This window comes from Serratia sp. HRI, assembly GCF_010119335.3.
In the GTDB taxonomy this organism is placed as follows: Bacteria; Pseudomonadota; Gammaproteobacteria; order Enterobacterales; family Enterobacteriaceae; genus Serratia; species Serratia nevei.
On sequence record NZ_CP083690.1, the window covers coordinates 682,833 to 739,630 of the forward strand.

Consider the following 56,798-nt stretch of genomic DNA (forward strand, 5'->3'; position numbering starts at 1 on the left):
GCGATCGGCCAGGCTGCCAATTACCTCCGCCATGAGCCGTTGAGTGCGGGTATCCATAACGCAGGTTCTCCAGATAGCGATGCCGATTTATCGATAGGTCAGACTCACTATAGAATATCGTCGCCCGGCGCCAGTAGCCGTTTCATATAATAAAAAATACCAACGCTATAACGAAAACAGCTATTCCCTTTAAAATAAGCCTTTTTATTGCACCGAACAGGAAAACTACGCGAATAGCATAATCGCCTCGGCACGTAAACCTGTCATTTCTACCGTTAGACAGCCAGGACACCGCCAATTACTTTCCAGACAGGCACCCAGTGCCGCCGTAAATCCAAAGAGATAATAAGCATTTGCGAATTTCGCATGGCATACAGTGACGGGGATTTTCTATGGCAGAAAGTAATGCGGCAATTCAATCGGCTGCGATTATCGGCGCGGGAACGATGGGCAGAGGCATCGCTTATCTTTTCGCGCAAAAAGGCATTCGCACGGTGCTTTATAATCGCAACGGCAATACCCTCAATCAGGCTCGCGACTATATCGAGCTAGACCTGAACAAGAAAGTCGAACAGGGTAAGATCGCGCTGCAGGATAAAGGCGCGGTGTTGGCCAATCTGGTGTTCACCTCGGTATTTGAGACCATTGCCGACAGCGAGCTGGTGATAGAAACCATCGCCGAGCAAGAGCAAACCAAACTTGAGGTGCTGGCGGCCATAGCCGCGGCAGTCAAGCCCGACACGCTGATCGCCACCAATACCTCCTCACTGTCGCTGAATAAGCTGGCAACCGCGGTGACGCACAGCGAGCGGTTTATCGGTTTGCACTTTTTTAACCCCGCGCCGCTGATGAAACTGATTGAAATCATCCCGGCCTACTTTACCGCACACGCCACCACGGAGCGTTGCCGTCAACTGGTGACCGCGTTGGGGAAACGCGATGTTGTCTGCCAGGCCACGCCGGGGTTTATCGTCAACCGCATGGCCCGCCCCTACTACCTGGAAGGGTTCCGCCTATTGGAAGAACACGTGGCGCGCGCGCCGCAGATCGACCGTGCCCTCAAGGCCGGCGGGCACTTTCGTATGGGGCCGCTCGAGCTGACCGATTTTATCGGCCAGGACATCAACTATCAGGTCAGTCGGCAAATCTGGCAGGACATGCAATACGACGCGCGCTATACCCCCGGCCACCTGCAGCGTTCGCTGGTCGATGCCGGTCTATTGGGAAAAAAGAACGGCCGCTCCTATTTTGCCGTCGAAGAAAACGCCCCGCCGGTGATGGCCGCCACCGATGCAGACATTGAGACGCTGCACGTTTACGGCGAACACCCTTTTTTTACCCTGTTACAACAACGTGCCGCGCTTCAGTGGCCACAGCTGCGCGTGGAACAACGGCCGGCATTACCGGGCCTGGGGCCGGCCGTCCGGATCAATGACGCTTTCACCGTCAGCATCACCGATGGCCGCACGGCAAACCAGCTGGCCGAGCAGACGGCGGCGGATGCCTTTGTGGTCGATGTCGCCCTGAATTACGCCGACACGGCGTATCTGGTGGCAGCGCACAGCCGCCACGCCTCTGCAGCCAATAAAGCGCTGTTCTTACGCCTGCTGCACACGGCAATCCCGCAGGTTGAATTTATCAAGGATTCCCCGGCGCTGATCGTCGCCCGCGTCCTCAGCAGCCTAATCAACGAGTCGGTGATCATGGTGGAAAGCGGCGTCTGCAGCCGGGAAGACATCGATGTCGCCGCCGTCGCCGGCGTTAACTACGCCGACGGCATTTTCGGCTGGCTAGATAGCCTGGGGGAGAAAAACGTCAGGACGACGCTGAGCAACCTGGCGCAGCTGCTGCACGCAGCACGCTATGCGCCGCATTACACCCTTCTGCACGCCGCGCAACCGGCGCTGACGACCACGCCTTAAGGATTAATGATGAGCATTCAAGATGACGGCGTTTATCTGATCGACGGCACGCGCACGGCGATCGGCGCCTATGGTGGCAGCCTGGCGCATACCCGCCCCGACGACATGGCGGCAACGATCATTCGCAGTCTGCTGCAGCGCCATCCGGCGGCGGAAGCGAGCCTGGACGAAGTGGTTCTGGGCTGCGCCAACCAGGCCGGCGAGGACAACCGCAATGTCGCCCGCATGGCGGCGCTGCTTGCCGGACTGGATCCGTCGGTGCCGGCCATCACCCTCAACCGCCTTTGCGCCTCCGGGTTGGATGCCGTGATCTACGCCGCGGCAAAAATCCGCAGCGGCCTTAGCGAACTGATTCTGGCCGGCGGCGTGGAAAGCATGAGCCGCGCGCCCTATGTGCTGAGCAAGAGCGAAACGCCATTCGATAAGGGGGTAAAGCTGTACGACACCACGCTGGGATGGCGCTTTGTTAATCCGCGGCTGGCGGAGCGCTACGGCAGCGATCCGCTCGGCATCACGGCGGAAAACGTGGCTCAACGGCAGCATATCTCACGCGAGGAACAGGATCTGTTCGCGCTGGCCTCGCAGCAGAAGGCTCGCCGGGCGATCGACAGCGGCCGGCTGGCGCGGGAAATCACGCCCGTAGACGTGCCGGCGGATCGTAAAACGACCCGCACATTCGCGCAGGACGAGTTTCCCCGGCTCAGCACGCTGCAACAGTTGCAGACGCTGAAACCGGCGTTCTCCGCCGGCGGTACAGTCACGGCAGGCAACGCTTCCGGCATCAACGACGGCGCCGCCGTGCTGCTGCTGGCTTCCGGGCGCTACGTGAAGCGTCAGGGGTGGCAACCTCTGGCGGAGATCGGCGACAGCGCGGCCGCCGGGGTTGAACCTGCGCTGATGGGGCTGGGGCCGATCGCCTCCACCGAGCGGTTACTGCAGCGCGGCGGGTTCACCTTAAACGACTTCGACATCATCGAGATTAACGAAGCGTTCGCCTCACAGGTCCTGGCGGCGCTGAAACACTGGCGTATCGACGCCAACGACGCGCGGGTTAACCCGAACGGCGGCGCCATCGCGCTCGGTCATCCGTTGGGGATGTCCGGTGCGCGCCTGGTGCTGTCGGCGGCGCTGGAATTACGCGACCGACAGGCGAGCAACGCATTGGTGACGATGTGCGTCGGCGTCGGCCAGGGTCTGTCACTAAACCTTAAAGCCGTTTAACACAAGGAATATGCTATGAGCGTACTGAACATTCTTGAAGAAAAGCTGGCGGAAACCAAAAAACAGGGGCGTTTTCGCGAGTTCCTCAACCTTGAACGCGGCGTACAGGACAAACCCTGGGCCACCAGCCACGGACAGCAAGGTGAGCGCCGTCTCAACGTCTGGTGCTCGAACGACTATCTGGCGATGAGCCACCACCCCAAAGTGCTGCTGGCCACCACCGAAGCGGTTAACCGGGTCGGGTTGGGCACCTGCGGCGCCCGCAGCATTTCCGGCACCTCGGTCTACCACAGCGAACTGGAAACGCTGCTGGCCAGCGCTTACGGCAAAGAATCGGCTCTGCTGTTCACTACCGGTTTCGGCGCCAACGACGCCACCTTGTCCACCCTGTGTGACGCCATTCCCGATCTGATCGTATTCTCCGACGAGCTGAATCACGCCTCGATGATTTACGGTATCCGCTACAGCAAGGCGGAGAAAAAGATCTTCCGCCACAACGATGTGGCACACCTCGCCGAGCTGCTGCAGGCCGCCGATCCGGCGCGGCCAAAGCTGATCGCCTTCGAGTCGCTGTATTCCATGGACGGTGACTTCGCTCCCTTGGCACAGATCGTGGCGCTGGCGGAACAGTATCAGGCGCTGACCTATCTCGACGAGATCCACTCCGCCGGCGTCTATGGCGAACGGGGGCTGGGTTACGCCGAACAGCTGGGCCTGCTGGATAAAATCACCATTATTCAGGGCGGTTTCGGCAAGTCTTACGGTGCGGCGGGCGGCTATATCGCCGCACCCCGCTCGGTGGTGGAGGCGGTGCGCAGCTGGGCCCCAGCATTCGTCTTCAGCACCTCGTCACCGGCGCCGGTGGTGGCCGCCGCGCTGGCCAGTTTTAAATACAACCTCGAGCATGACACCCAGCGCAAGCACCTGCTGGCGATCGTCGATCATCTGAAAACCGGCCTGCGCGCCGCCGGCATTCCGCTGGTGTCGGCCGACAGCCATATCCTGCCGCTGCGGGTCGGCGATCCGCACCGCAACAAACACATCAGCAAAGTACTGCTCGATGAGCATGATATTTACGTGCAGCCGGTCAATGCGCCGACGGTGCCCGCAGGCAGCGAGCGGCTGCGGGTAACGCCAACCTCGGCGCACTCCCATGCCGACGTGGAGACGTTCCTGGCGGCGCTGGGACGGGTCTGGGCGGTGAACGATCTGCGGAGGGCAGGATGAAGTTAGCGGATTATAACGGCCATCTGGTCACGCTCTGTCTAATGGCAACCGGTACGTTCGCCATCGGCACCGACGCCTTTATCGTGGCCGGCGTGCTCAGTGACATTTCCGATACCTTTGCCGTCAGCCCCGCGCAAGCGGGGCAGTTGATATCGGTATTCGCGCTGGCTTATATGCTGTTCGCGCCACTGACCGCCTGGCTGCTCGGCAACGTCAACCGCAAGCATATCCTGCAGTTGGCGCTGGTACTGTTCATCGCCGGCAATCTGGCCTGCGCCTGGGCCACCAGCTACCTGCAGATCTCGTTCGGCAGAGTGCTGGCCGCATTGGGAGCGGCCTGTTACACGCCGCAGGCCGCCGCCGCCGCCGTGGGGCTGGTGGCGGAAAAACGCCGCGGCCTGGCCATTTCCATCGTCTATGGGGGCATGACGTTGGCTATTGCGCTCGGTATTCCATTCGGTACCTTTCTCGCCAAACTGATCGGCTGGCGTGAGATATTCCTGTTCATCGCCCTGTTGGGGGCAATTGCGCTGCTGGGCCTGTCGCTGGCGCTGCGCGCCATTGCGCCACCGGGCAAGCATTCGCTGAAAGAGCGGCTCGCCCCGCTGCGGCAAAAGGCGGTGCTGACTACGCTGCTGATCACCTTTTTTGCCGTTTGCTCGGAACACATCGTCTATAGCTACGTCAGCGTCTTGCTGAAAAACACCCAGTTCGGCCCGCAGGCGATTCTGCCCCTCGCGCTGCTGGTGTTCGGTATTGGCGCGGTGATCGGCAATTTTGCCTCCGGTGCGTTAACCGATGCCCTCGGCAGCAAGTTTGTGCTGCTGTTTTCCGTGGCGCTCCAGACGCTGTCCCTGTTTCTGCTGGCCTTTTATGTCACTTCCCCCTGGTGGGTACTGGCCATCTTCCTGGTCTGGGGCATTACCGGCTGGATGTATCTGGTGCCGATCCAACATCACCTGTTGTCGCTGTCGAAACGCTTTGGCGCGCTGACCGTGTCGCTCAACAGCTCGGTGCTGTACGCCGGCATCGCGGCGGGCGGCATGCTGGGCGGCCTGACGCTCTACGCGCTGCCGGCCCATTACCTGCCGCTGTTTTCGCTGCCGCTCGGCGCCATCGCCCTGCTGCTGACGCTGCTGTTTTTCCGGGGAGAGACCAACAATGAATGAAGCCCTTCCGGTGCTTTATGAGCGCCATGGCGAGCAGGTTGCGATCATCACCCTCAATCGGCCGGAAAAAAAGAACGCCATCAACCTGCAGATGGCCGAGCTGATCCGCACCTACCTGCGGCAGGCAGATAACGATGACTCGGTGCACGCGATCGTCCTGGCCGGTCAACCGGCGGTATTTTCCGCCGGCATGGATATCAACGCCTTTCATCAGGGTGAACTGCCCATCGTCACGCCGGAGGGGTTTGGCGGGCTGATCCATGCGCAGATCGCCAAGGTGATCATCGCCGCCGTTGATGGCATCGCTTACGGAGGTGGCTTTGAGCTCGCTCTGGCCTGCGATCTGATCGTCGCCGGCCAGGGCGCACGCTTCAGCTTCCCCGAAACCGGGCTCGGATTGGTCGCCGCACAAGGCGGGTGCGCGCGCTTGCCGGCGCGAGTTTCTCCCTATGTCGCGCTCGACTGGCTGCTGACCGGCAGAATCGTCGATGCGCAGGAGGCGTTATCACACGGCGCCATTTCCCGTATCAGCGAGGGGACGGCCCGGGAAGAAGCACTGCGCATCGCCGAACAGATCGCCGGAAAAGATCTTGCCGCCAGCCAAACGGTTAAGGCCATCGTGCGCCAGGGGCTGGCACGGCAGGAAGCCCCCTCATTCGCTTTTCAACAAGGCCCGGTCGAGCGCCTGCGTCAGGCTGCCGCCCGCCGATAATACCCCTGCCGGTTCGCCTGAACCGGCATTTCCGCTTTTCCGCCACAGCTCATTTTACGCAGCCCGCCTCTCGGCGCTGGGCTACACTGCCGGTAGCCCTAATGCGCTGATAAGGAAAAACAATGCGCCCTTTGCCTCTGCTGACCCCCAGGCTGATCCTGCGCCCGTTCACGGCCGACGATCTGCCCCACTTTACCGCCTACCGCAGCCACCCCGACGTGGCGCGCTATCAAAGCTGGAGCGACTACGGCGCCGCCGATGCGCAGGCCTTTTTCGAACGGCAGCGGCGGCTCGAGTTCAACCGTGAAGACAGCTGGTTTCAACTGGCGGTCGAGCGCCGCGAAGACGGCGCGTTGCTCGGCGATGTCGCGGTGCATTTTTTCGATGCGGGGCGCCAGGCTGAACTGGGCGTGACCTGCGCGCCCAGCCATCAGCGGCAAGGGATGGCGCACGAGGCGCTGAACGCCGTCATCGCCCTGCTGTTCGGGCCGCTGGCGAAGCACCGCATTACCGCGGTGGTGGACGCCCGTAATCTTGGCGCCGCCGCGCTGTTCGGCAAGCTGGGTTTTCGGCGCGAGGCCCATTGGCGGCAAAACGTGTTTTTTAAAGGCGCGTGGGGCGACGAATTCGGTTTCGCTCTGCTGCAAAGCGAATGGCGGGAGAATGCAAAGCATGGCGCTGCTGAATAAATACCTTGGGCAATACCAGTTCTCGGAGCGGCATGCCATCACCATCGCCGCACCGCCGGCCCGGATACTGGCGGCCGTGGCCGCTTACGATCCCAAGCACGATCGCTTTTTCCGCAGCATGATAGCGCTGCGCGAATTGCCCGCACGGCTGATACCGCGCGATAAACCCAACCCACCGCCGTTTGGCCTGCATAACTTTTGCCTGCTTGAGCGGGATGAAACGGCGCTGGTCTATGGCCTGATCGGCCGCTTTTGGCAGGCCGAATACGGTCTGGAGGACGTCGCCGACGGGCCGGGGTTTCTGGCCTTCGCTCAGCCCGGCGTAGCCAAACTGGCGTTGGGTTACGTCGTGACCCCTTTGCCGAGCGGCCACTGCCGCCTGGTAACGGAAACGCGCATCTTCTGCCCCGACGACGCCAGCCGACGGCGGTTCACCCCCTACTGGTATACTATTCGCCTGGTCAGCGGGCTGATACGCCGCCGTATGTTGCGCGACATCAGGACCGCCAGCGAGGCCACTGCGCATAATCATTCATAGTATGAATACATTTAGGAGCATTCTCAGGGTATGCCTCAAGCAATAAGGTTATTTATTAACCATTAAAAGATGCATTGAGAAGCCATTAGCCCCGCCCCCCATGCGGGGCTTTTTTCATCTAGTCACCGTTCAAACCGGGAAATACCTGCATAAACAGGAAGGTGCAAGGCTTGCGCTGATGCTGATTGATCTGTGGCACCAGCCGGGTGAAATGCTCGGTCTGACAATGCACATCCAGGGCGGCACGATCCGGCCAGCTTTCGATAAAAATAAAATGCCCGGGGTCCTGCTGGTCGATGCACAGTTCATAACTGATGCACAGCGGTTCTTGACGGGTTTTCTCCACCAGCTCGCGATACCATGGCATAACGGTTTCAATATGTTCCGGGTGGATAAAGTCTTCAGCGATGACCTTCAGCATGTTGCGCTCCTGCATTCTGTTTTGCCGTGCCTCACCTTAGCGTCCTCACTCCCGAGATGAAAGCACCCTGCTCCAGGCCTATCGCCGGGTTGCCAATTCGGTGATAGCGCACACAGATCTCGATCAAAGCGCTTGAACCTACCCTGACCCTGTGTGAACTTCCGGTTAACAAAAAAGCAACACACCATTTACCATGGTGATGTCTGCACCAACCTGCCGACCCGATACGCGGCGTTTTTTTGCCCTCAAAGGCCTGACCATTAGTCCTTTAGACCTTTAAGGATCGCGAAGAGAAACCGTGGTTACCGTCGTGTTGAGGGCAACGGCATCAGGACGGTCCTGTGACCGACGCTTGTCATTCTCAGAAGAGAGGTTAACGCCAGTGAATCACACCACCTATGCCGCTCCTGCGCTCAACGTCGCCATTGGCAAAACCTGGCGCAGGCTGGTGCCATTGATGTTCGCCATGTACTTTGTCGCCTTTATCGACAGGGTTAACGTCGGCTTTGCCAAGGACGCGATGGCTATCGATATCGCGCTGTCCCAATCCGCCTTTGCGCTCGGCGCGGGGATATTTTTTGCCGCCTATGCGCTGTTCGGCATCCCGGCCAACCTGCTGATGAACCGCTGGGGCGCCAAACGCTGGCTCAGCGCCACCACTGCGCTGTGGGGGGCGCTGTCGGCCTGCACCGGGCTGGTGACCAACGAACAACTGTTTATCGTCCTGCGGTTTCTGCTGGGGATCGCCGAGGCCGGGTTTTACCCCGGCATCCTGCTGCTCGCGTCGATCTATTTTCCCAATAAGGTGCGCGCCTCGGTCATTGGCATTTTCGTGCTCGGCGTGCCGGCGGCCCTGACGCTCGGCTCCCCGCTGTCGGGGGCATTGCTGGAGATGCACGGCGTGCTGGGTAAGCCCGGCTGGTTCTGGATGTTCGTGCTGGAAGGGTTGCCGGCCGTCGCCCTCGGCGTCTTCGCCTTTTTCTATCTCGACGATAGCCCGCAGCAGGCCCGCTTTCTGACTGAGGAAGAACGCACGGCGCTGGTCGCACAGTTGGCCGCCGAACAGCAGCAGACCGAAACCAGCAGCGTCAAAGCAGCGTTGAGAAACGGCAAAGTTTGGCATCTGGCGTTGATCTACGGCACCCTGCAGATCGGCGTGTACGGCCTGATGTTTTTCCTGCCTTCGCAGGTCGCCTCGCTGATGGGCACCCATCTCGGCTTCAAGGCCTCGCTGGTGGCCGCCATTCCCTGGGCGTTATCTGCGCTGGGCGTCTATTTCCTGCCGCGCTTTGCCGACAGAAACACCGCCAGAAGACTACCGATCGCCGTTGCCTGCATGGTCGCGGCGGCGCTGGGGCTGGTGGTTTCTTCCTATGCCGGTCCTTTGCTCGCTATCGTCGCACTGAGCTGTTGTGCAGTCAGTTTCCTGGCGGTACAGCCGATTTTCTGGACGTTTCCCGCTCAGGTGCTCACCGGCCCGGCACTGGCGGCCGGCATCGGCTTTTGCACCACGCTCGGCGCGGCGTTCAGCTTTTTAGCCCCGCTTATCCGCACCGAGGCGGAACAGCGTTTTCACAGCCCGCACGCCGGGCCGCTGGTGCTGGCCGCCTTTGCACTGCTGTGCGCCGCGCTGTTGTGGGCGCTCAAAAACCGGCGCACCGACGTGAGCAAGCAAGATGCAAAGATTGCCGGATAGCGGCGCGTTATTTAGCCATTATTGAACCTGCGGATGGGACACTGGCATTCAGCCCCCTCGCCCACAGGTGTTAAATGGATGAATTGACGCATATTATCGCCAAATACACCCCGGAGCCGGAGATGTTGCTGCTGCTGATTTTCCTGTTTGCGCTGGGTAAATCCGTGATCTTCGTTTCCTCCGTCCTGCCGCCCGCCTCGGTCACGCTGCTGATGGGCATCGTTGCGGGCAAGCACGCGCTGCCCGTCAGCGCCGTTTGGGCGGCCATCACCCTCGGGGCCGCGCTGGGATCGATCTTGTCGTTCCACTGCGGCGCACTGCTATGCCGCCGCGATCTTGGCAGCCGGCTACCGGCGCGTTTTCATGCGCCGCTGCACAAAGCCCAGCGCGCCCTGCAAAAGCGCGGGTTGCCATTGCTGTTCGCCTCGCGTTTTCTGGCGGTAATGCGCTATACCGTACCGCTGGTGGCCGGCATGCTGAAGCTGCCGCTGGGGCGCGTCTATGCCACCGCCGCACTCTCGGCCGCCGCCTGGGCGCTGATCTTGATGTCGGCTGCGCATTTATTCCCCGCATCTTGACCTGAAAGATTCTTGGGCAAATGATCGGCTCATGCGCCGACGTTGCGCCAGCGCACAGCCTCTCTTGCCGTATAAACTGCCGTGCAACACCGCAGTTTGCGCCAGATCACCTTTCTGAACATCAGTCGAAAAATGCGAATTTTTTTGCAAAAAGCGCGCTTAAAACGGCGCAATGAGGAAACAAGCAGAGAAAAACCTCGGCGTAACACGCTGATTTGGTTGGTGGGTCGTACAGGGTTCGAACCTGTGACCCATTGATTAAGCGTCAACGGCTCTGCCGACTGAGCTAACGACCCAACGAGATAAACTGTCCTCCTCGTCAGTGCTGCCGTCAAACGCTTCCACTCATTACTTTTTCTCATGCGAGCTTTGCAACCCTTTGTTTAATCAAAGAGATAAGCCGCATAAGGTCTGTTAATCCCACCTTTTGAAGAGTAATCTTCCGCTCCCTGAACGTCCGATTTGCCTCCTCCGTGTAAAGATTGATCGACTTTTATCCCGCGTATAAATGTTGTAAACATGTTGCACAAAGGTGGCGTTATTGCACTACCTTACTAAAGCCGGGCCAACCGGATAAATGTATAAAAAAGAGCCACTTCAGAGCTCGCGACTTCACTAATGACAGGTAAAACAGGACATCATCAGATGGTAGATCACTCTAAAATAGCAACTGACGCGACGCCCGCTTCAGAAGATCATCTACGGCGAAACCTCACTAACCGACATATTCAACTGATCGCCATCGGCGGCGCCATCGGCACCGGTCTGTTTATGGGCTCAGGTAAAACCATCAGCCTGGCCGGCCCGTCGATCATCTTCGTGTACATGATCATCGGCTTTATGCTGTTCTTCGTGATGCGCGCCATGGGCGAGCTGCTGCTGTCCAATCTGGAATACAAATCGTTCAGCGATTTCGCTGCGGATCTGCTCGGCCCGTGGGCCGGTTTCTTCACCGGCTGGACCTACTGGTTCTGCTGGGTGGTCACCGGCATCGCCGACGTCGTGGCGATTACCGCCTACGCCCAGTTCTGGTTCCCCGGGCTGTCGCAATGGATCGCTTCGCTGCTGTGCGTACTGTTGCTGCTCGGCCTTAACCTGGCGACCGTGAAGATGTTCGGCGAAATGGAATTCTGGTTTGCAATGATCAAAATCGTCGCCATCGTCGGGCTGATCGTCGCCGGGCTGGTGATGATCGCCATGCAGTTCCAGTCGCCGACCGGCACCGTGGCCTCATTCACCCATCTGTGGAATGACGGCGGCATGTTCCCGAAAGGCATCAGCGGCTTCTTCGCCGGCTTCCAGATTGCGGTATTCGCCTTCGTCGGCATTGAGCTGGTGGGCACCACCGCCGCAGAAACCAAGGATCCGGAGAAATCGCTGCCGCGCGCCATCAACTCGATTCCGATCCGCATCATCATGTTCTATGTGTTCGCCCTGATCGTCATCATGTCGGTCACGCCGTGGAACTCCGTGGTGCCGGACAAGAGCCCGTTCGTTGAACTGTTCGTGCTGATCGGCCTGCCTGCCGCGGCCAGCGTGATCAACTTCGTGGTGCTGACCTCCGCCGCCTCCTCCGCCAACAGCGGCGTGTTCTCCACCAGCCGCATGCTGTTCGGGCTGGCGCAGGAAGGCGACGCGCCAAAATCGTTCGCCAATCTGTCCAAGCGCGCGGTGCCGGCCAACGGCCTCACCTTCTCCTGCATCTGCCTGCTGGGTGGCGTGGTGCTGATTTACCTGATCCCGAACGTGATGACGGTCTTCACCCTGGTGACCACCGTATCGGCGATTCTGTTCATGTTCGTCTGGACCATCATCCTGTGCTCGTATCTGGTCTACCGTAAACAGCGCCCGGCGCTGCACCAGAAATCGATCTACAAGATGCCGGCCGGCAAACTGATGTGCTGGGTGTGCATGGCGTTCTTCGTGTTCGTGCTGGTGCTGCTGTCGCTGCGCGAAGACACCCGCCAGGCGTTGATCGTCACCCCGCTGTGGTTCATCGTGCTCGGCCTGTCTTACGTGTTCCTGCGCAAGAAGAAAGCCGCATGATGCAAAAAGGGGCGGATATCTCCGCCCCTTTCTTCTTTCTGTGCCTCTGCACTAATCCGCTTCCGTCGCCACCGCCGCTTTATCCTTGCGCCGCACGCGCAGCTCGCTGACCACCACCCCAATCACGATCAAGGCGCCCCCCAATAACGCCACGCCCGGCAAACGCTCGCCGGCCAATCGCCCGACGATGCCCGCCCAGACCGGTTCGCCGGCGTAAATCACCGTGGCCCGCGTCGGCGAAACGCTGCGCTGCGCCCAGTTCATGGTCAGCTGAATCAAGGCGCTGGCCAGCCCCAGTCCAATGGCGCTGTACAGCAGGTAATCCGAATACGGCGGCGGCGACTCGCCGGTCGGCGCCATCATCAAAAATGAGGTCAGCGAGGCGGTCGCCAGCTGCACGATGGTCACCCGGCGGATATTGACCTTACCGGCGAAGGCGCCGATCAGAATGATCTCTGCCGCCATCCCCAGGGTGCCGGCCAGCGTCAGAATTTCGCCGAGGCTCAGCGTCATGTCGGTGCTGCTCGGCGCCGCCAGCAGCATCAGGCCGGTAAAGGCCAACAGAATGCCGACCCACGACATGATGCCGGGGAACCGCCCCAGCACCAGCCACTGCAACAGTGGCACGATCGGCACGTACATGGCGGTGATAAACGCCGACTGGCTGCTGGTGATGGTCTGCAGGCCGACGGTTTGCATGCTGTAACCAAACATAATCGCCAGCCCAATCAGCCCGCCCGCCTTCAGTTCATACAGGGTCAGGCCGCGCAGCACGCGCAGCGAAAACAGGGTCAGCGCCAGCGTGGCGGTGGCGAAACGCAGGCCGACGAAAAAGAACGGCCCGCTGACCTGCATCGCGTGATGCACCGCCAAAAAGGTGCCGCCCCAGATCATGGTGATGAAAATCAACACCGCTTCCGGTAGCCTGATTTGTGGAACCACGGCGGAAATAAAGGATTTTTTTGCTGCTGACACCGGCTTGCCCTTCCTGCTGAGTGCAATATAATGCACAGATCCTGCCAGTATGAGATAAAGTCCGGCGATGAGCAATACGGCGCATAACGCAAAAACCGATCCCCCCAAGGTGCTGCAGTACCTGAGCAGCAACCTGCGCGGCTACCGCCAACAGGCGGGCCTGAGCCAAATGGCGCTGGCCGAGCTTTCCGGCGTCAGCCGCCGCATGTTGGCGGGCATCGAGGCCGGCGATCGCAACGTCAGCCTGGCGGTGCTCGACAAGATCGCCGCCGCCCTGGCGATTTCCTTTACCGATCTGATCCAGGCGCCGGAGGCGCGCGGCAGCCATATGGTCAGGGAATTGGCCTGGCAAGGCGCGCAGCCGGGCAGCCAGGCGCTGTTCGCCGCCAGCGTACCGGCGCGGCAGCGGGCCGAGCTGTGGGAATGGACGCTGATGCCGGGCGAGCGCTATGACTCTGCGCCGGACGCCGAAGGCTGGAGCGAAATGATTTACGTGATTGCCGGTATCCTGACGCTGGAGCTGGAACAAGATACGCTGACGCTCACCGCCGGCGCCGTGCAAACCTTCAACAGCGATCAGCGCTACGCTTACGCCAACCACGGCGACCTGCCCCTGCGCTTTATCCGCAACGTCGCCTTCTGACCGCCCGCCGGCCCACACCGGCGGCGGATGTCGTGTCGCTGTCGTGCCGCTGTCGTGGCGCCGCCACCCCGCTCGCCCTACACTGAATGACAGTGACAGCGAACTCAGGAGTGCACCATGCAAAAGTACCGCATCAGGCCATTACGTCTGGAAAAAGGTTGGTCGCAGGAGCAGCTGGCGACGATCGCCGGCCTCAGCACCCGCACCGTCCAGCGGATTGAAAACGGTGAACAGGCCAGCCTGGAAACCTTGACCGCGATCGCTGCCGCGCTGGGCGTGCAGGTCAGCGATCTCAATGCGCAGCCGCAACAGGCAATGGAGGAAGAGACGCCTGACGAACAGCACATTCGTCGCCAGGTCGCGGCAGAAGGCAAACTGCTGAGCATGGCGGTGCGTTTCGCCGTGATTGGCGTGATGTTGTTCGCCATCAATTGGTTTACCCACCCGCAATATCTCTGGTCGCTGTGGGCGATCGGCGGCATGAGCCTCGCGCTGGTCATGCGGGCGGTGCGTACCCTGCTGCTGCGCAATGTCTTCAGCCGCTGGCAGGAACAGCGGCTGGCGCACAAGCTGCGGCGCTTGCCCTGAATCCGTCATTCGACAAAACCAAATTCGTCATTCGCTTCTATGCTTATCAAGGGTTTTTGTTAATCATCTGAGCGGGAGTACGGAACATGACGAAAGTGTTGGTGCTTTATTACTCAATGTACGGCCATATCGAACACCTGGCGCAGGCGGTGGCCGAAGGCGCGAATCGGGTTAACGGCGTGGACGTGACGATTAAACGCGTGCCGGAAACCATGACGCCGGAGGCCTTTGCCAAAGCAGGGGGCAAACAACATCAGCAGGCGCCGGTCGCCAGCCCGCAGGAGCTGGCGGACTATGACGGCATTATCTTCGGCACGCCGACCCGCTTCGGCAATATGGCCGGGCAGATGCGCACCTTCCTCGATCAGACCGGCGGCCTGTGGGCTTCCGGCGCGTTGTACGGCAAGGTAGGCAGCGTCTTCTCTTCCACCGGCACCGGCGGCGGCCAGGAACACACCATCAGTTCCACCTGGACCACGCTGGCGCACCACGGTTTCATCATCGTGCCGATCGGCTATGCCACGCCAGAGCTGTTTGACGTTTCGCAGGTACGCGGCGGCACCCCGTATGGCGCCACCACCATCGCCGGCGCCGACGGTTCGCGGCAACCGAGCAACGAAGAGTTGACCATTGCCCGCTATCAGGGCGAGCACGTGGCAAAAATCACCGCCAAGCTGAAAAGTTAAGCACCCTCCTGCGCCTGTGATTCAAAGGGTCGCGCATTCGCACGGCCCCATCTTGTTGCCGACCCGCCGCAAGGTTAGAATGCCCCTCCCCCGGCCATTCAGCGTCTGAAGGCCAGGCCCGAATTCGTTCTGCCCGTCGCTCGTCAGCCTTAGGCGCGAGGACGGGCGTTCTGTTTTTTGCGCACAGCGAAGGGAATAAGTCAGTGTCTAAAGATTTTGATGAACTAATAAGAGACATGGATCTTATTATTGAAAATGTAGACAGCTTCAAGGCTCTGGCTCCGCGCGCGCCCGAGCCGGCTCCGGCCCCGCCGCCGCCGGTTCATCACTACGACTCGTTCTGCGAGAACATCGCGCTGAAAGTGGTCTTGAAGGTGCTGCTGTCTTCGGTGGACAAGATAGTCAAAGTGCAAATCGCCAACAAGGTCGAGCAAGAGATCGCCCAGATTGAACAGCAGGTGGTGCGCGCCGGCGGCGGCCCGGTATCGCCGGACGATCTGGCGCAAATGACGCACTATGTGCGCCGCACGGTCAACGACCTGCTGGAATAACGTCTCCCCGGCAGGCTCACCGGCCATACTTATTCGGCGATATGAATTTTTACGCTATTTTTATATCGCCTGCTTTATGCTTGATACACTTCAATAAATTGACACATTGTCGGCAGGCATTCCGAGCAACAGCATGGTCAAAACCAAACAAATCCTGGTCGTCATTCATCTTTGCAGCTTTTTGGTCCTTCTTTACAGCCTTTCGATGATCCCGCCCCTGCTGATGGGCCTGTTGTATAAAGAAAAAAGCGCCTTCTCATTCTTCTATACCCTGGTGGTGGCCGCCACGCTCGGCGGATTGGGCTGGTTCAGCACCCGCCAGTCGAAAGTGCAGTTGCGCACTCAGGACGGCTTTCTGATCATCGTGATGTTTTGGCTGCTGTTTTCCGCGATCAGCGCCCTGCCGCTGTGGCTGGATGATACGCTGAACGTCCGGCTGGTCGACGCGATGTTTGAGGGGGTCTCCGGCATCACCACCACCGGCGCCTCGGTGCTGAATGACGTCTCGAACGTGCCCAAATCATTCCTCTACTACCGTTCCCAGCTCAATTTTATCGGCGGCCTCGGGGTTATCGTGTTGGCGGTGGCCGTGCTGCCGCTGCTGGGCATCGGCGGCGCCAAACTTTACCAGTCGGAAATGCCCGGCCCGTTCAAGGAGGAACGCCTGACGCCACGCCTGGCCGATACCTCGAAAAACCTGTGGTTGATCTACCTTGGGCTGGGATTAGCCTGCACCGTCGCCTTTCGTCTGGCGGGCATGCCGTGGTTCGATGCGTTATGCCACGGCATTTCCACCGTTTCGCTCGGCGGATTTTCCACCCGCAACGAAAGCCTGGGGTACTACGACAGTTCGGCGGTGGAAATGGTCGGCGGCATTTTCTCTATTCTGGCGGCGGTGAACTTCACGCTCTATTTCGTGGCCGTCGGCCGCCGCAGCCTGAAACCGCTGTACCGCAGCCCCGAGCTGCGCTTTTTCCTGTTGATACTGGCCATCGTCGTGGCGATCGTGTGTATCGAGCTGTACCGTTCAGGCATGTACGGCGTCAAAGACGCCTTCGTGCACGGCTTTTTCCTCACCAGCTCGATGATGACCGACAACGGCCTGGCGATTGCCGATTACACCCGGATCCCGTCCCATACCATCATGCTGCTGCTGGCGGCGAGTTTCTTCGGCGGCTGCGTCGGCTCCACCTGCGGCGGCATTAAAGCACTGCGTTTTTTGATCATGTACAAGCAAAGTCGGCTCGAGATCAACCAACTGGTGCATCCCAACGCCATGTATACCATCAAGGTCGGCAATGCACCGATCCAGGATCGAACGCTGCGCTCCGTCTGGAGTTTCTTCTTCCTCTACGTACTGTTCACCTGCCTGTTTATCTGGCTGCTGAATCTGATGGGCTATGATCTGGTCACCGCCTTCGCCACCGTCGCCGCCTGCATCAACAATATGGGGCTGGGGTACGGAGAAACCGCCGCCGGTTTCGGCACGCTGAACGATGCGGCGAAATGGCTGATGTGCGCCGCCATGCTGCTCGGCCGCCTCGAGATCTATCCGATGCTGATCCTTTGTTCACGCGCATTTTGGCGTTTTTGATCGGCCAAGCGGCGTGTAGGGCGCCGTTCCGCTCTGCCAACGCCGACACATTCACAACATGAATATGTTGCATTGTTGTATTCGTTTCACTGCGATAAGTTTAATTCACTGTAGATATATACAGTATTTTTTAACTTATTGAGGATATGAATATGCGCTTTAACAACAAGATGTTGGCCCTGGCCGCCCTGCTGTTCGCCGTACAGGCGTCGGCCGACACGCTCGAATCCATCGACAACTGCGCGGTCGGCTGCCCGACCGGCGGCAGCAGCAACGTGTCGATCGTGCGTCATGCTTATACGTTGAACAACAACAGCACCACCAAATTCGCCAACTGGGTAGCCTATCACATCACCAAAGACACGCCGGCCAGTGGCAAGACGCGCAACTGGAAAACCGACCCGGCGCTCAATCCGGCGGATACCCTGGCGCCCGCCGATTACACCGGCGCCAATGCGGCGTTGAAGGTCGATCGCGGTCATCAGGCGCCGCTGGCCTCGCTGGCGGGCGTTTCCGACTGGGAATCGCTGAACTACCTGTCCAACATCACGCCGCAAAAGTCCGATCTGAACCAGGGCGCCTGGGCGCGGCTGGAAGATCAGGAACGCAAGCTGATCGATCGCGCCGATATCTCCTCAGTCTATACCGTGACCGGGCCGCTGTATGAGCGCGATATGGGCAAACTGCCGGGCACCCAGAAAGCGCACACCATCCCCAGCGCCTACTGGAAGGTGATTTTCATCAACAACAGCCCGGCGGTGAACCACTATGCCGCCTTCCTGTTCGATCAAAACACGCCGAAGGGCGCCGATTTCTGCCAATTCCGCGTGACGGTGGACGAGATCGAGAAGCGTACCGGCCTGATCATCTGGGCCGGTCTGCCGGACGACGTACAGGCCTCGCTGAAGAGCAAACCCGGCGTCCTGCCGGAGTTGATGGGCTGCAAAAACTGACGAATAAACCCGCCTCGGCGGGTTTATTTTTCATCCGGGCGCCGGCGGTTTATTCCGTCAGCGCCTTTTGCGCGGCGGCCAACTCACGCTGCCGGGGCGACGCCACCGCGTGATCGCGCGCCAGCAGCGTATACACCGTCGGCAGCACAAACAGGGTGAACAACGTGCCCACCAGCATGCCGGACACGATCACCAATCCCAGACCGAAGCGGCTGGCAGCCCCTGCGCCGCTGGCGAACAGCAGCGGGATCAAGCCGAACACCATCGCCCCGGTGGTCATCAGCACCGGCCGCAGGCGAATTTGCGCCGCCTGCAAAATCGCGGCACGCCGCGTCAACCCCTGATGCATCTGCAGTTCGTTGGCAAACTCCACCATCAGAATACCGTGCTTGCTAATCAGCCCGATCAGGGTCACCAGCCCGACCTGGGTATAAATATTCATCGTGGCGTAACCCAGCGCCAGCGGCAATAAGGCGCCGCAGATCGACAGCGGCACGGTGATGAGGATGATCAGCGGATCCTTCAGGCTCTCATACTGCGCCGCCAGCACCAGGTAGATGATCACCAACGCCGCCAGGAACGCGAATGCCAGCGCGCTGCCTTCCTGGGTATATTGGCGCGAATCCCCCTGCCAGTCGTGGCTAAATTCGGCCGGCAGCGCATTGGCCTGCCGTTCGAGGAAGGCCACCGCTTCGCCCATCGAAACGCCAGGCGCGGGGATGGCCTGCAGGGTGGCGGCGTTCTGTTGGTTAAACTGGGTCAGCTTGTTCGGCTCGACCTTAACGGCCACCGACACCACGGTGGAGAGCGGCACCAGCGTATTGTCCTGCGTGCGAACGTACTGCCGCGCCAGCGCCTGCGGCGTCAGCCGCTGTTCACGCAGGCTCTGCGGGATCACGTCATAGGCGCGCCCGTCCATGCCGAAGCGGTTGAGGTAGTTTTCTCCCACCAGCACCGCCAGCGATTCGCCGATATCGCTCATGCGTATCCCGAGGCTGTTGGCCTTGGCGCGGTCGATATGCACCTCCGCCAGCGGGTTGTTGTAGTCCAGATCGCTGTCCACTACCATAAACAGGCCGCTGTTTCTGGCGTTTTGCTTCACCTCTTCCAGGGTGCGATACAGCTGCGGGTAGTCCTGCGGCGTGCGCAGCACCATCTGCACCGGCAGCCCGCCGGTGGAGCCCGGCAGCGCGGGCAGTTGGAAGGCGAAAATGCTGGTGCCTTCGACGTCGTTCACCGCCCGCTGCAGATCGGCCTGCACCGCTGACGCCGAGCGCTGGCGCGCCTGCCACAGCGTCAGGTTGATGCCGCCGATGCCGGACGCGGTGCCGTCGCTGCCGTTGATGATCCAGCGGCTTTCGGTTTCCGGCATGCGGTTGTAAACCTCGTCCAGCTTGTACGCAAAACGCTCGACATAGTTCAGGTTGGCGTGCTGTGGCGCCTTGATGGCGGTCAGTACGATGGCCTGATCCTCGGTCGGCGCCAGCTCGCGCTGCGGCATCAGGTACAGCAGCGGCAGGCTGATCATCACCAGCAGCGCCAGCGCGCCGGTCACCCAACGGTGGTGCAGCGAGAAATCCAGCGCGCGCGCATAGCGCCGCGTCAGGCCGCCGAAGAACCACTCGGCAGCGCGCGCCACGCGCCCTTCGCTCTGTTTGGCAGGCAGTAGAAGATAACTCATTACCGGCGACAGCGTCAGCGCCACCACGCCGGACACTACCACCGCGCCGGCCAGCGTCAGCGCGAACTCGCGAAACAGCGCGCCGGTCAGCCCGCCCATCAGGCCGATCGGCGCGTAGACCGCCGCCAGCGTCAGGGTCATGGCGATCACTGGCCCCGCCACTTCGCGCGCGCCGATCATCGCCGCCGCCAGCGGCGTTTTCCCCTCTTCGATATGGCGATGCACGTTCTCCACCACCACGATGGCGTCGTCCACCACCAGACCGATCGCCAAAACCATCGCCAGCAGCGTCAGCAAATTGACGCTGAAGCCGAAGGCCAGCATCAGCCCGGCGGCGCCAAGGATCGACAGCGGAATGGTCACCACCGGGATCAGCACGGTGCGCAGCGATCCCAGACACAGGTAGATCACCGCTACCACGATCGCCAGCGCTTCGAGCAGGGTATGCACCACTTCATCGATCGAGGCCTGGATAAAGCGTGCGGTTTCGAACGCCAGCGCCATCTTCACGCCCGGCGGCTGCATCTTGTCAATTGCCGGCATCAGGTGACGAATGCCGTCGACGATCACCAGCGGGTTGCCGGTCGGCGTGGGGAAGACGCCGAGAAACACCGCCGGTTCGCCATCCATCAGCGCGCTGGTTTCCGTGGCTGCGGCGCCCAGCTCCACGGTGCCGACGTCTTTCAGGCGCACCAGGCCGTTGCCGTCGTTGCGCACCACCAGATTGCGGAACTCCTCCACGCTGGTGAGATCGGTATTCACCCGCACGTTGGCAACCACATACTGCCCTTTCACCTTGCCCGGCGCCGCCTGGTAGTTGTTGCGCCGCACCGCGTCGGCCACGTCGGCGGCGGTCAGGCCGCGGCCGGCCAGCCGATCGCTGTCCAGCCACAGGCGCATCGCCATTTTTTGCCCGCCGAACACTTCCACCTTGGCGACGCCGTCGATAGTGGTGAACATCGGCTCCACCACCCGCGTCAGGTATTCGCTCAGCGCCGGCGTGGACAGCGTTTTACTGGAAAAGCCGACATAGGCGACGGCGGTAGCTTCACCGGCGGAGCGCTCAATCACCGGATCGTAAGCCTGCTCTGGCAGCTTGTAGCGCACCTGGTTGACCTTGGCCATCACTTCGGTCAACGCCTGGGTCGAGTCGCGGTTCAGCGCCATGCGCACCGTCACCACGCTGCGCCCCTGCACCGACGAGGATGAAAGGTAGTCAACGCCCTCGACGGACGACACCGCCTGGGCGATCGGCTGCGTGACAAAGCCCTGCATCAGCTCGGACGACGCACCGGGATAGTCGGTGCTGATGGTGATGGTGGAGTTTTCCAACAGCGGGTATTGACGGATCGGCAGTTGGCTGAGCGCCAGCGCGCCGAACAGCAGGATCAGGGTGCTGACCACCAGCGCCAGCACCGGCCGGCGCACGAACAGATCGGTAAATGTCATCGGTCTCTCCTCAAGAACCGGCCTGGGCGGCGTTCAACGTATCCTGCGCCACCGGCTCGGCCGCCATGCCATCGCTCAGCTTGAGCTGGCCCGAGGTCACCACCCGATCGCCTTCCTGCAGGCCGCTGACGATCTCGACACGCCCGTCGTTGCGCTCACCCACGGCGACCGAAACGCGTTTGACCGTCATGCCCTTTTCACCCTGCTGCGCCAGGAACACGGTATCGCCGTAGGCCGTGTAGGTCAGCGCCGTTTCCGGCACCGTCAACACCGCCACGCGCTGCTGCTGCGTGACGCGAATGCCGGCGTACATTCCGGCCTTCAGCACCCCCTGGCGGTTGGTCAACGTCGCCTGCACCTGCACGGTGCGGGATTTGCCGATCATCGGGTCGATAGCGGTAATGGCGGCGGGGAAAGCGCGATCGGGATACGCCCCAACCTGCACCGACACCGCCTGCCCCAGCGCCAGCCCGGCGCCGCTTTGTTCGTCCAGCGAGAAATTGACGCGCAGCGTATCGGCGTCCACCAGGTTCGCCACCGCGTCGGCGGCGTTGAGGTATTGCCCTTCATGCACGCGGCGAATGCCGATGGTGCCGGCGAACGGCGCGCGGATCGCCTTTTGCGCGATTTTGGCCTGCGTTTCCTGCACCGCACCGAGCGCCATATCCCGTTCGGCCAGCGCATCGTCCAGCTGTTGCCGCGCGGTGGCGTTGAGGTTCATCAGCTTGCGCATGCGCGCCAACAGCAGATCGGCATTGCGCAATTGCGCCTGCAGGCGCACCAGCTCAGCCTGCTCGACCGCATCGTTGAGCTGCACCAGCAGCTGTCCCTGCCGCACCGTTTGGCCGGATTCGAACAGAATGCGCGTGATGCGGCCGCTGGTCTCCGCCGCCACTGCCACCTGGCTGGCCGCCTCCAGCTCGCCCACGCCGGCGTAACTGCGCGCCGCCTGTTCACGTAGGGCGGGCGCCAGCGCCACTTTCACCGGCGGATAGGCCGGCGCGCCTTCGTTTTGCCGCGCGGTGGATCGCATCGCAACGGCAGCGATGGCGAGCGCCGCCAGCAGCGCGGCAATAATGAGGTATCGTTTCATCATGTAACGGTTTCTTCCTGATTTTACAGCCAAAGCCATCCTTCCCGCGACGCAGCGCAGGCAGGTGACGAGAGATGCCGGTTGCCAAGCCCGGCTGGCTGCACTATAAAACCTCAGGTTAACTTGAGGTCAAGCTGAGGAACGTGGAATGGCAAGAAATGAACCGATTGACACCTATCGGCTTTTGACCGTGGGGGAAGTGGCGAAGCGCAGCGGCGTGGCGGTATCCGCGCTGCACTTTTACGAAAGCAAGGGGCTGATTCAGGCAACGCGCAACGCCGGTAACCAGCGCCGCTACACGCCGGTGGTGTTGCGCTACATCGCGGTGATCAAGATCGCGCAAAGCGCGGGCATTCCGCTGGAGGAGATCCGCGCCACGCTGGGCCGCTTTCCCACCGGCAGCAAGCTGACCGCCGAACAATGGGGAATTTTGTCCTCCGCCTGGCGCAAAACCCTGGATGAGCGCATTCAGCGGCTGACGGTGCTGCGCGACTATCTCGACAGCTGCATCGGCTGCGGCTGCCTGTCGCTCACCGACTGCCCGCTGCGCAACCCAAACGATATTTGGGGCCAACAGGGTGCCGGCGCGCATATTTTCGAACGCCCGACGGAACACCGGTGAGCGAAGCAGGTTGCGCACCGGTTATTCCGAGCCCGAGCCTCTCAGGGATAGATGATGTTCAACGTGGCCGAGGTGTTGATTTCCCCCTGTGTGACGCCATCGCGCTGATAAGGGTAATAATAAGCCCCCATGCCGATGATGAAGTGACTGTTCAGGCTGCCGCCGGCGGCGACGTGAAACAGTGAGGTGGCGCTGCCGCGATCGACGTTGGAAGGCGACAGTACCACCGGTGAACTCGGCATGTCGCGCTTGACCAGGCGCAGCCCCACCCCTTGCGCCCCGCTCGCATTGGCATTGGTCAACACGCTGGCGTCGGAGGCCAGCAGGTTATTGCTGGACAGGAACATCTCAACGGCGCGATCGGCGATGCCTTCCTGCTGCATGTTCTGGCAGCTGATGTTCAGCGAGAACGGCGTGTAGCCGGGTTGGTTGTTACTCAGCACCTGCGCCACGCCCATTTTGGGCAATCTGACCGTCAGGCCGGCGTTGTCAAAACGGCAGGTGGTGGTTTTCGGCGCGTACTTGATGTTCATCGGCTGGCCATACATATCGCGATCCTCATAAGGCCAATTGCCGGTAAGCAACCAAGTGAGCAGTTTCCCCACCTGCTCCAGCAGCCAAAACGGTAACTCCAGTATGCCGATGCCGGTCACATCACTCACCATTAAAGCATCATCGAGCATCAGTGTATCGCCCGGTACCACCCGCCCATCCTTAGGCTTTTGCACCAGAGAATAACGAATGGTCATCGGGGAATTTAATTCTGAAGCAGAGTGTTCCCCTCGCCCCCTCAACGTTCTGTCACTTATCTTGTGGGTGATTTCTGCGCGGACCCACTGTTGGCCATCGTTAAAACCGAAAATAGCGGCCTGCGAGTCTTTCGTCGGAAGTTTGATGGTGTAGGAAAAGTTGCTTTTGGACTTGCTGCAGTTAAAGGTGCCGGTGTACTGGGTATTGTATTGCGCCTCCCATACCGGCGTATTGGCGCTCAGCTTATCGGAGAGATCGACGAAAATCGGCGACGCAAACTCCACCCCTTTGCCATAGCAGGAAGCATAGCTATAGCCGCTGAACAGCCCAGACAGCAGCAGCAAAAAAATCAGCCTGATCATAGGTTTGGTTATCCTGTATTAGCGGCAAACGCCGGGCGACGCGTCGAGCGCCAGAGTCGGTTTGGCGATGCGGCAACGGCCGTCGCGCAGTTGTACCGTTAACGCCGTCGGCGGCTGTTCGGCGCGCAGGTACAGCACGCTGGCCTGGCCGACAAAGCCTATCGATCGGCCGCTTTCATCCAGCACTTCGGCACCGAACGGCAACGGTGCGCCATCGGCGCGCTGCGCTCGCAGCTGGAATGGCCGACGTGGGTCAGTCTCGAATTTCAGGTAGCTGACCGCACCGTAGTACGGCACGTGGTTGGCAACGTTGCCGCTGATTTCCGCCCCGCTGCTGTGGCCGGTATCCGACAGCGTGATCGAATTTTGCCGGTACGGCGTAGCATAAGGCACCAGCGCCAGGCCCTGTGCGTTGGTCACAATGCTTTCGTCGCCGTTGACCATCAGCCCTTCGGCCTGCGGCGCTTCGACCACCGTCATGGTGTTGCCGATTTCGTTCGACGCCAGCACATGCCAGGGGATCACCACCAGGCTGCCGCGCGCGCTGAGGCCGCTCTGGCGATAATCGTTGCCTTCGCTGTAGGAGACGCCGAGCGTCGAGAGGCGGGTGCGATAGGCCGCATTGAGGCCGGCCATGTTGTCTCCGCCGCTGCGATTGCTGCCGCTCAGCGAGTAGCTCAGGCGGTTGGATTCCAGCGCGTTGCCGCTCAGGCTGACCGTGCTTTGCTGATAGTGAGAGTCCGTCACCGACAGGCCGGTGCTGAGATAGGCGTTGTTGTCGAACACCGACAGCGGCAGGCTGAACGACAGGTAATAACGCGTTTCTTCCTCACGCTGGCTATTACGCACCCGACTGGCGGAAACGGAGTAGCTGACACGCCCCAGATTGTTGGAGTATCCCAGCTGGTATTCGCGGCTTTTCGCGTTGGCCGTCCAGTAATCGCGCTGGGAACCGGAGAAGAACAGCGTGCCCCACCCTTCGTTAAGACGCTGGTTCAGGTTAAGCGTAAAAGTATTTTTCGGCCGAGCGGAACGCAGCGCGTCCCAGGTGTTCATATCCAGTTCGGACACGCCCTCCTCGTCGCGCCAGCGGTCAAACTGCCGTTCCAGTTGGCGGTAGCCGTCATTGGAGTAAATGGCGTCGGTAAAGCTGTAGTAACCGCGGGTGGAGTAACGGTAGGCCGCCAGCGTGAAGTTGGTCGCGGTGACGTCGAGAAATTTACTGTAGGCAATACGGAAACTCTGCCCGCTTTCACGGCGGTTTTTCAGGCGGGTATCGGCATGCGTCAGATCGATGGACACCGCCCCTATCGGCAGGTTCCAGCCACTGCCGAGCAGCCAGGCCTGATAGTCGTCGCTCAAAATGCTGCCGGCATAACCGGTCACCAGGTTGTTGAAACCGTACTGCAGGGTACCCTGCACAAAGCCGGGATCGTAATCGGTATTGCTTTCGTTCACCTTGCCGGCCAGCACGCTGTATTGGCTGACACCCAGTTTCAACATGTTGGGTACGGCGGAAAACGGCACGCTGAACGACTGTTCGCGCCCATCCGCCTCTTTGACCGTCACCCACAGATCGCCCGCCGAGCCGGTCGGCTGAATGCTGTCGAGGGTAAAGGCGCCCGGCGGCACGTTTTCCTGGTAGATCACGTTGCCGTTCTGCATCACTTTCACCAGGGCGTTGGTTTGCGCCACGCCCCGCACGACCGGTGAAAAGCCCTGCTGCGAGTTGGGACGCATGCTGATGTCCGACGCCAGCGCCACCCCGCGGATGCGTACCGAGTCGAACAGATCCCCCGGCGAATAAAAATCACCGGCGATCAGGTTGGATTTGATGTCGGCGAAGCCGCGCTGCAGGTAGCGCGTGTTGTTCTGCCAGTGGCTCCCTCGCCCACTGCCGTGGCGAAAGCTGCTGCTGTCGCGAAATTGCCAGCCGGCCAGATTGATCCCGGATTCCAACCCGGTATAAAAATCGTCATTATTTCTGTGATTGCCGTCGCCGCGCGCCTCGGCGTGGTAGTACGTCGCGTTGTAAGCCAGCGTCAATGCGGAGATGCCGCGATTCCAGAAGGCCGGATCCACGTATCCCGCCTCCGACCGGTTGACCCGCGCCTGCGGCACCGTCAGCCGCAGGCTCAGCGCACCGACGTCCATATCGAACCGCCCACCCTGTACCAGCGTGGCGATCGACAGCGTCGTCAACGGTGCCTGGGGCCTCGGCAACTGACTCAGATCGATGCCCAGCCGCTGCGCATCCTGGTAGTCGATTTGGATATCGTCGCGTTGTGTGCCAAACAGCAGCGCATAGCGCCCTTTCCAGTCATGGTTGACATACACATCAATCTCCTGCCGGCCGGCAGGCATGTCATTATTGAGGTAAAAACGCGAGAGATCGGAATCGCGTGATTCGCCGGCCAACAGCGAAGTATCGAACGTCACCGCCCAGGCCGTATCCGGCAACAAGAATGAAGAGGCGGTCAGCAGCGAGAGGACTTTTTTATTCAGCTTCATTGTTGTTCTTTCAGGTTAGTGTGCGGTGATGGCTTTAGACTTGTAAGCCCCCAGATCGTCGATATACATCAGGTCATAACGGACGTTTTTACTGACCGATCGTTTACTGGCAGCAAACTGGGTGGAAAACGGCGCGACCATCAGCGAATCAACCAGCAGATGCTTGTCCGTACCCTGGCCGATATTCGCTACCGTGATGAAATACGGGCTGTTGTTGATGACGTTGAACCCTTTACCATTGGCTTGCAGCGTCAGTTTTTCCATCGCGTTTTCTACGCCGCGGGTTAGCGTCTGCGGGCGGTAGAACAGCTTGATGCGTGACTTGATCGCCAACTGCAGGGTATTGGTGCCCTGGAGGTTTTCCGGCGTCGGCGGGATATCCAGCACGTTGAGATAGAACACCGATTCGCGATCCGCCGCCAATGCGGCGCCGACTTTCTGAATGCGCAGCTGCTGCCCGCTGTTGCCGTTCACTTTCACCACCGGCGGCGACAGCAAAAACGGCACGTTAGCGGTTTCCGGGGTGGAATTGATATCGCCGTCGTCGATCCAGGCCTGAACCAGTGAGGGATCGGCGCCGTTATTCAGCAGTTGGACAATCACATCCTTGTTGTTTGCCGGGTAGATCACCCGCGTCCCGTTAACCACCACATTGGCCTGGGCACCAACGGAACCGAGCAACAACGCCGCTATCATCATGTATTTTTTCATCGTTCCCCCGGGTGGCCAGGCCCATCAAGGGCCTGGCTGTCAGCGCGATTACAGGTAAGAAATGGTGTAAGTCACGTTGGAGCTCAGAGCGCCCACTTTTGCCGCTTCGGCGTTAGTTTTGTAGTAGTACGCGTCCAACGTCAGGGTTTCTGAATCCGGTGCCGCTTTGTCGCCCATGATGTCGGTGACATAAGGCACGTTCAGCTGGATGGGGGTGGAAGAACCGGTTTCCGCCAGAGAGAAGCCCACGTTCTTCGCGACGGAAGCGTCGTTCTCGTTGACCGAGTTGTTCAGCAAATATTTGCCGTCGGTCGAGATGTTATCCGCCGAGGAGAAGTAGATTTTCAGCGGGGTGCCTGCGGTACCGGCCGCCGGCGAACAGCCGGAGAAGGTCAGCGAGAAGGACTTCTTGTTTTTGGTGATTGGCCCAACGGTGTTACCCGCGTCAGTCACCGAGATCGGGCTCAGCGCTACGGTGAAATCCGCGCTCTTGCCGCCGTTAATCGTACAGGTGGTGTCGGTAATGGCGCCGGTAAAGTTAATGACGCCACCGGCGGAATTGTCTTCAGCAAAAGCCACTGGCGCAGCGACCGCAGCCGCCATGATTGCAACAGAAAGCATCTTCTTCATCATGAGATAAAACTCCATAACAGTTTGGTTTGAGGGAATAAATAAAAAACGGCCGCTGCCGGCGGGATGAAATAATCCCTCCCCGTAATACAGAGGCAAAAGGGCGAACACATTCCTGTTTTTATAAAATCAAGCCATAGCGTTATTCATCAGCCGGTAATGAAAGCGGTGAACATAACGACTTCTAGATAACCTCCGAGAAACCGGATGAAATCTCCAATAAGTTGTGCACTCGATTTTTCAATCCCATTTTGCGTAATGCACTGCATTTCTGCGTGCTGACCGTTTTTACGCTTTTATCAAGAATTCGGGAAACCTGAGTCACCGTATAACCGAAGGAAAGCAAATGGAGCGTTTCCACCTCACTTTCCGTCAGGCGATTTTTCGTATTGCGAACCGTTCCGCCCTCAACGTCTCCATTTAATGCAGAGTGCTGCGTGACCTTATCCACCAGAAAAGAAAACTCTTTACTCATACCGGGGATACTGATTTTTTTATCGAGCACAACCACATCACGCGAGACGGAACGAAATAACAGACGGCGCTTTTCTTCCGTCGTCAAAAAAACCTTTACGCCATGAATAGCAGACAATAATGTCATCGCCATGCTGAAGCGCAGCATGCTTTTTACCGCATCATCGACGATCAGAATATCGTGGCAATTACGCCCCATAGCCAAAGGCAGATCGTCGTAGTAGGCAATAACGTGATCTTTATGAAAAATCCTTGGCATCAATATTCTTTTTATCGCCGCTCTGAAAAAGATGTTTTCAGATACGATACCGATACTGAGCATACTTCCTCCATCCATGGCTAAGGACAACGGCGATACCTTGCACTAAATACCCGCCGTTTTCTTGGAAGATTCGCATTGCCGTTCGGAGCAAACAATAAGCAACTGGCACGTAAACCGGTGCCTTAAAATACTAAGATAATTCTGCATCAAACCATTAACAACAGGAACATTATTTTTATTAACTCAAATTTTAATGATTATAATCTACAAAATATTATATTTTCAGAATTTAACACCAAAAAAGACCGGTAAGAGGGTAATCCACCGTACATTTCGTTCGCCGAAAAAATAAAAAAAGCCCTGAATTGTTTATGTTTTCCGCCCGGAACCTTGACCTCTCCGAAGTTTCACTAAATACTAGCCGCGAACTGGAAGCCTATATCATTATAAAAACCTGAATACATGAAATATATTATCGACCTCTGCGTTATCTATGACGCAAACGCGTGTCGTCTCCAACTCATTGACAATGATGAGTCATCGATACGGATATCCAACCCGGCTTCACGCCTGTTAATTGAAATGCTGACTCATCCGAATATCCCATTGAAACGTGAGATGTTGATAAAAAAGGTATGGGAAGAGTATGGTTTTTCAGGCTCATCGATCAGCCTCAACGTGGCCGTCAGTGAAATAAGGAAAGCATTCAAACTGCTGAGGAGAGAAACCGCCCCCATAAAGACCCTGGCAAAAGTCGGTTTTTGCTTTACCGCCATGATTGATATTTATCCATCACCGCAGACAACCGTGAACGAAACGCCGCCCTCTTCCACATCAGAGCCGCTTTCGCCTCCCCCGCCGGTTGCCGGATCTCATATCACGTCACCGCAGAAGAAGGCAAAGATTAGCGCTATTGCCGCTATCTGCGGCGTATTTATTCCGCTGTTGTTCGTCGCGACGTTCTATCCTATTGAACCGCCCGATCAACCGAGAGAAAAGTTAGTTCCGCTAGGAAAAAAAGACCACTGCACCTTGTATTCTCTGGATGCGAACAAGCATATTGATGACAACCTGGAAAAAAGCATGGTTAACCAAGCGTTAGAGAGCAGCGGCGTCGATTGCATCAACAGCAAGGCGGATATCTATTTCTCCTCCGTAAAGCACACGTTGACTTATAACACCTTTCTTGGTGTGTGTTATTTCAGTTCGCAAGATCAATATACCCAGTGTGTCACCTACAAAATTCTCAACGGAAAATAAATGGCCGTATTGCACAATCCCAAAATACTGACTATCGGATTTTTGACAGTGATCCTCTTCATTGTCCTGTTCCGCGTTTTAACGCCCGCAGCACCAGTGCATATGAATTGCCAGGCCGATACGATAACTAAAAAACGATTAGCTTCAGGCGATGACCTGGAATTAAAAGTGACGGGCAGTTTATTCATCTATGACGAACACCATGCCATGATCGTGCAGCGCGGGGACATTACCGTGAGAGAAAAAACCTACAGCCTGGATAGAAAAATAAACTTTGATATAAGGAGGTTAGCTCACGGGTTTTACATGACTACCCACCGAGAAATCAGCAAAACCCCCGACGACAACGCACCGGATGAGCTGATCAAAGAAATCCCCATGCTCTCTCTCGGCATTAAGAACGGCGTTTTTTCGATGCGTAAAGTTCGGCAGGATGCGTACATCGTTCATGGCGTGCTTTTCCCGGTCACGCTATGCCGTTAACGTGAAAACAGAATGTAATGGAGAGACAACGAAACAGCACAAAGGGCGCGTTTATGGCAAACACGCCCCAGATACCGATTGGGGAGGGGCTATTTTACCGACATATCCGTGCGAACAATGCCGTGATTCTTCATCACCTCTTCCATGGTGAGGTTCTCATCATACGGCTTATCGTCCACCACGACGTCTTGCGGGCGCACATAGGGTTTGGTCGCGCGTTTGAACATCCACCACCACACGAACACCAGGAAAGCGCCGGACTTCAAAAATATCATGGTCCATAGGGCGACTTGATACCAGTTCATCTCTGTCTCCATACGAGCATTAAGCGAAATTGATAAGGTGGCGTTGATTATCACCCCGGCAGTGCCTGACAGCAGCAGGCATCCGGGCAGCCAACCTTGATGACCGCATAATCTCACCGATGCGTGGCCCTTATCAATAGCCGATCGCGTTTCCTGCAAAAGCGCCCCAGTTTCTGCGCACGCAAAAGCAAAAAAACCCGTGCTCGGAGAGCACGGGGTCAGAATGTATGGCGGAGGAGCAGAGATTCGAACTCTGGAACGGTTTCCCGTCGACGGTTTTCAAGACCGTTGCCTTCAGCCACTCGGCCACCCCTCCGCAACGACGCGCACTATAAACAGACCTCATTCACTTGTAAAGCCCGGGCGCGTTCAACCGCGCGAAAAACCGGCGAAGGTGCAGCAAACGGTGAACAAACGCGCACCTCATCCCCTCGCTGTTGCCGTAATGATAACTAAGGGTAAAGATTGGTAAACAAACTTTAATCAAGCGCTTGCGCTGCCTATTATCGGCATTATTTTGTGATGGCTTGATAAGAGAGAGCATTATGGACCGCATTGTCGTCTCATCTTCTTCGCGCGACTCGCTGCTCAGCACGCATAAAGTCCTGCGCAACACCTATTTCCTGTTATCCCTGACCCTGGCCTTCTCAGCCCTGACCGCAACCGCCAGCACGATGCTGGGTCTGCCGGCGCAGGGTCTGCTGCTGATGCTGGTCGGTTTCTATGGCCTGATGTTCCTGACCCATAAACTGGCCAACAGCCCGGCGGGCATTCTGGCGGCGTTTGCGCTGACCGGTTTCATGGGATACGCCCTTGGTCCAATCCTCAGTTCGTTCCTGAACGCCGGCGCGGGCGACCTGATCATGCTGGCGCTGGGCGGCACCGCAGCCGTCTTCTTCTGCTGCTCGGCGTACGTGCTGACCACCCGTAAAGACATGTCGTTCCTGTCCGGCATGATGATGGCCGGTTTTGTGGTGCTGCTGGTGGCGGTGATCGCCAACCTGTTCCTGCAGATCCCTGCCCTGCACCTGGCTATCAGCGCGCTGTTCATCCTGTTCTCCGCCGGCGCGATCCTGTGGGAAACCAGCAACATCATTCACGGCGGCGAGACCAACTACATTCGCGCCACCGTTAGCCTGTACGTGTCGCTCTACAACATGTTCATCAGCCTGTTGAGCATTCTGGGCTTCGCCCGCAGCAACTGATCGCACGTTACGCATGCCTTCCTGGCCCCGCTCCGGCGGGGCTTTGTTTTTTGCGGCCGAAAAAATTTGCTAAACTGGCGGCCGTTCCGAATTATCCGTTATCGAGGCAGTATGTTGGAGTTTGAAGGTCAGGTTATCGACACTGACGCGCAGGGCTATCTGAAAAACAGCGCCGACTGGCATGAAGGGCTGGCGCCACTGCTGGCGGCACAGGAAGAGATCGTGCTCACCGAAGCACACTGGGAAGTGGTACGCTTCGTGCGCGACTTCTATCAGGAATTTAACACCTCCCCGGCGATTCGCATGCTGGTCAAGGCCATGGCGCAAAAATACGGCGAAGAAAAAGGCAACAGCCGCTATCTGTATCGCCTGTTCCCGAAGGGGCCGGCTAAACAAGCCACCAAGATCGCCGGATTGCCGAAACCGGTAAAATGCATCTGACCGCTCCGCCCGCAGCGCCGCTGCAGGTGGGCATTCAATAGCGAATGCCAAACCCGGCGTAATCGACCACGCCCTGCGGCTCCACCAGCACGCGCTCGACGCGCGCGCTGCGCGGGCCGCCCTGTTTCAACCACGCCACCAGCGTGTCCACCTGCGCCTGTGTGCCGCAGGCCACCACCTGAACGCTGCCGTCATCAAGGTTGCGCGCATAGCCGGTCACCCCCAGCGCCTCGGCCTGCCGCTGGGTGGAATAGCGGAACCCGACCCCCTGCACCACGCCATACACATACGCAGCTATGCAAACTTGTGTCATAATCGCCCCCTTATTCAGTTTTCGTTATGGCATTGCCGTGCCTTTGCACCGCCGTGTCACTGTTTCTCTCCTAGCTGGCAGCATTATTAATTATGACCGTACGCCTGTTTCTCGCCAAAGGACGTGAAAAGTCCTTACTCCGTCGCCACCCTTGGGTGTTCTCCGGTGCCGTTCAACGCGTTGAGGGTAAAGCCCTCTCCGGTGAAACCATCGATATTCTCGACAGCCAGGGCAAGTGGCTGGCGCGCGGCGCCTATTCGCCCGAGTCGCAGATCCGCGCACGCGTCTGGACCTTCCAGAAAGATGAAGAGATTAACATCGATTTCTTCATTCGCCGCCTGCAGCAAGCACAAAGCTGGCGCGATTGGGTCGCGCAGCGCGACGGTCTGGACGGATACCGTCTGATCGCCGGCGAGTCCGACGGCATGCCGGGTATCACTATCGATCGCTTCCAGAATTTCCTGGTGCTGCAGCTGCTGTCCGCCGGTGCCGAATACCAGCGCCCGGCCCTGCTTTCCGCCCTGCAACATTGCTACCCGGAATGTTCGATCTACGATCGCTCCGACGTTGCGGTGCGCAAAAAAGAAGGCCTGCCGCTGGCGCAGGGCCCGGTGCTGGGCGATCTGCCGCCGGAACTGCTGCCGATCACCGAACACGGCATGAAGCTGCTGGTGGATATTCAGCAGGGGCACAAGACCGGTTTCTACCTCGACCAGCGCGACAGCCGCCTGGCGGCGCGCAATTACTCCGCCGGCCGTCGGGTGCTGAACTGCTTCTCCTACACCGGCGCCTTCGCCGTTTCCGCTCTGATGGGCGGCTGCGCGCAGGTGATCAGCGTGGATACCTCGCAGGCGGCGCTGGATATCGCCCGGCAGAACGTCGAGCTCAACAAGCTGGATCTGAACAAAGCGGAGTTCGTCCGCGATGACGTGTTCCAGCTGCTGCGCAACTACCGCACCCAGGGCGAGAAATTCGATCTGATCATCATGGATCCGCCGAAGTTCGTCGAGAACAAAAACCAGCTGGCCAGCGCCTGCCGCGGCTACAAAGACATCAACATGCTGGCGCTACAGCTGCTGAATCCGGGCGGCATTCTGCTCAGCTTCTCCTGCTCCGGGCTGATGCCGACCGACCTATTCCAGAAAATTTTGGCCGACGCCGCTGTAGATGCCGGACGTGATGTACAATTTATAGAGCAGTTCCGGCAGGCTGCCGATCACCCGGTGATCGCCACGTATCCTGAGGGGCTGTACCTGAAAGGATTCGCTTGTCGGGTGATGTAACTTGAAATGCGCTGCCTTGCCCCCATATATGAGCAAGGCATTGTTTCTCAGGAGGTCATCATGATTGCCAGCAAATTCGGTATCGGACAACAGGTTAGGCATAAACTGCTGGGGTATTTAGGTGTCGTGATCGATATCGACCCGGAATACTCTTTGGAACAACCCAAAGCTGACGAGATAGCGGCGAACGATGAACTGCGTTCCGCCCCTTGGTACCACGTGGTGATGGAAGACGAGGAAGGCCAACCGGTACACACCTATCTGGCGGAAGCGCAGCTGGATAGCGAAGCCCAGGAGGCGCACCCCGAGCAACCATCGCTGGATGAACTGGCGGAATCCATCCGCCACCAGCTACAGGCGCCACGCTTGCGCAATTGACCGCGCCAAGACCTGAGAAACCCGAGAGGGCCTGGCATCACGCCAGGCCCTTTTTATTCAACGCTCCAGCCCCAAACGCGGAATATCGATTTTCGGACAGCGATCCATCACCACGCGCAGCCCGGCCTGTTGCGCCAGCTCCGCCGCCTGCTCGTTAATCACGCCGATCTGCAGCCACAGTGCCCTGGCGCCGATCGCTATCGCCTCTTGCGCCACGCCGTAAGCCGCCTCTGAATTGCGAAACACGTCAACCATATCCACCGGCTGTGGTATAGCGGCCAGCGTAGCGTAAACCGGCTGCCCCAGCAGCGTCTGCCCCGCCAGTTTTGGGCTGACCGGGATCACCTGGTAGCCTTGCGCCAACAGATATGCCATCACCCCATAGCTGGGCCGCGACGGGTTATCGCTGGCACCGACCAGCGCGATAGTTTTCACCTGCTGCAACAGCTCGATAATCTCTTGATCTTGCATCTTCAACTCCCGTTTATCACTCCGTCACTCTCCGCTTCGAGTGTAACCGATCGGCACCCGCTCGGCTAAACGCAACGCGAGGGAAACTTCAGCGCAATCTTATGGTCAGAGGCTGTCGCGGTTCAGCTGCTCATGGTCGTGTCTAATCGCGATAAAATATGTAAAAATGTGAACATAACGCCCGATTGAAAAATTTTGACACAACCTGTGCCGTGTTCAACACTTAGAGCTACGTCACTTTATAAGGAGATAATGATGAAATTTGGTCTGGTGGTTGCGGCGTTGCTCAGCATCAGCATGCCTGCCGCGGCTACGACCCTGAAACTCTCCCCGGACATCGACCTGCTGGTGGTCGACGGCAAGAAAATGACAGGTTCGTTGTTAAAAGGCGCCGACAGTCTTGAACTGGATGGCGGACAGCACCAGCTGCTGTTTAAAGTGACCAAAAACGTCCGCGCCGGCCAGCATACGCAGGCCTATGCTTCCCTGCCGCTGGTTGCCTCCTTCAATACGCAAAAGATCAGCCAGGTGGCGATCGAACTGCCGCGCATCGAGAACGATCGCGATGCGCAACGCTTTGACAAGACGTTGAATTATCTGGTGGTCGATAAAGACGGCAACGCCCTGCCGTTCCGGCATGACGTGCTGCATCCCGACAGCGTCACCTTCAATGCCGATTTGGAAAAGGTGATGACGGATTACAACCGCCAGAATCGCTCCGCCTCCGTCGCGGCCTTCGTTCAGGCGAACGCCGGTAATCCCTCAACGCCCTCGCTGGCCGGCACGCCGCTGAACGCCCCAACGGTCACGCTGAAAGGGGAAAACGTGTCGGAACAGATGCTGCAATATTGGTTCCAGCAAGCCGACAAGGAAACACAGAAGCGTTTTCTGCGGTGGGCCAATAAACAGCCGGTTCGCTGATACTTCCCGGCGTCTTTCCCCGCAAAGGCGCCTTTTCTTCGCATTTTCAAGCGCAAACGCTAGGCAGTGAAAAACAGTTTCAGTAATCTGTCGCACATCCCCGATTAGCGAAGGACACCGAGATGGAATTGACCACCCGCACTATCGCCGCGCGCAAACACATTGCGCTGGTGGCGCACGATCACCGCAAACAGGCCCTGTTGGAGTGGGTAGAGAGCCACAAGACCATTTTGGCGCAGCACCAGCTGTACGCCACAGGCACCACCGGTAACCTGATCCAGCGCGCCAGCGGCATTCCGGTCACCAGCATGCTGAGTGGCCCCATGGGCGGCGATCAGCAGGTTGGCGCATTGATTGCGGAAGGCAAGATAGACATGCTGATCTTCTTCTGGGATCCGCTGAACGCGGTACCGCACGATCCGGACGTGAAGGCGCTTCTGCGGCTGGCGACCGTATGGAATATCCCGGTGGCCACCAACCGCTCGACCGCGGACTTTCTGATCGACTCTCCGCTGTTCAAAAGCGAGGTGGAGATCGCCATCCCCGACTATCAGCGCTATCTGCAAGAGCGCCTGAAGTAGTCCTCGCGGCCTGGCTACCGCCAGGCCTGATGCCTATGGTTTTTTCTGCACCGGTACGCCAAGATCTTGCAGCTGTTCGACGAACACCGAAGGGCGTTCACGATCCTGCAACAGCCATACCTGATGTTTGGCGCGAGTCAATGCGACATACAGCAGGCGGCGTTCTTCAGCATCCGGAAAATCCTCCGGCTGCGGCAGCAGCACCTCTTCCAACACCGACTCGCGCGCCACGGCGGGGAAACCGTCACGCCCTTCATGCAAACCGGCGATGATGACGTATTCCGCCTGCTGCCCCTTGCTGGCATGGATGGTCATGAATTCCAGATCCAGCTTGGGCCAGCGGGTGGCCGCTTTCCCCAGCGCTTCAGGTTTCAGATGATGGTAGCGCGCCAGCACCAGGATGCGCTCGTCCGGCTTGGCATAGCCGCTCAGCTTATCCAGCAAAGGCTCCAGCTGCTCGTGCGGCAGGATCGCCACCGACTTTTTATTGCCCTTGCTCAGGCTGTTGAGCGGTTTTTTCAACTGGTGCGGGTTCTGCTGCACGAACCGGTTGGCTACCTCACCGATACGTTCATTGAAACGATAAGTGGTATCCAGCGCGCACTGCGCCCCTTCACCGAAGTGAGTGGCGAACGCCGTGGTTAACGTCAACTCTGCACCGCTGAAACGATAGATCGCCTGCCAGTCATCCCCCACCGCAAACAGGCAGGTCTGTTTGTTTTGCCGGCGCAGCGCCGCCAGCAACAGCGCACGCTGCGGCGAGATATCCTGAAACTCATCGACCAGAATATGTTTCCACGGGCTGACAAAGCGCCCCTTGTCGAGAATATTGACCGCCTGATGGATCAGACCGGAGAAGTCCACCGCCCCTTCCTCTTTCAAGGCGCTTTTCCAGGCTTTCAGCAGCGGTGCCATCAGCCGGATGCGTTTTGAAAACAGATCGCGGATTTCTTCATCCGCCTGCTCAATCATTTCCGCCTGGCTGCCGCCGTGCATGCGCATCAGCCCCAGCCAGCGTTCCAAGCGGCCCGCCAGCCGATCCGCCAGGCGGTGATCCTGCCAAAAGTCGCCTTCCGGCACTTCCCATGCCAACTCGTCGCTCAACCATTGACGCCACCCCTTGGCCTGGGCTTTTTTCTCTGCGCACTGTTGGCGCCAGTGGGTAATCAGCAACGCTTTGCGCGCTTTGGCATCGGTTTCCAATCGGCTGATGGCCGGGGCTTTGCGGCTGCCCTGTTGAATGATCTGCAGCGCCAATGCATGGAATGTCTTGGCCTGAATGCCGACATCGCCCAAACGCGCTTTGATGCGATCATTCATCTCACTCGCTGCCTGACGGCCGAACGCCAACAGCAAAATTTGGCCCGGCTCCGCCTCCTGACGGCGCAGCAGCCAGCCGGCGCGCGCCACCAGCACCGACGTTTTGCCGCTGCCGGCCCCCGCCAATACCAGAACGGAATCCTCGCCGTTGACCACCGCACGGCTCTGAGAGTCATTGAGCGGTGAACTCTCGACGGTCTGGAAGAAGTCGTGATGTTGCTCCAGCATGCGTTCGGTCCACTGCCGGTTGCGTTGTTCGACGCTGCGCAGCCCCTGCTGCAGCCATTGCAGACACAGATGATAATCAACCCGGCAGTTATCAAACTCATCCAGACGCGCTACCGGCATCGGCAACGCGGAGAAAGCCTCGTGGATTTGCTGCTGCAACTTGCCCAGCTCAGACTTTTTAAACCATTTGTCTTGCTGCTCGATGCGCTGGATCTGCGCCACCTGCTGTTGCAACACGCCGGCGCTGACCTCGCTCATTTCTGCGCTCCACTGCTGCCAGGCCTGCTGCAGATAATGATGAAAACGCTGCGTTTCCTGCCATTCGGTGCCGTGCAGCCGCACCACTTTTTCGTCCGGCAATTCAAATTCAAGCTCGCCCCAGACGATGCCGCGCTTGCACCTGACCTGAATCAATTGATTGAAGGGGATCAGGTATTCATGTTTTTCCCCGCTCACCTCAACGCCGGCGTGCAGCAACCGCACGCGGTTATAAGGGTGCTGAGCCAGGTGTTTCCCCAGCGATGTCGCTTTAAGTTCCATATCGTCGCGCCATGACTATGTTGAGATTAAATAACGGATATCTGCCAGTTTACCTGTGATAAGCAGTGGCACTCTAGCGCTAAAAAAAGGGTAGAATAGATTTTGCGTTTTTATCGTGAATACGCCCGCATCGCGGTTTGGCCATCATTAGAGCAGAATGACGTCTATGCGTACTGTACTGAATATTCTTAATTTTGTGTTGGGCGGTTTCTTCACCACGCTGGGTTGGCTCATCGCCACGGTGTTCAGCGTGCTGCTGGTCATCACGCTGCCGCTCACCCGCTCCTGCTGGGAAATCACCAAGCTGTCGCTGGTGCCTTTCGGCAATGAGGCAATCCACGTCGATGAACTCTACCCGGAAAAAAGCAATGCGCTGCTCTCCGCCGGCGGTTCGCTGCTCAACATTATCTGGTTGGTGCTGTTCGGCTGGTGGCTATGCCTGTCACACATCGCCGCCGGTATCGTGCAGTGCGTTTCGATCATCGGCATTCCGGTCGGCATCGCCAATTTCAAAATTGCCGCCATCGCGCTGTGGCCGGTGGGGCGCCGCGTCGTCTCGGTAGAAATGGCTCAGCAAGCGCGTATTGAGAATGCTCGCCGCCACTATCATCAGCGTTAATTTTTTCTCCGTTTGAGGAGTTTTTCGTGCTCTCTTTTGCACCCGCAGTTCGTCGTTATACCTACAACAGCAACCTGCTGTACCACCTGCGCATCCTTATTGCGCTGATCGGCACCACCGCCGTTCCCTGGTGGCTGGGCATTCCCAAGCTGACCATCCCGCTAACGCTGGGCGTCGTGGCGGCGGCCCTGACTGATTTGGATGACCGCCTGGCCGGCAGGTTACGCAACCTGCTGATCACGCTGGTGTGCTTCTTTGTCGCCTCTGCTTCAATCGAGCTGCTGTTCCCCTACCCCTGGTTGTTCGCCCTTGGCTTAACCACGTCAACCTGCGGTTTTATCCTGCTCGGTGCCTTGGGGCAACGTTATGCCACCATCGCCTTCGGCGCGCTGCTGATCGCGGTTTATACCATGCTCGGTACCGCCATGTACGACGCCTGGTATCAGCAACCGCTGCTGTTGGTGATCGGCGCACTGTGGTACAACCTGCTGATGCTGGCGGGCCACCTGCTGTTCCCTATCCGGCCGCTGCAAGAGAACCTCGCGCGCTGCTACGATCAGTTGGCCAACTATCTGGATGCCAAAGCCAATCTGTTCGATCCCGATGCCGAGCGCGACGCCGATCTGCCCTGGATGGATGTCGCGATGGCCAACAGCGCCTTGGTCGCGTTGCTTAACCAAACCAAAGCCTCGCTGCTGACGCGCCTGAAAGGCGATCGCGGCCAGCGTGGCACCCGCCGCACCTTGCACTACTATTTTGTCGCGCAGGATATCCACGAACGCGCCAGCTCTTCCCACGTTCAGTACCACGCGCTCAGCCGGCAATTCCGCCACAGCGACATTTTGTTCCGCTTCCAGCGTTTGCTGAGCATGCAGGCGCGCGCCTGCCGCCAATTGGCACAATCGATCCTGCTGCGGCAAAAGTACCAGCACAACCCGCGCTTTGAACCGGCTTTCAGCCGCATTCAGGAGGCATTGGTGCGCATCGCCGAAACCCAGGGCAATACCGAGCAGACCAAGGCGCTGGCGCATCTGTTGAAAAACCTGCATGCGATCGATGCGCAGCTGGCCAATATCGAATCAGAGCAGACGCTGGCCAGCGGGCAAGCGGAAGAGAACAGCCTGGCCGATGACCGCTTAACCGGCTGGAGCGATATCCGGCTGCGCATCAGCCGCCATTTGACGCCCCAGTCGGCCCTGTTTCGCCACGCGATCCGCATGTCGGTGGTGCTTTGCGTGGGTTACGCCTTCATTCAATTCACCGGCATGCAGCACGGTTACTGGATCCTGTTGACCAGCCTGTTCGTCTGCCAACCGAACTACAATGCCACCCGCCGACGCCTGGCATTGCGCATCATCGGTACCCTGGCCGGTATTCTTATCGGCCTGCCAATCCTCTATTTCGTGCCTTCACTGGAAGGCCAGCTGGTGTTGATCGTCATCACCGGCGTTCTGTTCTTCGCTTTCCGCACCGTACAATATGCGCACGCGACGATGTTCATCACGCTGCTGGTGCTGTTGTGCTTTAACCTGTTGGGTGAAGGATTCGAAGTGGCAGCTCCGCGCGTTTACGATACCTTGCTGGGCTGCGCCATCGCTTGGGCGGCAGTCAGCTTTATCTGGCCGGACTGGAAGTTCCGCCAACTGCCGGCGGTGGTGGATAAAACGCTGAATGCCAACTGCCGTTATCTGGACGCCATTCTGGTGCAATACCACCAGGGTAAGGATAACGGCCTCGCCTACCGCATTGCGCGGCGAGATGCCCACAACAGCGATGCCGAGCTGGCTTCGGTCATCTCCAACATGTCCGCCGATCCCAAGGCCGACAAGGCTCTGCAGGAAGCCGCCTTTCGCCTGCTCTGCCTGAACCACACACTCCTGAGTTACATCTCGGCGTTGGGTGCGCACCGCGAGCGGCTGAATACCCCTGCCACGCTCGACCTGCTCAATGATGCCGTGTGTTACGTGGACGGCGCCCTGCATCAGGAAGAACAGAACAGCCAGCGCATTGCGCAGGCGCTGGAACAGCTGGCGGAGCGCATTCGCCAAGCCGTTCCGGAACCTGAAAGCAAAGAACAGCTGGTTTTGCAGCAGGTGGGTCTGGTGCTAGAACTTCTGCCGGAACTCACCGCGCTGCACACCCAAATCAATAAGACAGCCTAATTATTCAGGGCCTGCTCTACGGGCCCTGAATCACCGGCTCATGTCCATGGCGGCGCATCGCCATCATATGATCGAACCAGCGCACCAATTCGTTATGCAATTCAGCCGGTAATGCCGCCTGATGATAACCGGCTATCGCCCCGCCCAGCGACAACAGGACGCGCAATCCCAGATTGGTCTGTTGTTGCAGCAGGCTAAGATAGCTGCGTTTCGCGCCCTGCAACCGCAGGTCATAAGCGTTGCGGATACCCGCTCGCCACAACAGTCGCTCCATATTGACATCTATATTCGGCAGCGCCTTCAATCTGCCGTGGTCGCCGGCCTTGAGCCGCTGTTCCCGACGGGCCTCCCTGACAGCTTGCCAGGCCAGCCCCACCAATTCGTTACGTTCCCGCCACAGTGACTCGTCAACCCAGTAATAGCGCAAAGTGATGGGCACACCGCGCTTGGAATAGACCATATTAACCATGCCCCGAGCGCGAAAGGCCGGTTCCATGCTCGCTGTAGCCCGCAAATACAGCTCGCCTTCCGCTATCACTGCAAACATCACCCCCTCAGCCAACAGCCCATAGCCGCCAAACTGTGACCGCGTGGTGATGGAGCCCAGCGCCGCGAAGCAACTTTTAGCCTGCGTAATTCTTCTCGTCGACATCCTTTTCATAGCGTTCCTCCTTTTTAGGTTCCGGTCGTATTATTTCTCTCATCAATGAAAAAAGTAACGTGAACAACTAATTAGAAAAATACGCACTATCCGTCTGCATGCCAATCACAAAAAACACCGGTACAAAAAATGATCGCAATTATGCGAGCCGCTACGAAAATTTGGGTTGATCTTATCCGAAATCAGGGATACTGTATAAACATACAGTAACACGACGGGCGGGAACTTTATGCGTACTCAATCACTCTACCAACCTCATTTTAGCCATGGCTCTTTTACCGCGAACAGCGTTGCGAAGAACACAAATGTCGGCAAAGAGAATGGCTTGATCAGTGAACTTGTTTACAACGAGCGCCAGCCCGCAGTGGCTCAACTGCTGTTGCCCCTGCTGCAGCAACTGGGCAAGCAGTCTCGCTGGCTTCTGTGGCTGACGCCGCAGCAAAAGTTAAGCAAGCAATGGCTGCAGCAATCCGGCCTGCCGGTGGATAAAATGGTACAGTTGAGCCAAATCAGCCCGGTGAATACGGTTGAGGCAATGGAAAAAGCGCTGCAAACGGGGAACTACAGCGTGGTACTCGGCTGGTTGCCCGAGCTAACGGAGGAGGATCGTCTAAAATTAAGACGTGCTGCAGAATTGGGTAATGCCTACGGGTTTATCATGCGTCCTCAACGTGACATTGACCCGACTCACGGACACTGTTCCACCCTAAAAATTCACTCTTCTTTGTATCATTAAGTAAATTTAGGATTTTTCCCATCATTTTCGCACCCCGTAGAGGGAACCTTTGCGGGATAAGGCACAAAGCTAGTCCGGCCGCGGTTTGCCAAGCAAAAACGCCCGATGAATCGTCGTTTTTTTAGGCTAAGAATGTTAGCAAATATGTACGATTCCGCGTTTTTTTTTAGAGCCTTATCACATCACACTTGTAACTTTCGCGCCACGTTGTAGACTTTACATCGCCAAGGTTGCTCTATAACGTCAGAAAAACTGGCGAGTAACAAACGAGGGCTTAAACCTTGGCGAAGGAATTTAACCAAGGGCTTAAAACAGCTTTAAAGCTCATTGCCTATTTGGATGATAACGAGGCGCAAAATGAAAAAGACAGCTATCGCATTAGCAGTGGCACTGGCAGGTTTCGCTACCGTAGCGCAAGCCGCTCCAAAAGATAACACCTGGTACACCGGTGCTAAACTGGGCTGGTCCCAGTACCACGACACTGGTTTCTACGGTAACGGTTACCGCGTAGACAACGATGCACGTAAAGACCAAATCGGTGCTGGTGCATTCTTGGGCTATCAAGCTAACCAATACCTGGGCTTCGAAATGGGTTACGACTGGTTGGGTCGTATGAAATATACCGGCCGTAACACCGGTTCATTCAAAGCGCAGGGCGTTCAACTGGCAGCTAAACTGAGCTACCCAATCGTTGACGATCTGGACATCTATACCCGCCTGGGCGGCATGGTATGGCGTGCAGACAGCGATGGCGTTGGTTCTAACGGCGGCAACCACGACACCGGCGTTTCCCCGCTGGCTGCTGTTGGTGTTGAATACGCACTGACCAAAAACTGGGCTACTCGCCTGGACTACCAGTTCGTAAGCAACATCGGTGATGCAGGTACCGTTGGTGCGCGTCCAGACAACACCATGCTGAGCGTGGGCGTTTCTTACCGCTTCGGTCAGGATGACGTAGTTGCTCCAGTTGCTCCAGCTCCAGCTCCGGCTCCAGTTGTTGAAACCAAGCGTTTCACTCTGAAGTCTGACGTGCTGTTCAACTTCAATAAAGCAACTCTGAAGCCACAAGGTCAGCAGGCTCTGGATCAGCTGTACTCCCAGCTGAGCTCCATGGATCCTAAAGACGGTTCCGTAGTTGTTCTGGGTTACACTGACGCCGTTGGTTCTGCTCAGTACAACCAGAAACTGTCTGAAAAACGCGCACAAAGCGTTGTTGACTACCTGGTCTCCAAAGGCATCCCGTCAGACAAAATCTCTGCACGTGGCATGGGCAAAGCTGATCCAGTTACTGGCAACACCTGTGGCTACAAAGCTGGCCGCGCTACCAAAGCTCAGATCGACTGCCTGGCACCAGATCGTCGTGTAGAGATCGAAGTTAAAGGTATCAAAGACGTTGTAACTCAGCCTCAGGGCTAAGTTTACTCGCCTAATAAAAAACCCCGCATTGCGGGGTTTTTTTTCGTCCTGCTGTTATCAGAACATTCAAGACCCAGTGTAACTAAGGCGCTCTGCCCCGTTTACTTAGGTTCTTTACCGAGAATCGCCTTCAAATCTTCTTTCAACGACGACATCTGATTCGCATACTTCTCTTTGCGCTCAGCATCTTCGATAAGCTGCACAACCGTTTCCGACAGCGTGACGCCACGACGGCGCGCCAGGGCAGCCAAGCGTTGCCAAACCAAAAACTCCAGATCGATAGATTTTTTACGCGTATGCTGATGTTCTGCGTTAAAATGACGTTTGCGGCGGGCGCGGATCGTTTGCTTCATCCGGTTATCCAGCTCCGGATTCATATGAGCGGCAATCCATGCAAGTACCTTTACCGGCTCATTTTCCAGCTTCAGCAGCTCGTTAACCGCCTCCTGAGCAGCGCTGTTTTCAATGTAGCGGGTAATAAGTTCCCCTTCCCGGTGCTTCTTCACCAGGTACTTCCATTTCCAACCGCTCTCCAGATTTTCCAGTTGCTGATATTTCATCTTGAGCTCTTCAGTGACCGCGTAACTTCAAATAAGCATAACAGCTTTGCGCCGAATTTCCCCGGCAATTAAGCCGTCATTTAGACTGTTTTTTGCACAGTCATCGCGCGATGTCAAACTCCCTGATGCCAACTGGCACTCCACATGTATCAAGCCGCCGTTATTCTTGTATAATCCCCCTTTCCCTTTTTAACGATTGCATCTAACACTTTGACCAATAACCGACTTGAATGGCAATCTTTATTGCCGGACGTAACGCCTTATCAGGCGATATTTGATACCGCCGCTCAGTTGGCACCCGTGCCCTTTTCCGCCATTCAGCCTCGGCTGGAAAATGCCCTGACGCTATTTTGCCACCCTCAGTCGCCACCGCGTTTCATGCTGTTGAAAGCGCAAGAAACGCGAGAATACCTGGAGCTGATCGCTCACGCCGTCACACCACTGCTGGCGAAGAATACGGCATGCCGCGGCAGCCACTATGCCATTCAGGATGGCAAGGTCAGCATAGAGCCGGCCAACCGTGGCGATGAACCTTTCGCCGCCGGCGGTGCTTGTCTGTTCCAGGAGTGGATTGAACCGGAGCAGCTGTTTGGTTGCGTACGGATCCACAATGGCGACATTACCCTGCAACCGGGTCTGGTGCACCAGGCCAACGGCGGCGTCCTGATCCTGTCGGCCCGGGCGCTGCTGGCTCAGCCGTTGCTATGGCTGCGGCTGAAGCAGATGATCGGCCAGCGCCAGTTCCATTGGGTTTCGCCTGACGAAACCCGCCCGCTGCCGGTAACCATTCCGCCGATGCCGCTGGATCTGCGGCTGATTGTCGTCGGCGACCGCCACGGCCTGGCCGATTTCCACGATATCGAGCCGGAACTGAGCGAACAAGCCGTCTATGGCGAATACGAAGACGATCTGCAACTGACCGAAGTTGATGATATGGCGCAGTGGTGCGGCTACGTCAACGGCGTGATCGCCGATCGGCAGTTACCGATGTTGGCGGCCGATGCCTGGCTACCGCTGATCGTCCAGGCTGTTCGTTACACTGGCGATCAGGGCATCCTGCCACTCTCGCCGGTTTGGCTTGGCCAGCAGCTGTCCGAAGCCGCACTGTATGCCGAAGAGGAGCGCATTACCGCCAAAGCGTTTGAGGCGGCGTTGAATGCCCGCGAATGGCGTGAAAGCTATCTGGCCGAGCGTATGCAGGATGAGATTGAGCTGGGTCAGATCCTGATTGAGACCGAGGGTGAAGTGATCGGGCAGATCAACGGCCTGTCAGTCCTGGATTATCCCGGCCATCCGCGCAGCTTCGGCGAGCCCTCGCGCATCAGTTGCGTCGTGCATCTTGGCGACGGCGAGTTTACCGACGTCGAGCGCAAAGCCGAGCTGGGCGGCAACCTGCATGCTAAAGGCATGATGATCATGCAGGCGTTCCTTATCGCCGAACTGGATTTGGATCAGCAGTTGCCCTTCTCCGCTTCCATCGTCTTTGAACAATCTTACGGTGAAGTGGACGGCGACAGCGCTTCGCTCGCCGAGCTGTGCGCCTTGGTCAGCGCTCTGTCGCAGCAGCCAATCACACAGCAGATCGCCGTCACCGGCTCCGTCGACCAATTCGGCAACGTACAGCCGATAGGCGGCGTTAACGAAAAGGTCGAAGGTTTCTTCGAAGTTTGTTTACGCCGCGGCCTGACGGGCAAACAGGGCGTGGTATTGCCCGTGACCAACGTGCGCCACCTGTGCCTGCGTCAAGATGTCGTCGACGCGGTACGCGAGGGGCAATTCCATCTGTGGGCGGTAGAGAGCGCGGCGGAAGCCTTGCCTTTGCTTACAGGTTGCCTCTACTCTGATGAACAACAGCCGAATTTGTTGGCGGCCATTCAGGAACGGATTGCGCAGGTGAGCCTGCAGGAACGCCGTCGTCCATGGCCGCTGCGCTGGCTCAACTGGTTCAACCACGGCTGATCGGACTTGTTCAGCGTACACGTGTTAGCTAACCTGCGTCCTTCATTAAAATAAGGCTTACTGAGAACATGGTAGATAAACGCGATTCCTATACGAAAGAAGACCTCGAAGCATCCGGCCGTGGCGAGCTGTTCGGCGCCGGTGGCCCACCGTTGCCGGCAGGTAACATGTTGATGATGGACCGCGTGGTCAAACTGAGCGAAGACGGCGGGACTCACAACAAAGGTTATGTGGAAGCGGAGCTGGATATTAATCCGGACCTATGGTTCTTCGGTTGCCACTTTATCGGCGATCCGGTCATGCCCGGTTGCCTGGGCCTGGATGCCATGTGGCAGTTGGTCGGTTTCTACCTCGGTTGGCTGGGCGGCGAAGGCAAAGGCCGCGCGCTGGGCGTCGGTGAAGTCAAGTTCACCGGCCAGGTGCTGCCAACCGCCAAGAAGGTGACTTACCGCATTAACTTCAAGCGCGTTATCACCCGCAAGCTGATCATGGGCGTCGCCGATGGCGAAGTGCTGGTTGACGGCGAAGTGATCTATACCGCCACCGATCTGAAAGTGGGCCTGTTCAAGGATACCGCAGCGTTCTAATCACGCTGACGAGAAGGCGGCCACCGCCTTCTTTTCCAACGATCGCGCATGCCGTCACGTCTATCGTGGCGGCATTTCTTTTAGCGTTTCAAGCCCCCTCTCCTTTAATCGCCCGTTATCGAAACGTCTTTTCTCTCCTGTCTCTGGCCTATTCTTACCTGAGGCGGTTAAAGCAACAGACCGGCTGAACGTCGCACGCTCTCGATATTGGTACCAGCGCGATAGCAGGTTTTTTGCATCCGGTTATTCTCTTGCCCCTCAAAATCCCCTAACATGGTTCGAAAGGTAACTACAGTTAGTGTACCCAGTGAGGAATGACATGCAAAAGACCCGCTTTAGCGATGCACCTTGCCCAGTTGCGCGCTCATTGGATCGCGTCTGCGAGTCATGGAACATCCTGATCCTGCGTGATGCATTTCAGGGGCTGTCCCGGTTCGACGAATTCCAACAAAGTTTGGGGATGTCGCCCACGCTACTGGCTCGTCGCCTGAAGGATCTGGTGGCCCACGGCATTCTGTATAAAGAACGTTATCAAACGCGGCCGATGCGCTATCACTACCTGCTAACTGAGCGCGGCAAAGATTTTCTCCCTGTTCTGGCAGCCCTCTCACAATGGGGTAATCGCCATTTGATCGACGGCGATATCAGCGCCTTGTTAGTCGACAGTCGCTCTGACCAGCCGATCGAGGTTCAGTTGGTCAATCGTGATACCCAACAGCCGGTGCCACCGCAGTTCATTACGCTGGCACCAGGGCCGGCGGCAAGCGATGGCATAAATCAACGCGCCGAACTGATGCGGCAGCGGCGCCTCGCCGATTTACCCGAATCTACCAAGGAGACCTCATGAGTCATCGTCGTATTGTTATTACCGGTATGGGCGCCGTTTCGCCATTAGGGTGCGGTGTTGAAGCCATCTGGCAACGTTTGTTGAAAGGAGAATCGGGCATTCGGGCTTTGCCTGACGAGATCGTTGCAGATTTGCCGGTCAAGGTGGGAGGCCAGGTTCCTGCGCTGGCGCAAGATGCTGAAGCAGGCTTCAATCCCGACGCATCTGTCGCGCCCAAAGACCAAAAGAAAATGGATCGCTTCATCCTTTTCGCCATGGTGGCGGCGGATGAAGCCATTCGCCAGGCCGGCTGGATAGCCGATACAGAGGAAAAACAAGAACGTACCGCCACCGTCATTGCCTCAGGCATTGGCGGTTTCCCGGCGATTGCCCAGGCGGTACGCACCACTGACAGCCGTGGTGCCAAGCGCCTGTCGCCATTTACCATCCCTTCTTTCCTGGTCAATCTGGCGGCCGGCCACGTTTCCATCAAGCATCACTTCAAAGGCCCGATTGGCGCACCGGTCACCGCCTGTGCGGCCGGCGTGCAGGCCATCGGCGACGCAGTGCGACTGCTCCGCAATGATGAGGCCGATATCGCGCTGTGCGGCGGTACCGAAGCCGCGATAGATACTGTCAGCTTGGGCGGCTTCGCCGCTGCACGCGCCATGTCTACCGCACCGGCCGAATTGGCGCGACAGGCCTCTCGGCCTTTCGACAGCGCCCGGGACGGATTTGTCATGGGGGAAGGTGCTGGCATGCTGGTGATTGAAACACTGGAACACGCGCTGGCGCGCGGCGCCACGCCGCTCGCGGAAATCGTCGGCTATGGCACCAGCGCCGACGCTTACCATATGACATCCGGCGCTGAAGACGGCAATGGCGCCTATCGGGCGATGAAAATTGCGTTGAAGCAGGCTAACGTCGCACCTGAGGAAGTTCAACATTTAAACGCGCACGCGACTTCAACACCCGTAGGCGATTTAGGCGAAATCAACGCCATCAAGCACCTGTTTGGCACCGCCGGGACTGTCGCCGTGACCTCGACGAAATCAGCGACCGGGCACCTGTTGGGCGCTGCCGGCGGGTTGGAAACCATCTTCACCGCCTTGGCTCTGCGCGATCAGATAGCCCCTGCAACGCTAAACCTGGATAATCCCGATCCGGCGGCGGCAGGCTTGCATCTGGTCGCGAAACAGGCGGAATCGATGAACATGACCTACGCCTTATCAAACGGCTTCGGCTTTGGCGGCGTGAATGCGAGTATTTTGTTGAAGCGCTGGCAGGATAAATAAACGCCTGAAACAAAAACCTCCGCCAAGGGCGGAGGTTATTCCTTTTATTTGACAGGGAGCCGCTTAAGCGGTCACAGCCCTGTCTTCCATGGCTTCTCGCCAACCTCCCAGCCATTGAGACCGGGCGTCCACTGATGATTGGTAGGGACAATGTTCCCTGGAACGCCCTAAAATACCTGCCTGATACCCTCTCGAATGCGCCCTTTCCAGACGATCGCGTTTCTGTCTCTTCATGCCTCGTTTCCCTCATTTTGGTCTGGTGGAAAGAAAACAATGGCTGCTTTTTGCGCAGCCACGAGTAATCAATAGCGCTAAAAGAAGAGAAGATCAATGCGCAAAATTCACGCCAATGTCATATTTGTGAGCTACGCCCGAGGAAAGTGCTAAGTGGCTGATCTGCCGGGGAAGGGTTTAACCGTTTGAAATAAAAAAAGAATCCCTGCCAGGGAGGAAAAAAGACTTTCCAAGCTGACAGGGATTAGACAATTTTAGACCAAATTATGACTAAATGCCGCCCATCTGTGCTGCGATAGCCTGAGCTTCCTGCTGCCAGCCCTGCGCCAGCGTGCGCACCAGGGCATCATAGCCGTCCTCACCCTGTTTCAACTCCAGGCTGAAAGGCCGTTTGATCAAGCGCCCCTGGCGGTTCAGCACCCACTCGCCGCGAACGATCGCCTTGCCGTCAAAGCGGCCATGGAAACCGCTGATGGTCACGTTCAGCACATCCTGATCGCTGCTCATCGGCTGCGAAGAAACCACCCAGCCCGGCAGCGCGCTGCTCAGGTTGGTGACCAGCGTTTGCTGCAGCTGCTGGTCAAGCGGGCTGGCCCACAGGTTGTTCTGGGCTATCACATACTGTACGTCGTTGGTCTGATACACCACACCGCTCTGCGCCAGATAATCCGCCACGCTCACGTGCTCCAGCCACAGCTGGCGCGTGGAAGCGCCGCTGCTGCCGGCCGTGGCCGGCGCCCCCAGCGCCGGCAACTGATAGTAGGTCTTCTGTGGCGAACTGCTGCAGGCGCTGAGCAACAGCGCCAGGGCTACCGGGATCCATTTCATCATTTCGTGGCCTTCTTCGGCTGAGGGTCAGTGCTGCCGGCGGCTTCAAACACCAGCGCGTTGCTCTTCTCATTCAGGGTGCGCAGCACCGGTTGCAGCTCACGCAACACCTGGTCGAGGCGCTGCATATCGCCCACCATCTTGTTGTAAGCCGGTGAACCTGGCTGGAACCCTTTCATGCTGCGGTTCAGCTCCAGCAGCGTTTTCTGCATGTCCTGCGGCAGCGCCTGCATCTCTTTACTGGCGATGATGTCGTTCAGCGACTTCATGGTCTGCTGCGTCGACTTCATGGTTTTCTGACTTTCCGCCAGCGTCTTGGTCGCTTCGTTGATCATCGGATTGATCGGCATCGCGTTGATCTTGTCCAGCGTCTGCATCAGTTTCTGCTGGATCTGCGCCAGCCCGCCGCTGGTGGTCGGCATCAGCGGATAACCGAACAGCTCGCGCGGCCCTTTCCACGGTTTTTCCTGCGGATAGAAGTCGAGATCGATATACAGCGAACCGGTCAGCAGGTTGGCGGACTTCATCGAGGCGCGCATGCCGCGCGATTCCGCGTCTTTCAAGAGCCCTTCAATATCGAAGTTGCCGCCCAGCTGTTTCTGGAAGCGATCCGGCTCGATGCGGATCAGCACCGGAATGCGGTAGTCGTTATCCAGGCGCTGCGCCATGCCCTCTTTATAGAACGGCACCTGCGCTACCGTGCCCAGGCGGATGCCGCGGAACTCGACCGGGGCGCCCGGCTGCAGGCCGCGTACCGAATCGGAGAAGAACAGCAGGTAATTCTTATACACGGTATACAGCGAATCCTGCGTGCTGCGCTGGTTGTCGAACAGCCGGTACTCTGCCTTCTCTTTCGCCGGTTCACCGCGATCCCAGCCGTCCGGCACGTCGAAGCTGACGCCGCCGCTGAACAGCGTGGTCAACGAGCCCATCTCCACCCGCATGCCCTGCGCCGACATGTCGAACGCCACGCCGCTGTCTTTCCAGAAGCGTACGTTGGTGGTGACCAGCTGGTCGTAAGGCGCGGTAATGAACAGCTGATAGCGCATGGCGCGTTCTTTAGGATCGAAGTAGCTGGTTTCCACCGACCCGACGCGATAGCCGCGGAACAGCACCGGGTCGCCGGCGTTGAGCTGGCCCGATTTCTCGCTGTCCAGCACGATGCGCAGCCCCTTGGCGTCCGGGGAGGCCAGCGGCGGCGCATCGAGCAGCTGATAGTTGTCTTTGCCGTCTTTGCCCTTGCTGCCCGGCTGCAGTTCGATATAGGCGCCGGACAGCAGCGTGCCCAGCCCGGAAACGCCTTCACGGCCGATCTGCGGCTTCACCACCCAGAAGGCGGAGTCCTGACGCAGCAGTTTCTCCATGCCGGCATTGAGACGCGCCTGCACCATCACCTTGCTCAGATCATCGCTCAGCGTGACGGTTTCCACCACGCCGACGTCCACGCTACGGCTTTTGATTTTGGTTTTACCCGCTTCCAGCCCTTCCGCCGTCGTGGTGACCAGCGTCACCACCGGCCCCTGATGGCTGAAGTGGTAAAACAGGATCCAGGCGCCGATCAGCGCGGTCACGATGGGAATGATCCACACCGGCGACCAGCGTTTGATCTTCTCAACGTCTGCGACGCTATGATTATTTTCCGTCACCTTGCGGCTCCTTGTTGATTGTTTCACTTGCGCGATCCCAGGTCAGCCGGGGATCAAATGTCATGGCGGCGAACATGGTGAGGATCACCACCAGCGCGAACAGCACGGCGCCCGTCGCAGGATAAATGCTCATCAACTGCCCCATTCGCACCAGCGCCGACAATACGGCGATCACAAACACGTCGATCATTGACCAGCGGCCAACGAACTCGACCACTTCATAAATCAGGTGCATCCGCTCGCTGTCGGCACGCGGCTTCTTCCTGCCGTTGGCATCCCAGCATAACCAGCCGATCGCCAGCATTTTCAGCGACGGCACCATGATACTGGCGATGAAAATCACCATCGCCACCGGATAAGAGCCGCTCCCCCACAGCAGGACCACCCCCGCCATGATGGTGGAATTCATCTTGTTGCCCAGCGCCTCGGTCACCATGATCGGCATCAGGTTGGCCGGGATATACAGCATGATGGAGGTCACCAGCAGCGCCAGCGTCCACTGCAGGCTGTGGCGGCGGCGCACGTAGCCGTTGGTGTGGCAGCGCGGGCAGCGCACCTGATTGGCCGGCAGGATCGCCGTGCAGCAGGCGCAGGAGCGCACGCCCTGGCGCATGCCGGTCCGCCCCACCGTCAGCGGGCGATCGAGACGCGGTGCCGGTTCGATGTCCTGCCACAGCCAGCGCCGATCCACGCACTGGAAGGCGCGCACCTGCAGCAGGCAAAACAGGCAATAAGGCACGAAGCTGCTGCCGATGCCGATATCGCCGTAGGCCATCAGCTTGACGAAGCTGACCAGCACCCCGGCGAGGAAAATTTCCACCATGCACCAGGTTTTGAACTGGAACAGCACCCGGGCCATCCACTCTTTGAGCCCCAGCGGCAAGCGCACTTTGGCGCACAGCAGAACGATCGCCACCATGCAAAACGCCGGGATCAGCTGCACGAACACCATAAACAAGGTGGCCATGCTGGCGTAGTCTTCCGCCACCATGACCTCCGGAATTTGAATCAGCCGGATTTCGTTGCCGAGGCCGGCGACGCGCATGTTGATAAACGGGAAAATGTTGGCCAGCACCAGCATGAACAAGGCGCTGAGCGCGTAACCGATCGGCCGCTTGCGCGGTTCGTCCCAGCGGGTGCTGAGCGTGGTTTTGCAGCGCGGGCATACCGCTTTGCTGCCATAGGCCAGCGGCGGCAGCGCCACCAGCATGTCGCACTGCGGGCACAGCATCAGGTTATCCTGGTGCTCCGCCGAAGGTACGGAATGGCTATGCTGCTGATGATTGTTGTGGGAACACACCATATTCCTCCTCAATAACGTTGCTCACCGGCACGTCGATACCACCCGCAGCAGCGCGCGGGCGGTATCGCAACGGTCAGCCGTTTTTCATCGCTTCCAGCTCTTCCCAACGGGCGAAGGCCTGCTCGAGCGCCTGCTCGGCGTTAGCCAGCGCCGTCAGCACTTCTTGCGTTTCGCTGTGCGGCCGCGTGAAGAAGTCGGCATCGCTCATCTGCGCCTGCAGCGCTTCGATTTCCGCCTCCAGCTGTTCGAGCCGCTGCGGCAACTGTTCCAGTTCGCGCAGCAGGTTGTAACTCAGCTTGGCCGCCGCTTTCTTCGGCTGTTCGGTCTTTTTCTCCGCCGCCGGTTTGCTCGCGCTCGGCGCCGCCTGGCGAATCGGTTTCGCCGTGGCGCGCTGATGATGCGCATCGTAGTAACCGCCGACGAAGGCGTTGATCACGCCGTTGCCTTCAAAGATCCAGCACTCGGTCACCGAGTTGTCGACGAACTGGCGATCGTGGCTGACCAGCAGCACGGTGCCCTGATAGCCGTCGATCAACTCTTCCAGCAGCTCCAGCGTTTCGACGTCGAGATCGTTGGTTGGTTCATCGAGGATCAGCAGATTGCTCGGTTTCAGAAACAGCTTAGCTAACAGCAGGCGGTTACGCTCACCGCCCGAAAGTGCCTTCACCGGCGTCATCGCGCGTTTCGGGTGGAACAGGAAGTCCTGCAGGTAGCCCAAGACGTGACGAGGACGGCCGTTGACCATCACTTCCTGCTTGCCTTCCGCCAGGTTGTCCATCACCGTGCGCTCCGGATCGAGATCCGCGCGGTGCTGGTCGAAATAGGCCACTTCCAGCTTGGTGCCGCAGTGCACGCGGCCGCTGTCGGCTTTCAGCTGACCGAGCATCAGTTTCAGCAGCGTGGTTTTGCCACAGCCGTTCGGCCCCACCAACGCAATCTTATCGCCGCGCTGTACCTGGGCGGAGAAACCGCGCACCAGCACTTTTTCGCCGACCTGATAGTTGACGTCTTCCAGCTCGAACACGATTTTGCCGGAGCGAGTCGCCTCTTCCACCTGCATCTTGGCGGTGCCCATCACTTCGCGGCGCTGGGAACGCTCGACGCGCAGCGCCTTCAGCGCGCGCACGCGCCCCTCGTTACGGGTACGGCGCGCTTTGATGCCCTGACGGATCCAGACCTCTTCCTGCGCCAGCTTGCGATCGAACTCGGCGTTTTGCAGCTCTTCCACCCGCAGCGCTTCTTCTTTGCTCTGCAGATACAGATCGTAGTTGCCCGGCCAGGAAACCAGCTTGCCGCGATCCAGATCGACGATGCGCGTCGCCATGTTGCGGATAAACGAACGGTCGTGCGAGATGAAGACGATGCTGCCGTCAAACTCTTTCAGGAAACCCTCCAGCCAGTCGATGGTTTCGATATCCAGGTGGTTGGTCGGTTCGTCGAGCAGCAGCACGCGCGGCGAGCTCACCAGCGCGCGACCCAGAGCCGCTTTGCGCAGCCAGCCGCCGGACAGCGAGGAAAGCTCGGCGTCGCCGTTCAGCCCCAGCTGCAGCAGCACTTCGCTGATGCGGCTGTCAAGTTGCCAGAGCCCCTGGTGGTCGAGGATCTCCATGATTTGCGCCATGCGCGCCAGGTTTTTCTCGCTCGGATCGCTCTCCACCAGGTGAGAAATCGCATGATACGCCTTCAGGTGTTCCGCCTGCTCCGCGACGCCTTCGGCCACGAAGTCGAACACGCTGCCGCCGATATTACGCGGCGGATCCTGTTGCAGGCGTGCCACGATCAGATCCTGTTCGTAGACCACCCGGCCGTCGTCCAGCGGGATCTCTTTGCCGAGGATCTTCAGCAGCGTGGACTTACCGGCGCCGTTGCGCCCGACCAGACACACGCGCTCGTTGTCTTCGATATGAATTTCGGTGTTGTCTAAAAGCGGCGCATCGCTGAAAGAGAGCCAGGCGCCGGACATGCTGATTAACGACATAGTAATTATTTTCCTTCGCCGGCGTGAGTCACCAGCCAGCAGTTGTGGATCTGACGGTTACGAGCAAAGTCCTGCGACAGCGTCTTGGCGGTGATCTCTTTCGCCTCCAGGCCCAGCGCGCTCAGCCCTGCCATATCCATTTGGAAACCGCGCTTGTTGTTCGAGAACATGATGGTTCCGTTACGGCGCAGCAACCGTTTCAAATCTTTCATCAGCGCCAGATGATCGCGCTGCACGTCAAAAGTGTTCTCCATCCGCTTGGAGTTGGAGAACGTCGGCGGATCGATGAAGATCACGTCGAACTGTTCGTTGGCGTTGCTCAGCCACGACAGGCAGTCGGCCTGGATCAACCGATGCTGACGGCCGGTCAGGCCGTTGGCTCGCAGGTTCTTCTCCGCCCATTCCAGATAGGTACGCGACATGTCCACCGTGGTGGTGCTGCGTGCGCCGCCCAGCCCGGCGTGCACGCTGGCGGTGCCGGTATAGGCGAACAGGTTCAGGAAGTCCTTGCCGTTGCTCATCTCGCCCAGCATGCGGCGCGCGATACGGTGATCGAGGAACAGGCCGGTATCGAGATAGTCGGTCAGGTTGACCCACAGCTTGGCGTTATACTCTTCCACCAGCAGGAACTCGCCTTTCTGCGCCAGTTTCTCGTACTGGTTCTTGCCCTTCTGCCGCTCGCGGGTTTTCAGGATCAGCTGATTCGACGGCAATTCCAGCACCGCCAGCGTCGCGTTGATCACATCGAACAGGCGCTGACGCGCTTTCTGCGCATCGACGGTTTTCGGCGGCGCATACTCCTGCACCACCACCTTGCTACCGTAGCGGTCCACCGCGACGTTGTATTCTGGCAGATCGGCATCGTACAGGCGGTAGCATTCAATGCCCTGCTGTTTCGCCCACTTGTCGAGCTTCTTCAAGTTCTTGCGCAGACGGTTGGCGAAATCTTCCGCCACCTGCACGCCGCCGGTAGTGGCTCCGGCTGGGTTCGCCGCCAGCTGATAGTTTTTCTGCACGCACTCCAGCGGACCGTTTTTCGCCTTGAACTGGCGCTCGGCGCGCAGCTGTAGGCAGCTCAACAGCTCCGGCGAGGCGCTGAACAGCGAAAGCTGCCAGCCGCCAAAGGCGCTTTTCATCACGCGGCCCAGCATGTTGTGCAGCGCGATCAGCGCCGGTTCGCTTTCCAGACGCTCACCGTACGGCGGGTTGCTGATCACGGTGCCGTGCGGACCTTCCGGCAGCGGATTGGTCAACCGCGCCACGTCGCCGACGTTGAAGGTGATCAGCTCGGCGACGCCGGCACGGCGGGCGTTGCCGCGCGCCATTTCAATCACCCGGCGATCGATATCAGAGCCGAAGAAGCGAGAGGCGGTTTCCTGCAGGCCGCGGCGGGCGCGCACCTGCGCTTCGGTGGTGACTTCACGCCACAGTTCGGCGTTGTGGCCGTTCCAGGCGCTGAAGCCCCAGTGTTGGCGGTGCAGGCCCGGCGCGCGATCGGCGGCGAT

At 58.4% G+C, this 56,798-nt stretch carries 55 protein-coding genes and 2 tRNA genes (2 of these 57 cut by a window edge); 33 read left to right on the forward strand and 24 right to left on the reverse strand.

All coding sequences use genetic code 11. The features are described 5' to 3' along the window. On the reverse strand, window positions 1-57 hold the 5' end (the start) of the coding sequence (locus tag GF111_RS03420; RefSeq protein ID WP_038875336.1) for a LuxR family transcriptional regulator. The gene continues 660 nt to the left of window position 1, outside the view; the window shows 57 of its 717 coding nt (coding positions 1-57); the start codon lies at window positions 55-57; the stop codon falls past the left edge of the window. Between the two features lie 335 nt (window positions 58-392). Here GF111_RS03420 and GF111_RS03425 point away from each other — a divergent pair, with 335 nt between their 5' ends. From GF111_RS03425 to GF111_RS03455, 7 genes are all read left to right on the forward strand, one after another. Further along, window positions 393-1,922, forward strand: coding sequence for a 3-hydroxyacyl-CoA dehydrogenase NAD-binding domain-containing protein (locus GF111_RS03425; protein ID WP_094461128.1), 1,530 nt, complete (start codon window positions 393-395; stop codon window positions 1,920-1,922). Between the two features lie 9 nt (window positions 1,923-1,931). Then, complete coding sequence (locus GF111_RS03430; protein ID WP_038875331.1) at window positions 1,932-3,143, forward strand: acetyl-CoA C-acyltransferase; 1,212 nt, start codon at window positions 1,932-1,934, stop codon at window positions 3,141-3,143. Between the two features lie 15 nt (window positions 3,144-3,158). After that, a complete protein-coding gene (gene hemA / locus GF111_RS03435) occupies window positions 3,159-4,370 on the forward strand; it encodes a 5-aminolevulinate synthase (protein WP_038875328.1) in 1,212 nt (403 codons plus the stop codon). Beyond that, window positions 4,367-5,539 (forward strand): MFS transporter, encoded by a 1,173-nt coding sequence (locus GF111_RS03440; RefSeq protein WP_038875325.1) that lies wholly within the window; start codon window positions 4,367-4,369, stop codon window positions 5,537-5,539. The genes hemA and GF111_RS03440 overlap by 4 nt, the downstream gene beginning before the upstream one ends. Then, window positions 5,532-6,251, forward strand: a complete 720-nt coding sequence (locus tag GF111_RS03445) for an enoyl-CoA hydratase/isomerase family protein (protein WP_147191269.1) — start codon at window positions 5,532-5,534, stop codon at window positions 6,249-6,251. The genes GF111_RS03440 and GF111_RS03445 overlap by 8 nt, the downstream gene beginning before the upstream one ends. A gap of 122 nt (window positions 6,252-6,373) precedes the next feature. Next, complete coding sequence (locus GF111_RS03450) at window positions 6,374-6,940, forward strand: GNAT family N-acetyltransferase (RefSeq protein ID WP_038875320.1); 567 nt, start codon at window positions 6,374-6,376, stop codon at window positions 6,938-6,940. After that, window positions 6,924-7,478, forward strand: a complete 555-nt coding sequence (locus GF111_RS03455) for a hypothetical protein (protein WP_038875318.1) — start codon at window positions 6,924-6,926, stop codon at window positions 7,476-7,478. Before GF111_RS03450 ends, GF111_RS03455 begins: the two co-directional genes overlap by 17 nt. A gap of 118 nt (window positions 7,479-7,596) precedes the next feature. On the opposite strand, the gene GF111_RS03460 is transcribed toward GF111_RS03455, so the two are convergent. Further along, entirely contained in the window at window positions 7,597-7,899 is a 303-nt protein-coding gene (locus tag GF111_RS03460) for a putative quinol monooxygenase (RefSeq protein ID WP_047730753.1), read from the reverse strand. A gap of 382 nt (window positions 7,900-8,281) precedes the next feature. On the opposite strand from GF111_RS03460, the gene GF111_RS03465 reads away from it, so the two are divergent. Together GF111_RS03465 and GF111_RS03470 are read left to right on the forward strand one after the other, a co-directional pair. Next, window positions 8,282-9,595 carry an MFS transporter gene (locus tag GF111_RS03465; RefSeq protein ID WP_147191267.1) on the forward strand — a complete coding sequence of 438 codons (1,314 nt, stop codon included), beginning with the start codon at window positions 8,282-8,284 and terminating at the stop codon, window positions 9,593-9,595. 74 nt (window positions 9,596-9,669) lie between these two features. After that, window positions 9,670-10,173: a DedA family protein gene (locus GF111_RS03470; RefSeq protein ID WP_055317304.1), complete on the forward strand. Its 504-nt coding sequence runs from the start codon at window positions 9,670-9,672 to the stop codon at window positions 10,171-10,173. Between the two features lie 220 nt (window positions 10,174-10,393). On the opposite strand, the gene GF111_RS03475 is transcribed toward GF111_RS03470, so the two are convergent. After that, window positions 10,394-10,469: transfer RNA gene (locus GF111_RS03475), tRNA-Lys, on the reverse strand. A 349-nt stretch (window positions 10,470-10,818) separates the two neighbouring features. Between GF111_RS03475 and cycA the strand changes: the two genes are divergently transcribed. Next, the gene (gene cycA, locus GF111_RS03480; RefSeq protein ID WP_094461133.1) at window positions 10,819-12,219 is read left to right on the forward strand and encodes a D-serine/D-alanine/glycine transporter; all 1,401 of its coding nucleotides are present in this window, start codon (window positions 10,819-10,821) and stop codon (window positions 12,217-12,219) included. A 51-nt stretch (window positions 12,220-12,270) separates the two neighbouring features. Here the strand turns inward: cycA and GF111_RS03485 are convergent, their stop codons facing one another. Then, window positions 12,271-13,194, reverse strand: coding sequence for a DMT family transporter (locus GF111_RS03485; protein WP_047727875.1), 924 nt, complete (start codon window positions 13,192-13,194; stop codon window positions 12,271-12,273). A gap of 67 nt (window positions 13,195-13,261) precedes the next feature. Here GF111_RS03485 and GF111_RS03490 point away from each other — a divergent pair, with 67 nt between their 5' ends. The 6 genes from GF111_RS03490 (at window position 13,262) to GF111_RS03515 (ending at window position 18,209) form a co-directional block, all read left to right on the forward strand. Then, window positions 13,262-13,837 carry a helix-turn-helix domain-containing protein gene (locus GF111_RS03490; RefSeq protein WP_055312171.1) on the forward strand — a complete coding sequence of 192 codons (576 nt, stop codon included), beginning with the start codon at window positions 13,262-13,264 and terminating at the stop codon, window positions 13,835-13,837. A 117-nt stretch (window positions 13,838-13,954) separates the two neighbouring features. Then, window positions 13,955-14,425, forward strand: coding sequence for a helix-turn-helix domain-containing protein (locus GF111_RS03495; RefSeq protein ID WP_055312172.1), 471 nt, complete (start codon window positions 13,955-13,957; stop codon window positions 14,423-14,425). Between the two features lie 86 nt (window positions 14,426-14,511). After that, window positions 14,512-15,111 carry an NAD(P)H:quinone oxidoreductase gene (gene wrbA / locus GF111_RS03500; protein WP_049201633.1) on the forward strand — a complete coding sequence of 200 codons (600 nt, stop codon included), beginning with the start codon at window positions 14,512-14,514 and terminating at the stop codon, window positions 15,109-15,111. Window positions 15,112-15,347: 236 nt separating this feature from the next. Further along, window positions 15,348-15,662, forward strand: a complete 315-nt coding sequence (locus GF111_RS03505; RefSeq protein ID WP_016928271.1) for a hypothetical protein — start codon at window positions 15,348-15,350, stop codon at window positions 15,660-15,662. 133 nt (window positions 15,663-15,795) lie between these two features. After that, window positions 15,796-17,256, forward strand: coding sequence for a TrkH family potassium uptake protein (locus tag GF111_RS03510; protein ID WP_038875292.1), 1,461 nt, complete (start codon window positions 15,796-15,798; stop codon window positions 17,254-17,256). 152 nt (window positions 17,257-17,408) lie between these two features. Next, window positions 17,409-18,209: a DNA/RNA non-specific endonuclease gene (locus GF111_RS03515; RefSeq protein WP_038875289.1), complete on the forward strand. Its 801-nt coding sequence runs from the start codon at window positions 17,409-17,411 to the stop codon at window positions 18,207-18,209. A gap of 49 nt (window positions 18,210-18,258) precedes the next feature. Here GF111_RS03515 and GF111_RS03520 read toward each other — a convergent pair whose 3' ends face one another. Both GF111_RS03520 and GF111_RS03525 read right to left on the reverse strand, forming a co-directional pair. Beyond that, window positions 18,259-21,339 (reverse strand): MexW/MexI family multidrug efflux RND transporter permease subunit, encoded by a 3,081-nt coding sequence (locus GF111_RS03520; RefSeq protein WP_134267005.1) that lies wholly within the window; start codon window positions 21,337-21,339, stop codon window positions 18,259-18,261. Window positions 21,340-21,349: 10 nt separating this feature from the next. Then, window positions 21,350-22,435 (reverse strand): efflux RND transporter periplasmic adaptor subunit, encoded by a 1,086-nt coding sequence (locus tag GF111_RS03525; protein ID WP_147191188.1) that lies wholly within the window; start codon window positions 22,433-22,435, stop codon window positions 21,350-21,352. A 145-nt stretch (window positions 22,436-22,580) separates the two neighbouring features. On the opposite strand from GF111_RS03525, the gene soxR reads away from it, so the two are divergent. Further along, window positions 22,581-23,054, forward strand: a complete 474-nt coding sequence (gene soxR, locus GF111_RS03530; protein WP_038875279.1) for a redox-sensitive transcriptional activator SoxR — start codon at window positions 22,581-22,583, stop codon at window positions 23,052-23,054. 41 nt (window positions 23,055-23,095) lie between these two features. Here the strand turns inward: soxR and GF111_RS03535 are convergent, their stop codons facing one another. From GF111_RS03535 to GF111_RS03555, 5 genes are all read right to left on the reverse strand, one after another. Beyond that, window positions 23,096-24,166, reverse strand: a complete 1,071-nt coding sequence (locus GF111_RS03535) for a fimbrial protein (RefSeq protein WP_060442468.1) — start codon at window positions 24,164-24,166, stop codon at window positions 23,096-23,098. An 18-nt stretch (window positions 24,167-24,184) separates the two neighbouring features. Beyond that, entirely contained in the window at window positions 24,185-26,677 is a 2,493-nt protein-coding gene (locus GF111_RS03540; protein WP_147191186.1) for a fimbria/pilus outer membrane usher protein, read from the reverse strand. Between the two features lie 15 nt (window positions 26,678-26,692). Continuing rightward, window positions 26,693-27,388 carry a molecular chaperone gene (locus tag GF111_RS03545; protein WP_038875272.1) on the reverse strand — a complete coding sequence of 232 codons (696 nt, stop codon included), beginning with the start codon at window positions 27,386-27,388 and terminating at the stop codon, window positions 26,693-26,695. Between the two features lie 48 nt (window positions 27,389-27,436). Next, window positions 27,437-28,021, reverse strand: coding sequence for a fimbrial protein (locus GF111_RS03550; RefSeq protein WP_038875270.1), 585 nt, complete (start codon window positions 28,019-28,021; stop codon window positions 27,437-27,439). 181 nt (window positions 28,022-28,202) lie between these two features. After that, a complete protein-coding gene (locus tag GF111_RS03555; protein WP_047727888.1) occupies window positions 28,203-28,814 on the reverse strand; it encodes a response regulator transcription factor in 612 nt (203 codons plus the stop codon). A 402-nt stretch (window positions 28,815-29,216) separates the two neighbouring features. Here GF111_RS03555 and GF111_RS03560 point away from each other — a divergent pair, with 402 nt between their 5' ends. Beyond that, window positions 29,217-30,014 (forward strand): winged helix-turn-helix domain-containing protein, encoded by a 798-nt coding sequence (locus tag GF111_RS03560; RefSeq protein ID WP_053056818.1) that lies wholly within the window; start codon window positions 29,217-29,219, stop codon window positions 30,012-30,014. Then, complete coding sequence (locus tag GF111_RS03565; protein WP_047727890.1) at window positions 30,015-30,497, forward strand: hypothetical protein; 483 nt, start codon at window positions 30,015-30,017, stop codon at window positions 30,495-30,497. Between the two features lie 89 nt (window positions 30,498-30,586). On the opposite strand, the gene GF111_RS03570 is transcribed toward GF111_RS03565, so the two are convergent. Beyond that, complete coding sequence (locus GF111_RS03570) at window positions 30,587-30,802, reverse strand: hypothetical protein (protein ID WP_038875263.1); 216 nt, start codon at window positions 30,800-30,802, stop codon at window positions 30,587-30,589. 228 nt (window positions 30,803-31,030) lie between these two features. Beyond that, window positions 31,031-31,118: transfer RNA gene (locus tag GF111_RS03575), tRNA-Ser, on the reverse strand. A 229-nt stretch (window positions 31,119-31,347) separates the two neighbouring features. Between GF111_RS03575 and yccA the strand changes: the two genes are divergently transcribed. Beyond that, complete coding sequence (gene yccA / locus GF111_RS03580) at window positions 31,348-32,007, forward strand: FtsH protease modulator YccA (protein ID WP_094461435.1); 660 nt, start codon at window positions 31,348-31,350, stop codon at window positions 32,005-32,007. 111 nt (window positions 32,008-32,118) lie between these two features. Then, the gene (tusE, locus tag GF111_RS03585; protein WP_004928095.1) at window positions 32,119-32,448 is read left to right on the forward strand and encodes a sulfurtransferase TusE; all 330 of its coding nucleotides are present in this window, start codon (window positions 32,119-32,121) and stop codon (window positions 32,446-32,448) included. A gap of 34 nt (window positions 32,449-32,482) precedes the next feature. Here the strand turns inward: tusE and yccX are convergent, their stop codons facing one another. Further along, window positions 32,483-32,761 carry an acylphosphatase gene (gene yccX / locus GF111_RS03590; protein ID WP_038875257.1) on the reverse strand — a complete coding sequence of 93 codons (279 nt, stop codon included), beginning with the start codon at window positions 32,759-32,761 and terminating at the stop codon, window positions 32,483-32,485. A gap of 92 nt (window positions 32,762-32,853) precedes the next feature. On the opposite strand from yccX, the gene rlmI reads away from it, so the two are divergent. Both rlmI and hspQ read left to right on the forward strand, forming a co-directional pair. Then, window positions 32,854-34,044, forward strand: coding sequence for a 23S rRNA (cytosine(1962)-C(5))-methyltransferase RlmI (rlmI, locus tag GF111_RS03595; protein WP_038875254.1), 1,191 nt, complete (start codon window positions 32,854-32,856; stop codon window positions 34,042-34,044). 60 nt (window positions 34,045-34,104) lie between these two features. After that, a complete protein-coding gene (gene hspQ, locus GF111_RS03600) occupies window positions 34,105-34,422 on the forward strand; it encodes a heat shock protein HspQ (protein WP_033637900.1) in 318 nt (105 codons plus the stop codon). 57 nt (window positions 34,423-34,479) lie between these two features. On the opposite strand, the gene GF111_RS03605 is transcribed toward hspQ, so the two are convergent. Further along, complete coding sequence (locus GF111_RS03605) at window positions 34,480-34,893, reverse strand: CoA-binding protein (RefSeq protein ID WP_047727892.1); 414 nt, start codon at window positions 34,891-34,893, stop codon at window positions 34,480-34,482. A gap of 255 nt (window positions 34,894-35,148) precedes the next feature. On the opposite strand from GF111_RS03605, the gene GF111_RS03610 reads away from it, so the two are divergent. After that, window positions 35,149-35,814, forward strand: a complete 666-nt coding sequence (locus tag GF111_RS03610; RefSeq protein ID WP_055312439.1) for a DUF2057 family protein — start codon at window positions 35,149-35,151, stop codon at window positions 35,812-35,814. A gap of 122 nt (window positions 35,815-35,936) precedes the next feature. Further along, window positions 35,937-36,395: a methylglyoxal synthase gene (locus GF111_RS03615; RefSeq protein ID WP_038875247.1), complete on the forward strand. Its 459-nt coding sequence runs from the start codon at window positions 35,937-35,939 to the stop codon at window positions 36,393-36,395. A 33-nt stretch (window positions 36,396-36,428) separates the two neighbouring features. Here the strand turns inward: GF111_RS03615 and helD are convergent, their stop codons facing one another. Then, window positions 36,429-38,483 (reverse strand): DNA helicase IV, encoded by a 2,055-nt coding sequence (gene helD / locus GF111_RS03620; protein ID WP_147191041.1) that lies wholly within the window; start codon window positions 38,481-38,483, stop codon window positions 36,429-36,431. Between the two features lie 166 nt (window positions 38,484-38,649). Here helD and GF111_RS03625 point away from each other — a divergent pair, with 166 nt between their 5' ends. Next, window positions 38,650-39,102, forward strand: coding sequence for a YccF domain-containing protein (locus tag GF111_RS03625; RefSeq protein WP_004928120.1), 453 nt, complete (start codon window positions 38,650-38,652; stop codon window positions 39,100-39,102). Window positions 39,103-39,128: 26 nt separating this feature from the next. Beyond that, a complete protein-coding gene (gene yccS / locus GF111_RS03630) occupies window positions 39,129-41,264 on the forward strand; it encodes a YccS family putative transporter (RefSeq protein ID WP_055317074.1) in 2,136 nt (711 codons plus the stop codon). 16 nt (window positions 41,265-41,280) lie between these two features. On the opposite strand, the gene GF111_RS03635 is transcribed toward yccS, so the two are convergent. Next, on the reverse strand, window positions 41,281-41,925 hold the full coding sequence (locus tag GF111_RS03635; RefSeq protein ID WP_055312436.1) for a TfoX/Sxy family DNA transformation protein: 645 nt from the start codon (window positions 41,923-41,925) through the stop codon (window positions 41,281-41,283). 229 nt (window positions 41,926-42,154) lie between these two features. On the opposite strand from GF111_RS03635, the gene sulA reads away from it, so the two are divergent. Together sulA and ompA are read left to right on the forward strand one after the other, a co-directional pair. Then, window positions 42,155-42,661, forward strand: coding sequence for an SOS-induced cell division inhibitor SulA (gene sulA, locus GF111_RS03640; protein ID WP_047727899.1), 507 nt, complete (start codon window positions 42,155-42,157; stop codon window positions 42,659-42,661). 357 nt (window positions 42,662-43,018) lie between these two features. Beyond that, window positions 43,019-44,077, forward strand: a complete 1,059-nt coding sequence (gene ompA, locus GF111_RS03645) for a porin OmpA (protein WP_094461450.1) — start codon at window positions 43,019-43,021, stop codon at window positions 44,075-44,077. A gap of 101 nt (window positions 44,078-44,178) precedes the next feature. Here the strand turns inward: ompA and matP are convergent, their stop codons facing one another. Continuing rightward, window positions 44,179-44,637 carry a macrodomain Ter protein MatP gene (matP, locus tag GF111_RS03650; protein WP_019454505.1) on the reverse strand — a complete coding sequence of 153 codons (459 nt, stop codon included), beginning with the start codon at window positions 44,635-44,637 and terminating at the stop codon, window positions 44,179-44,181. 210 nt (window positions 44,638-44,847) lie between these two features. On the opposite strand from matP, the gene GF111_RS03655 reads away from it, so the two are divergent. The 4 genes from GF111_RS03655 to fabF all read left to right on the forward strand — a co-directional run bounded on the left by GF111_RS03655 (window position 44,848) and on the right by fabF (window position 49,304). Next, window positions 44,848-46,596 carry a Lon protease family protein gene (locus GF111_RS03655; RefSeq protein ID WP_147191040.1) on the forward strand — a complete coding sequence of 583 codons (1,749 nt, stop codon included), beginning with the start codon at window positions 44,848-44,850 and terminating at the stop codon, window positions 46,594-46,596. Between the two features lie 68 nt (window positions 46,597-46,664). Beyond that, window positions 46,665-47,183 (forward strand): bifunctional 3-hydroxydecanoyl-ACP dehydratase/trans-2-decenoyl-ACP isomerase, encoded by a 519-nt coding sequence (gene fabA, locus GF111_RS03660; RefSeq protein WP_038875228.1) that lies wholly within the window; start codon window positions 46,665-46,667, stop codon window positions 47,181-47,183. 319 nt (window positions 47,184-47,502) lie between these two features. Further along, window positions 47,503-48,030, forward strand: coding sequence for a helix-turn-helix domain-containing protein (locus tag GF111_RS03665; protein WP_038875225.1), 528 nt, complete (start codon window positions 47,503-47,505; stop codon window positions 48,028-48,030). Then, window positions 48,027-49,304, forward strand: coding sequence for a beta-ketoacyl-ACP synthase II (fabF, locus tag GF111_RS03670; RefSeq protein WP_038875222.1), 1,278 nt, complete (start codon window positions 48,027-48,029; stop codon window positions 49,302-49,304). The genes GF111_RS03665 and fabF overlap by 4 nt, the downstream gene beginning before the upstream one ends. A gap of 63 nt (window positions 49,305-49,367) precedes the next feature. Here the strand turns inward: fabF and rmf are convergent, their stop codons facing one another. The 6 genes from rmf to rlmKL form a co-directional block, all read right to left on the reverse strand. After that, window positions 49,368-49,538, reverse strand: coding sequence for a ribosome modulation factor (rmf, locus tag GF111_RS03675; protein WP_004928150.1), 171 nt, complete (start codon window positions 49,536-49,538; stop codon window positions 49,368-49,370). 270 nt (window positions 49,539-49,808) lie between these two features. Continuing rightward, on the reverse strand, window positions 49,809-50,369 hold the full coding sequence (pqiC, locus tag GF111_RS03680) for a membrane integrity-associated transporter subunit PqiC (protein WP_057523750.1): 561 nt from the start codon (window positions 50,367-50,369) through the stop codon (window positions 49,809-49,811). After that, window positions 50,366-52,012, reverse strand: coding sequence for an intermembrane transport protein PqiB (gene pqiB / locus GF111_RS03685; RefSeq protein ID WP_162420183.1), 1,647 nt, complete (start codon window positions 52,010-52,012; stop codon window positions 50,366-50,368). Before pqiB ends, pqiC begins: the two co-directional genes overlap by 4 nt. Then, on the reverse strand, window positions 51,999-53,315 hold the full coding sequence (gene pqiA / locus GF111_RS03690) for a membrane integrity-associated transporter subunit PqiA (protein ID WP_071845268.1): 1,317 nt from the start codon (window positions 53,313-53,315) through the stop codon (window positions 51,999-52,001). The genes pqiB and pqiA overlap by 14 nt, the downstream gene beginning before the upstream one ends. A 73-nt stretch (window positions 53,316-53,388) precedes the next feature. Next, window positions 53,389-55,293: an ABC transporter ATP-binding protein gene (locus GF111_RS03695; protein WP_038874258.1), complete on the reverse strand. Its 1,905-nt coding sequence runs from the start codon at window positions 55,291-55,293 to the stop codon at window positions 53,389-53,391. A 5-nt stretch (window positions 55,294-55,298) separates the two neighbouring features. Then, window positions 55,299-56,798 carry the 3' portion of a bifunctional 23S rRNA (guanine(2069)-N(7))-methyltransferase RlmK/23S rRNA (guanine(2445)-N(2))-methyltransferase RlmL gene (gene rlmKL / locus GF111_RS03700; protein WP_087762369.1) on the reverse strand. 627 nt of this gene lie beyond the right edge of the window, so only the last 1,500 of its 2,127 coding nucleotides appear in the window; its start codon lies off the right edge, out of view; the stop codon is at window positions 55,299-55,301.

Coding starts and splice junctions, on each gene's coding strand:
- GF111_RS03495 (WP_055312172.1), top strand. CDS start 13,955: ATGCAAAAGTACCGCATCAGGCCATTACGTCTGGAAAAAGGTTGGTCG.
- GF111_RS03470 (WP_055317304.1), top strand. CDS start 9,670: ATGGATGAATTGACGCATATTATCGCCAAATACACCCCGGAGCCGGAG.
- pqiC (WP_057523750.1), bottom strand. CDS start 50,369: ATGATGAAATGGATCCCGGTAGCCCTGGCGCTGTTGCTCAGCGCCTGC.
- GF111_RS03665 (WP_038875225.1), top strand. CDS start 47,503: ATGCAAAAGACCCGCTTTAGCGATGCACCTTGCCCAGTTGCGCGCTCA.
- rlmI (WP_038875254.1), top strand. CDS start 32,854: ATGACCGTACGCCTGTTTCTCGCCAAAGGACGTGAAAAGTCCTTACTC.
- GF111_RS03560 (WP_053056818.1), top strand. CDS start 29,217: ATGAAATATATTATCGACCTCTGCGTTATCTATGACGCAAACGCGTGT.
- GF111_RS03535 (WP_060442468.1), bottom strand. CDS start 24,166: ATGATCAGGCTGATTTTTTTGCTGCTGCTGTCTGGGCTGTTCAGCGGC.
- GF111_RS03440 (WP_038875325.1), top strand. CDS start 4,367: ATGAAGTTAGCGGATTATAACGGCCATCTGGTCACGCTCTGTCTAATG.
- tusE (WP_004928095.1), top strand. CDS start 32,119: ATGTTGGAGTTTGAAGGTCAGGTTATCGACACTGACGCGCAGGGCTAT.
- GF111_RS03425 (WP_094461128.1), top strand. CDS start 393: ATGGCAGAAAGTAATGCGGCAATTCAATCGGCTGCGATTATCGGCGCG.
- hspQ (WP_033637900.1), top strand. CDS start 34,105: ATGATTGCCAGCAAATTCGGTATCGGACAACAGGTTAGGCATAAACTG.
- GF111_RS03540 (WP_147191186.1), bottom strand. CDS start 26,677: ATGAAGCTGAATAAAAAAGTCCTCTCGCTGCTGACCGCCTCTTCATTC.
- GF111_RS03605 (WP_047727892.1), bottom strand. CDS start 34,893: ATGCAAGATCAAGAGATTATCGAGCTGTTGCAGCAGGTGAAAACTATC.
- GF111_RS03455 (WP_038875318.1), top strand. CDS start 6,924: ATGGCGCTGCTGAATAAATACCTTGGGCAATACCAGTTCTCGGAGCGG.
- cycA (WP_094461133.1), top strand. CDS start 10,819: ATGGTAGATCACTCTAAAATAGCAACTGACGCGACGCCCGCTTCAGAA.
- GF111_RS03460 (WP_047730753.1), bottom strand. CDS start 7,899: ATGCTGAAGGTCATCGCTGAAGACTTTATCCACCCGGAACATATTGAA.
- GF111_RS03610 (WP_055312439.1), top strand. CDS start 35,149: ATGAAATTTGGTCTGGTGGTTGCGGCGTTGCTCAGCATCAGCATGCCT.
- yccX (WP_038875257.1), bottom strand. CDS start 32,761: ATGACACAAGTTTGCATAGCTGCGTATGTGTATGGCGTGGTGCAGGGG.
- yccA (WP_094461435.1), top strand. CDS start 31,348: ATGGACCGCATTGTCGTCTCATCTTCTTCGCGCGACTCGCTGCTCAGC.
- GF111_RS03545 (WP_038875272.1), bottom strand. CDS start 27,388: ATGAAAAAATACATGATGATAGCGGCGTTGTTGCTCGGTTCCGTTGGT.
- helD (WP_147191041.1), bottom strand. CDS start 38,483: ATGGAACTTAAAGCGACATCGCTGGGGAAACACCTGGCTCAGCACCCT.
- fabF (WP_038875222.1), top strand. CDS start 48,027: ATGAGTCATCGTCGTATTGTTATTACCGGTATGGGCGCCGTTTCGCCA.
- GF111_RS03615 (WP_038875247.1), top strand. CDS start 35,937: ATGGAATTGACCACCCGCACTATCGCCGCGCGCAAACACATTGCGCTG.
- matP (WP_019454505.1), bottom strand. CDS start 44,637: ATGAAATATCAGCAACTGGAAAATCTGGAGAGCGGTTGGAAATGGAAG.
- GF111_RS03695 (WP_038874258.1), bottom strand. CDS start 55,293: ATGTCGTTAATCAGCATGTCCGGCGCCTGGCTCTCTTTCAGCGATGCG.
- wrbA (WP_049201633.1), top strand. CDS start 14,512: ATGACGAAAGTGTTGGTGCTTTATTACTCAATGTACGGCCATATCGAA.
- rmf (WP_004928150.1), bottom strand. CDS start 49,538: ATGAAGAGACAGAAACGCGATCGTCTGGAAAGGGCGCATTCGAGAGGG.
- GF111_RS03565 (WP_047727890.1), top strand. CDS start 30,015: ATGGCCGTATTGCACAATCCCAAAATACTGACTATCGGATTTTTGACA.
- GF111_RS03570 (WP_038875263.1), bottom strand. CDS start 30,802: ATGAACTGGTATCAAGTCGCCCTATGGACCATGATATTTTTGAAGTCC.
- GF111_RS03625 (WP_004928120.1), top strand. CDS start 38,650: ATGCGTACTGTACTGAATATTCTTAATTTTGTGTTGGGCGGTTTCTTC.
- GF111_RS03490 (WP_055312171.1), top strand. CDS start 13,262: ATGAGCAATACGGCGCATAACGCAAAAACCGATCCCCCCAAGGTGCTG.
- GF111_RS03635 (WP_055312436.1), bottom strand. CDS start 41,925: ATGAAAAGGATGTCGACGAGAAGAATTACGCAGGCTAAAAGTTGCTTC.
- GF111_RS03450 (WP_038875320.1), top strand. CDS start 6,374: ATGCGCCCTTTGCCTCTGCTGACCCCCAGGCTGATCCTGCGCCCGTTC.
- ompA (WP_094461450.1), top strand. CDS start 43,019: ATGAAAAAGACAGCTATCGCATTAGCAGTGGCACTGGCAGGTTTCGCT.
- hemA (WP_038875328.1), top strand. CDS start 3,159: ATGAGCGTACTGAACATTCTTGAAGAAAAGCTGGCGGAAACCAAAAAA.
- GF111_RS03555 (WP_047727888.1), bottom strand. CDS start 28,814: ATGCTCAGTATCGGTATCGTATCTGAAAACATCTTTTTCAGAGCGGCG.
- soxR (WP_038875279.1), top strand. CDS start 22,581: ATGGCAAGAAATGAACCGATTGACACCTATCGGCTTTTGACCGTGGGG.
- GF111_RS03505 (WP_016928271.1), top strand. CDS start 15,348: ATGGATCTTATTATTGAAAATGTAGACAGCTTCAAGGCTCTGGCTCCG.
- fabA (WP_038875228.1), top strand. CDS start 46,665: ATGGTAGATAAACGCGATTCCTATACGAAAGAAGACCTCGAAGCATCC.
- pqiA (WP_071845268.1), bottom strand. CDS start 53,315: ATGGTGTGTTCCCACAACAATCATCAGCAGCATAGCCATTCCGTACCT.
- GF111_RS03520 (WP_134267005.1), bottom strand. CDS start 21,339: ATGACATTTACCGATCTGTTCGTGCGCCGGCCGGTGCTGGCGCTGGTG.
- GF111_RS03445 (WP_147191269.1), top strand. CDS start 5,532: ATGAATGAAGCCCTTCCGGTGCTTTATGAGCGCCATGGCGAGCAGGTT.
- GF111_RS03430 (WP_038875331.1), top strand. CDS start 1,932: ATGAGCATTCAAGATGACGGCGTTTATCTGATCGACGGCACGCGCACG.
- GF111_RS03515 (WP_038875289.1), top strand. CDS start 17,409: ATGCGCTTTAACAACAAGATGTTGGCCCTGGCCGCCCTGCTGTTCGCC.
- GF111_RS03510 (WP_038875292.1), top strand. CDS start 15,796: ATGGTCAAAACCAAACAAATCCTGGTCGTCATTCATCTTTGCAGCTTT.
- sulA (WP_047727899.1), top strand. CDS start 42,155: ATGCGTACTCAATCACTCTACCAACCTCATTTTAGCCATGGCTCTTTT.
- GF111_RS03525 (WP_147191188.1), bottom strand. CDS start 22,435: ATGATGAAACGATACCTCATTATTGCCGCGCTGCTGGCGGCGCTCGCC.
- GF111_RS03550 (WP_038875270.1), bottom strand. CDS start 28,021: ATGATGAAGAAGATGCTTTCTGTTGCAATCATGGCGGCTGCGGTCGCT.